We start from the raw sequence: 56,799 nt of genomic DNA on the forward strand, positions 1-56,799 counted from the left end.
CCGCTCCTTCGGCAGTTGGTTTTGTTTGGCGACTTACCATCCTACCGTCAGCGGGGCCATGTCCCTGTCGCGGGACTGGGTCTATTCGGTTCTCAACATTTGCGAAAGAAACTGTACGTCATCGGGTGCGCTGGAGACAGCCCTCCGTCTGAGCGCACGGACCTATGGGAGGAGGCGCTCGAAAGATGAAACGAGTGGCGGTTCTCGAGAACGACGATACGGACAGGTCCCTCCTGGAGGCCCACATCCAGCGCTACTTCCGCGACGAGGGCACCCCGGTCAGGGTCGACTCCTTCGACGGTGCGCAGTCCCTGGTGCACGCCTTCGTCCTCGGGACGTACGACCTGCTCGTCTTCGACTGCATCCTGTCGGAGCATGGCCCCTCCGGGATAGACGTCCTACGCGACCTGCGCCGGCGCGGAGAGGACGCTCCGGCCGTCATCGTCTCCTCGAGCCCGGACTTCGCGGTGGAGGGCTACGGCGTGGGTGTGGTCGCCTACCTGCTCAAGCCCCTCTCCTACGGCCACGTCAAGACGGAGCTCGACCGCCTGGGCGTCTCGGTCGCCCCGCGCGCGAGACGCACCGTCAGCCTGCCGGGCAGCGTGCCCTTCGACCCGGCGGGCTACGTCCTCGTGCACTCGAGCGGCCACTACGTGGTCTTCAAGGGGGCGGATGGCGCCTCCGAGAAGCGCCTCAGGGCGTCGTTCTCCGAGGCCAGGGAGGCTCTCGGCCCCTGGTCCCAGTTCTTCCAGTGCACGAGGGGCGTGCTCGTGAACCTCGACTTCGTGTCCGACCTCGACGGGTCGGACTTCGTCCTCTACGACGGGAGACGGGTGCCCATCAGCCGCAGGCTGCTCCCGACCGCACGCACCGCGATGGCGGAGTGGGAGTTCTCGCGCATGCGCGAGGAGGGGCGGCGGTGAGCGGCGGGCTCGCCTCCGCCGTCGTGGGCGCGCTCTCGGCACTCCCGCAATGGGCACTCGCCCTCTCGGAGCTGCTCGGCTGCCTTCCGGCGCTCGCCCTCATCGTCCGCATCGTCTGGCTCGCGAACCTGGAGGGACCCCGTCGCAGAGGGGTGGCTCCGCTACCGGTCGCGAGCGCAGCGATCCTCGCCCTCGAGGCCCGGCTCTGCTCCGAGGCAGGGCTGCCGACCGCCCCCCTCCTGCTGCTCGACGTCGCGCTGTTCTTCCCCGTCCTCACGTGGATGACGGACCTCGACGCCTGGCGGGCGCTCTACCTGTGCGCCCTCGCCACCCTCCTCACGTCGGACATAAGCTTGCCCGCCGTGCTCGTGGACGCGGCGGTCATCGGAAACGACCTGTCGGAGCTGTTCCTCGCCTGGCCGGGCCTGCTCGTCCAGTGGGCGCTCTGGGGCCTGCTCGCGCCGTTCCTCTGGAGGCGCGCCTGCCCGAAGCTCGCTCGGTTCCTCACGAGCCAGTTCGTCACCCCCGGGAACTGGCACACCCTCTGGATGGTTCCCGTGCTGCTGTCCGCAAGCTTCTCGTTCGCCCGACCCTACCCCTCCGACTCGCCGTCGATCGGGGACTCGATCATCGCCTCCGCCATCCTCTGGATCTCCCTCAACCTTCTCTTCCTCCTCGCCTTCAGGCAGGTCGCCAGCTTGATCCAGATGGCATCGCACTCGTTGCGGACGGAGCGAGAGCAGGGGCAGACCAACCTGCAGAACGAGCAGATGAGCCATCTCGCCGAGCGCATCGGGGAGGCGCGCAGGCAGCGTCACGACCTGAGGCACCACCTCAACGCCCTCGCTGTGCTCGCCGACAAGGGCGACCTGGACGGCATGCGGGCGTACCTCGGCGAGCTCTCCGAGGTCGCCCGCCGTGGCGACGCCCCGATCGAGTACTGCGAGAACGGCGTCCTCAACGCCGCCCTCGTCTACTTCGCCGACCGCGCCCGTGCCGCGGGGGCGGAGGTGGACATCTCCACTCGCATCCCCTCCTCCCTCCCGCAGCGCGAGACGATGGTCGCCTCGGTCCTTGCGAACCTGCTCGAGAACGCCGTCGCGGGCATCCAGGACTTCGCAGCCGTCCGCGAAGAGAGGCCGCTCCTGCGCGTGCGCGCCGAGCTCCGTGGGCGAGACCTCTTCCTCGTCGTCGACAACTCGTGCGCCCCGGAGCTCGTGAGGCAGGAGCGGGGTACCTTCCGCACCACCAAGGGGGCGCACCATGGCCTGGGCATCGCATCCGTGCGCGCGGCGGCGCGGGAGAGCGACGGCGTGGCGAGCTTCGAGGTCGAAGGCGAGACGTTCCGCGCCTCGGTCATGCTCGGAGGCGGACGCCCTCACGCGCGCGGGGAGCGCTGAGGGCATCCGCCGCCAGCGGGCTCCGCACGGAAGGTACCGCGCGGAAGGCACCGCGCTGAACCCGTGCCCTAGCGGCGACCTAGCAGCAGACGGGCTCCGGACGGGCCGCTGAGGCCTGCGCCTCGCGGAGCTGGGCGATGGAGGCGTCGAGCTTCGCGAGGATGCGCTCGCGGCCCTCGGGCAGCTTCGCCTTCGTGTGGACCCACTGGGTGATGGCGCGCTGCCACTCCGGGCCGTCGCCCGCCGCGACCTCCTCGCCGCAGGCGACGTGCTTGGTGTGGTAGCCCTCGAACACGGTGTCGATCGCGAGCCCGCTCACGAGCAGGCGCTCCTCCTCCATGCACTCGAGGTCGCTCGCCCGAACGAACCGGCCCTCCCGCTCCCAGCGGCCTAGCTCGGTCAGCGGGTTGACGCCGAGGTTGAAGTTGGTGATGAAGCTCGGGCGGAGCTCGTTCAGGAGGCGCGCCGTGGCACGGGCGTTCTCCGCGCCGCGACCTGCGCCGGCGACGCCGGTCATGATGTGCGCGCCGAGCTCGAAGCCCGCCGCATGCAGGCGCCTGACCTGCTCGCGCGCCTGGTCGTTGGTGTGGTCCTTGTGCATCTGGCAAAGGACGTCGTCGAGCCCGGTTTCGATGCCCACGTACACCATGGCGTAGCCGCGCCTACGCAGCTCGCGGAGCTCGCCGTCGGTCTTCCTTGCGATCGAGGGCACCGTGGCGTCGCTCGTGACCCGCTCCACGGAGGGCAGGTAGCGCCCGATGAGGTCCAGGATGGCCATGAGGCGGTCCATGTCCATGTGGAGGGCGTCGCCGTCACCCAGCATGAGGTTGGTGGGGGTGCCGCCCACGTCGTGGACGCGCCTGAGCTCCGCCTCGATCCTCTCGAGCGGAACCTCGCGGTAGGTGGTGTCCTTGTAGAGGTCGCAGAAGGCGCAGCGGTTGTACGGGCAGCCCCGGGAGACCACGAGCCCAAACGCCCCGCGCTCGTTGGAGGACTTGCAGATTGTTCCTGGCATGCGGATCACCTCACGACGGTAGTCGCCTGTCCCTCCGGCCGGCGCCGACGGGACCCTTCCTCTGCCGCGGCGCGGCACCGGGCCCGCGCCGCGGCGGCTATGCGTAGTGACTGGCGGTCGCCACGAGCGGTCTCTCGGGATTCGCCGCCTGGTAGCCCTCGCCCCAGTCCCTGAGGGCGTCGAGCACGGGGGCGAGGCTCGCGCCCAGAGGCGTCAGCTCGTACTCCACGCGGGGTGGCACCTCGGGATAGGCGGTGCGGGTGAGCAGACCGTCCGCCTCCATCTCGCGCAGGTTGCTGGTGAGGACCTTCTGGGAGATGCCGCCCAGGGAGCGGCGCAGCTCGCCGAAGCGGCGACGGCCCCCGGCCAGGTCCCTCAGAATCAGCACCTTCCACTTGCTGCCGATCAGCAGCAGGGTGGTCTCCACGGGGCAGGCGGGCAGCCCCATGGAGCGCGAGAGCTTCGTCGCGACCTTCTCCATCCATGCCTCCAGCGCGCCGGCGAACGATACGATACGCAAAAGATACCAGCATCACAATTGTACCCAGGGCACGAGGGGATACTCTTGCGCTCACCTGCACGAAGGCGCCACATCCTCGCGAGGCGCCTATCATGTGCGTATCCGAGCGCCGGATTCCCGGCGAGAGAGGGAGACACTATGAAGAAGGACCTCGGGGTCCACCCCTACCTGTTCCCCATGCCCGTGCTCATGATCGCCACCTACAACGAGGACGGCTCGGTCGACGTCATGAACATGGCGTGGGGCGGCGTCTGCGCCACCGATATGGTCTCGCTCAACATCGGCGAGCGTCACCGGACCTCCGCCAACCTCAAGCGGACCGGCGCCTTCACGCTGAGCGTCGCCGACGTCGACCACCTCGCGGCGGCCGACTTCTTCGGCATCGCGAGCGGCAACACCATGTCCGACAAGTTCGAGCGCTCCGGGCTCACGGCCACCCGGAGCGAGAAGGTCGACGCGCCCGTCGTCAACGAGTTCCCGCTCACCCTCGAGTGCGAGGTGGCCGAGGCGCGCCAGGAGTCCTACGGCTTCCACGTCCTCGGCAAGATCGTGGGCGTCCTGGCCGAGGAGCGCGTGCTGGACGACTCCGGCAAGGTCGACCCCGCCCGGCTCGGTGCCTTCTGCTTCGACACCTTCCAGAACGGCTACTACGCCATCGGCGAGAAGGTCGGCGAGGCCTGGGGCAGCGGCAAGGCCCTCATGCATAATTAGAAGGGCATAGTCGGCGCTCGCCGGGCTCGGGCGCCGCCGGCAGGCCGAAGCCAGAGAAGGACGTCCGGAAGAGAGGGGTTCGCATGGTCACCACGGAAGTGCTCACGATAGGAAGCGGCAAGGCGGAGGGCCTCATCGTGCCCGCCCTGGCGGGCGAGGGCCACGCCAACCTCATCGTTATCCGCTGCGCCAGGGGCTTCCTCATGTGCGGCTACCTCAGCCTCGAGAAGGCCGAGCAGCTCGGCGACGTCGCCGTGCGCGTCGCGGGCGCGAGCTTCGAAGACGTCCTCGCCAACAAGGTCACCGGCATGACCCCCCAGGCGGCCGAGCTCGGCGTCAAGGAGGGCATGACCGGCCTCGAGGCCGCAGAGCTGCTGAACTCGTAGGCGCAACGCGTGGCGGCGGAGTGGCCCGCCGCCACGCTCGCCTCAGGCGGACGGTGGGGGTGCGCCCGCCGTCCGCCTGAGGATAGGCACCACTGGCGATTGCAGGGACTCCACGAGATTCCAGTGCGAATCCCTAAAGAAAAACCCGGAGGAAGACCTCCGGGTTGACCAATCTATGGTCGGCTCGACTGGATTTGAACCAGCGACCTCTCGGTCCCGAACCGAGCGCTCTACCATGCTGAGCCACGAGCCGTTGCGACGCCTTATGTTAGCAGAGTTTCCGGGCTTTGGCCACGGGAATTTGGCTCGGGGAGGAAATGGTCACAGCGGCCCGCGACCACCACCTCGGACGTCCGTCCGCGCCCGCCGAGACGAGCCGGGCCTCGGCCGCGGCGGCCTCCGCCGCCGCACGGGACTCGCAGACGGCGAACACGCAGCTGCCCGAGCCGGTGACCTGGTAGGCGACGACGCCCTCCCGGGCACTGAGCCAGCCCCTCACGCGGTCGACCTCCGGCAGGAGGCGCCGGGCGACGGGGTCGAGGTTGTTCTCGAGCAGGCCCGCGACGGCGCGGGCGTCCGAGGCGCGCAGGGCGGAGCAGATCGGCGCGGGGTCGGCGGCGGGATCGTGCAGCCGGTCGAACTCCCGGTAGGCCGCAGGCGTGCTCACGCCCGGGCCCTCGGGGCGCACGAGCGCGACGGGCACGCCGTCGAGCGGCGGGAACTTCTCCCTGGGGACGTCGCCGGCGCCTGCGAGCAGCGTGGGGCGCGGGTCGAGGAAGAAGGGGACGTCGGCGCCCACGGCGCGCGCGGCCTTTGCCACGCGCGCGTCGAGCGGGTCGAGGCCCCAAAGCTCACACAGGGCGAGCAGGACGCTGGCCGCGTCCGAGCTCGAGCCGCCCATGCCGCTCTGCTCGGGGATGTGCTTCTCCAGGGTGACCCGGACGTCCGCGGGGCGCCCCAGGGCGGCCGCGAGGAGCGACGCCGCCCGGAAGGCGGTGTTGCTCTGCTCGGGGAAGCCCGCGGGCGGCACGCAGGTGACCGAGAGGGAGCCTGCCGGCTCCACGGTCACGACGTCGGCCAGGTCGAGGGCGACCATCACTGAGTCGACGCGGTGGTAGCCCCGCGCGTCCTTCTCGGCATGCACGCCGAGGTGCAGGTTCACCTTGGCGGGCGCCAGGCGCGTGACGGCGCGGACGTCTTGGGTGCGGGCGCGCATGGCCCTAGTCCACGGCCTCGAAGTCGAACATGCGCTCGTTGGTGTTGGCGTCGAAGAGCTCGACGGTGCCCGTGAGCACGTCCACGTACTGGTAGGACTGACGGGCCTTGCGGCCCCTGCGCTCCTCGACCTCGATCACGAAGAGGGAGGGGTGGGCCTGCACGAGCACGCCCGTGCGCTCCACGATGCGCGAGCGGCCCATGTTGGCGCGGACCTTGATGCGCTGGCCGACGTAGTGGCCCAGCTCCTCGTGGATGAGGTCTACCCTGTTCACTGGAGGTATCTCGTTCTCCATACCATCACTCTTCCCGGCGCGGACGCCTTGGAAAATAGCCAGAATAATGTCAGGCTAGTTATCGTCAAACTAGATTAGAATAGCCTGTTACCTCGCGCGCATGCGCCGGTTTGGCGCAATCGCGCAATCTCCATCTCGCGACGAGGCTCTCCGTCGCAGGCCCGGGGGGCCGACGCCGGCCGTCCGCGCCGCGGGCGCGAGCGCTACACTTGCCGGGGCCGGCCGTTCGCGCCATACCCCGCGCGTCCGGCCGGCGCCGCACGCACACCGCGACCTGGGAGCAGGAATGAACAAGCAACGCGCCAGCAAGGTGCTCGCGAACCTCCGCGAGCTCGGCCTCGGCCAGGCCATCGTCACGGACCCGCTGTCGATCTGGTACCTCACCGGCTACTACACCGAGCCCTACGAGCGCTTCCTTGCGCTCTACCTCACCGAGGAGGGCGGCGTCCCCCGCTCCACCCTCTTCTGCAACCGCCTCTTCCCCGACGCGACGGGCGCCGCGGACGAGGTCGTCACCTTCGACGACACCGATGACCCGGTGCCGCTCGTGCTCGCGGCGACCGACCACGCCGAGCCCCTCGGGGTCGACAAGGACCTGGCGGCGCGCTGGCTGCTCCCCCTCATGGAGGCGGGCGCCGGCGCCTCCGTCCGCCTCGCATCCGTCGCCGTCGACCGCGCCCGCTCCATCAAGGACGACGCCGAGCAGGAGCTCATGCGAGAGGCCTCGCGCATCAACGACCGCGCCATGGCCTGGCTCGCCGACCAGGTGCGCGTGGGCGTGACCGAGCGCTCGATCGCCGAGGGGCTCCTCGGCGAGTACCGCTCCCTCGGGGCCGAAGACCACAGCTTCTCGCCCATCGTCTCCTTCGGCGCCAACGCCGCCGACCCGCACCACGAGCCCGACGGCACGCGGCTCGAGAAGGGTGACATGGTCCTGTTCGACGTGGGCTGCAAGTACCGCGCGTACTGCTCGGACATGACGCGCACCTTCTTCACCGCCGCGCCGACCGCCCACCAGGTCGAGGTCTACGACACGGTCAGGCGCGCGAACGAGGCGGCCGAGGCCCTGATAGCCCCTGGCGTCGAGTTCGCCGATCTCGACCTCGCTGCGCGCAGGGTCATCGAGGACGCCGGGTACGGCAGGTACTTCACGCACCGCCTGGGCCACCAGATCGGCCTCTCGGACCACGAGCCCGGCGACGTCAGCTCCACGCACCACGAGCCGGTGCTGCCCGGCATGTGCTTCTCGATCGAACCCGGCATCTACATCCCCGGCGACATCGGCGTGCGCATCGAGGACCTCGCCATCGTCCGCGAGGACGGCCACGAGATCCTGAACGCCTACACGCACGAGCCGACCACGCTCGACGCCTAGGCGCCGGCCAAGGCAGCCTTCGCCGCCGCGGCGGCTCGCGCACGGGGCACAAAAACGGAGCCCGCGTCCCCGAGGGGGCGCGGGCTCCTATCCTTGCGCGTTCGAGCGCCCTACTCGGCGGGGCAGAGCGAGAGGGCGGCGGCGTCCGCGATGAGGATGCAGTTGGCGTGCAGCTGGAGGATCGAGGCGGGGCAGTGCGGGGTGACCGGTCCCAAGATGGCGTCGCGCACGGCCTCGGCCTTCTCCTCGCCGGAGGCGATGAGAAGGATCGTGTGGGCGTACATGATGGTCTGGACGCCCATGGAGAAGGCCTGGCGGGGCACGTCGTCGACGCTGTCGAACAGGCGACTGTTGGCCTCGATGGTGCTCTCGGTGAGGTCCACGAGGTGGGTGCCCTTGGAGAAGGCGTCGTCCGGCTCGTTGAAGCCGATGTGCCCGTTGCGCCCGATGCCGAGGAGCTGCAGGTCGGGGTAGCCGGCGTCGCGCACCATCGCGTCGTAGCTTGCGCAGTAGGCCTCGGGGTCGGCCGCGAGGCCGTCGGGCACGTGGGTGTTGGCCAGGTCGATGTTCACGTGGTCGAAGAGGTTGGTGCGCATGAAGTAGTGGTAGCTGTTGGGGTCCTCAGGCGCCAGGCCGCGGTACTCGTCCAGGTTGTAGGTGCTGACCTGCGAGAAATCGATGTCGCCCTTCTTGTACCAGTCGATCAGCTGCCGATAGGTGCCGATGGGCGTGCTGCCGGTCGCCAGGCCGAGGACCGTGTCGGGCTTGAGGATGGTCTGCGCGGAGATGACGTTGGCGGCCTTGCGGCTCATGTCGTTGTAGTCGGTGGTGCGGACGACTCTCATGGTTCCCCCTCTTGTAAGAAACCTTCCTGCCAAGGCCCCTCGCAAGGAGCGGCCTCCTACCTTCCGACCACAGGGTACCGCGATTTGTTATGACAAATGTCGAAAACGGGTAAGCGCGCGAAAAAGCCCGCGAGCGACACCTGCGTGCCGCCCGCGGGCGCGGGTCCTGCTGAGGGCGCGGCCGAGAGGGGCCGCGAGTCCTGGCCAGCGCCGGCCGAGAAGGGCCGCGGGCCCCTACCGCAGCTTCGAGGCGAGGTCCTCGAGGGCGCGGAAGCGGTGCGAGAGGCGGTTCTTCTCGTCTGGCGAGAGCTCGGCCATGGTCCTGCCGGGGACGTCGTCGAGGAGGAAGAGCGGGTCATAGCCGAAGCCGTTGGCGCCGCGCCGCTCGTGCCCGATCCTGCCCGGGCAGTCTCCGTCGCCCGTCAGCACGCGGCCGTCGGAGCGGACGAGGACCACGGTGGAGTGGAAATGGGCGCCGCGCTCCGGGTCGGGCACTCCCGCCATCTCGCGCAGGAGCTTCTCGTTGTTGGCATCGTCGTCGCCGTGCTCGCCTGCCCAGCGCGCCGAGAAGATGCCCGGGGCCCCGCCGAGCGCGTCCACCACGAGCCCGGAGTCGTCGGCGACGGCGATCTTGAGGCCGGTCTCCTGGAGCGCTGCGCGGGCCTTGATCAGGGCGTTGGCGAGGAAGGTGTCGCCGTCCTCCACCGGGTCGGGGAAATCCCCGAGCTCACCGAGGGCGCAGAAGCGGTAGCCCTCCATGAGCGGGCCGAGGATGGCCTCGATCTCCGAGACCTTGTGCGCGTTGCCCGTGGCCACGACCACGGTCCTCTCGGCGTCGAGCGCCGTCGCGTCCACAGCTGGCATGATGCTCCCCTCCGTCCAGGCGCTGGCCTAGGACCTGAAGTTGGTGACCTCGTCCTGCAGGGCGACGAGCCTCTCGATCGCGGGCAGGCCCATGTCGAGAAGGGCGTCGAGCTGTTCGCGCGTGAAGAGGCTCCTCTCGCCCGTCCCCTGGATCTCCACGATGCCTCCGTCGCCCGTGCCCACGAGGTTGAGGTCCACCTGGGCGTGGCTGTCCTCGCGGTAGTCGAGGTCCAGGAGCAGCCTGCCGTCCACCTCCCCCATGGAGATGGCGGCGACCTGCCCCGTGAGCGGGAGGCGCTGGATGTTGCCGCGCTCCTCCCACGAGCGCAGGGCGTCGTGCAGGGCGACCCACGCACCGGTGACGGAGGCGGTGCGCGTGCCGCCGTCGGCCTGGATCACGTCGCAGTCGACCGTCACGGTCGCCTCGCCCAGGGCGGCGAGGTCGCAGACCGTGCGCAGGCTCCTGCCGACCAGGCGCTCGATCTCCATCGAGCGCCCCTTGCGCCCGCGGTACTCGCGCGGGGTGCGGCGGCTGGTGCTGGCCGGGAGCATGGCGTACTCCGCCGTGACCCAGCCGGCGCGCGAGCCCTTGCGCCAGCGCGGCACGCCCTCCTCCACGGTGGCGGCGCACAGCACCCGCGTGTCCCCGAACTCCACGAGGCACGAGCCGTCCGCGTTCTTCATCACGTTGCGCGTGAGCTTGGCGGGGCGCATCTCGTCCGCCGCCCGCCCGAAGCTGCGCTCGAGCGCCCTCTCGGCGCCGGAGTCACCTGGCATGTTCCTCCACCTGCCCGCCGGCAAGCGCCGGCCCTACAGAACGGGCCCCTCCCGCGAGCGGAGGGGCCCGTCCGGCTTCTCTGGTGGGCGATGAGGGGTTCGAACCCCCGACCTTGTGCGTGTAAGGCACCTGCGCTAGCCACTGCGCCAATCGCCCTTGTCGCGGAGAAAGTGTAACACAGCCCAGGCGCCCCCCGGCCCCATCACGAGGGGCTATACTCAAGCGCATGGATACGACAACGCTTACATCGCTCGCAGCGGCACTCGAGTCCGAGGGCCTGCTCGTCCGCGCGCACGCGCTCCCCGCAGACCCGCTGCCCGTCTGCGGTGCGGACTCCGACTCGCGCTTCGTGCGCCCGGGCCACCTCTTCGTCTGCAAGGGCGCGGCCTTCCGGCCCGCCTACCTCGCCTCCGCGCTCGAGTCCGGCGCCGTCGCCTACCTCACGGGCGAGGAGCGCGCAGACGAGCTCGCGCGGCTCGCGCCCGGGATGCCCGCGCTCGTCGCGAGCGACGTCCGGCGCGCCATGGCCCTCGTCGCCCTCGAGGCCTGGGGGCACCCGGACCGCGACCTCACCTGCGTGGGCATCACGGGCACCAAGGGCAAGTCCACCACGAGCTACATGCTCCGCTCCATCCTGGACGCCGGCTCCCCGGAGCCCCGCTGCGCGATCGTCGGCTCGATCGAGACCTTCGACGGCGTCGAGCGCGCCGAGAGCATCAACACCACGCCCGAGGCCTGCGACCTGTGGCGCCACGTCGCCAACGCGCGCGACTCCCACCTCCCCGACCTCGTGATGGAGGTCTCGAGCCAGGCGCTCAAGTACGACCGCGTCGTGGGCCTCCACCTCGACGTGGCCGCCTTCCTGAACATCGGGCGCGACCACATCTCCCCCCTCGAGCACCCCACCTGGGAGGACTACTTCTCCTCCAAGCTGCGAATCTTCCGGCAGGCGCGCACGGCCGTGGTGAACCTCGCGACCGACCACCTCGACCGGGTCCTCGAGGCGGCAGCCTCCTGCGAGCGGACGCTCCTCTTCTCCGCCACGGGCCCCGAGGTCGCCGGCAGGCGCGCCGACGTCTGGTGCGACGAGGTGGAGTCCGGCCTCGGCAGGAGCTCCTTCGTCGCCCATACGCCCAGCTGGGAGGCCCGCGTGGAGCTGCCCATGCCCGGGCTCTTCAACGTGGAGAACGCCCTGGCGGCCATCTGCGCGGCGGAGCTTCTCGGCGCCGGGCGCGACCAGGTGCTCGCCGGCCTCGCGCGCGTGAGCGTGCCCGGCCGCATGGAGCTCGTCTGGAGCGACGACCGCCGCGTCGTGGGCATCGTGGACTTCGCCCACAACGCTATGGCCTTCTCGAAGTTCGGCCCCAGCGTCCGCGAGGAGTTCCCGGGGTACCGCGTGATATCGGTCTTCGGCGCCACGGGCGACAAGGCCGTGGAGCGCCGGCGCGAGCTCCCCGTCGAGGCCGCCCGCTGGTCGGACCTCCTTGTCTTCACCAAGGACGACCCCGGCCACGAGCGCGTGGAGGACATCTGCCGCGAGATGGCCGAGGCCACTCCGGCGGGCACTCCCCACGAGACCGTCTGCGACCGCGCCGAGGCCATCCAGCACGCCGTGGACCTCGCCTTCGCGGGCACGGGGCCGTGCGTGGTCTGCGTGCTCGCACGGGGCACGGAGGGCTACCAGCACGAGATGGGCGGCCTCACGCCGGCACCGCTCGACATGGACCTCCTTAGGGCCGCGATGGCGCGACACTGACGCACGAAAGGAGAATCGATGGCGTTTGACCCCCAGCGGGAGGACTACCAGCGCCTGGGGCTCCGCTTCGCCCGCACGCTCGACGGGGGCGACGCGACCGCCGCGGCGCACGCCTTCTCCTCCTTCGGGCTCAGGTTCCAGCAGGACCGCGACTCGCTGCCGCAGACGGACGAGGACAGGGCCTTCCACCTCGTGACCCTCGCCGCGGCCGACATCGACTACCGCCTCCCCTTCGCGGACGAGCGGGAGGCCGAGAAGCTCGTCGCGCACGGCCACCAGCTGCTGAAGGAGGCGCTCGCCCTCGACGCCGACTGCTTCGACGCCGCGCGCATGCAGGCGGCCTCCGAGAAGCCCTCGTTCGACGGCTACCTCGCCTACCTCGTCGAGGGCGAGCCGGAGGTCCGCGCGCGCTGCCTCGCCGAGCGCGACCGCGCGCTCGAGGGACCCGACTCCCCCGAGCGGGCCCGCCTCGCCGCCGACCTTGCGTGCGCCCCCTACCTGCGCTGGCTCGCCGCCGAGGCCGAGGAGGCGCTCATCTGCGGTAGGAACCGCGAGGCGTTGCGCGTCTGCCGTGAGGCCCTCGAGCTCGACCCGCACGACCAGGCCGACGTCCGCTTCACCGAGGCGCTCGCTCTCGCGAAGCTCGAAGACGAGGCCGGCCTCGACGCCGCCTGCGCCCGCCGTCAGCCCCACGGCCGCCGCACCCCCGCCGACGACGCCTGGACGCGCCTCGCGCGCCTCGCGCTCGCCTACAAGGCCCACGAGATGGACCGGGCCCGGGACGAGCTCCGCGGCCTCGTCGAGACCTACCCCAACGCCGCCGAGTCCCTAATCCGCCAGGCGGAGCTGCCCGACGGCGTCTTCGCCCGCCTTTGCGTCCTGCCCTACAGCGAGGACGAGCTGATCCTGGCCCTCTCCGAGGGCACGGTGCTCCTCCAGGAGGGCCGCGACCCCCGGGGCGCAGGCGCGCTCTCCGCCTGGGTCGCCCGAGAGACGAGCAGGCTCGCCCCGCGGGCCTCGAGCGCCGTGATGCGCGAGCGCATGGCCGAGAGCGCCGCCGGCGCCGACGGCTGGCAGGGCCCCGACGCCAACCTTCCGCGAGGCGGTCGCCCATGATGGACGTGCGCGCAGAGAGGTGCCTGAGGCTCGCCCTCAAGCGCCGCGAGAAGCTCGCCGATCTCTCCGACGAGGCCTTCCACGAGCTGGAGCTCGCCGTCAGGGAGAACCCCGACGCCTTCGTGGACGATGACGAGGAGCGCGCCTTCGCCCTGCTCGAGCAGGCGCTCTCGCGCTACGCGGACGCGCGGGCCGACGACGACCTCCTCGACGACGACGAGTACGCCGAGGCGCGGGCGAAGGCCCTCGGACGGCTGCGCGAGGCCTGCGAGCGGGCGTGCGCCGTCTCCCCGGCGTGCGTCGACGCGCGCGTCTGCGGCCTGCTCGCCCAGGACCTGGACGGCGACGCCCTGCTCGACGCCCTCCTCGCGCTCGAGGGGGAGCTCGACGACGAGCGGGGACCGATCGCCACGCCGGCTACGGGCGACGCCTGGACCGACGTCTTCAACCGGCCGCGCCTGCGCCTCAGGGCCCACGTCGCGCGCACCTGCGTCGACGGCGCGCGCTACCGCATGGCCGCCGACGAGTGCCGGGGGCTGCTGACGGCCTCCCCGCTCGACGCCGTCGGCGCGCGCTACACCTACGCGCTCTGCATGGCGCGCCTGGAGGACGAGGAGGGCCTCGACTGGCTCGACGCGCGCTTCTCCCGCCACGGCAACGCCTGGCTGCACCTCGCCCGCACGATCCTGCTCTACAAGGTCGGGCGCGCGCCCGCCGCCCGCCGCGCGCTCAGGGGCTACGACCGGCTCTGCCCGGGCGGGGCCTACGCGCTCCTGCAGCCCACCCTCATGGACGTCTATGTCCCCGACCGGCCGGCCTTCGTGCCGGGCTCGTTCGACGAGGCCGTGCTCGCGGTGCACGAGGCCGACCCGGTCATCGCCGACGTCCCGGACTTCGCCGCCTGGGCGGCGGCGCAGCCGGGCTTCCTCGCCTCGGCGAAGGACTACGCCAGGCGCAACGGGCTGGACTGGCTCGACCCCGAGGGCGCTCGCTAGCCGGCGGCGCCGGCCGCCCCGCCGCGCCCGCCCTACGCACGCCCGGTGCGTCTGGTATACTCGGAACCTGCGATGCCGTCCCCATCGTCTAACGGTTAGGACATCGCCCTTTCAAGGCGACGACACGAGTTCGAATCTCGTTGGGGGCACCATCCAGACGCCACGAGGGCCCCCGGCACGCCGGGGGCCCTCTTTTCTCTGGCTCGCGGCTCTGGCCGCGCCCACGCGTGCGCTGGTAGGGGCGGTGGGGTTCGAACCCACACGCCTTGCGGCGGCGGATTTTAAGTCCGCTGCGTCTGCCGATTCCGCCACGCCCCCTTGGTTGCGCTATCTATGGTAGCCCATCGCGGCCTCCCGTGCCCCGCCAATTCCGGCGCGCGCCGAACAACCGAGAAGGACCGCGCGGCCCGGCTTCGCCCGATCAGAGCAGGGTGAGCTCCGGGCGCCAGCCCAAGGGCGAGGGGGCGCCGTCGAGGGTCGAGGCGGCCACGATCGAGAGCCCGAAGAGCAGGTCGCTCTCGCTCACGGTCAGCTCGTCGAAGCCCGCGGCGCGCATGAGCTCGGCGACGGCGACGGTGCCGCCGAGGATGACGGGGGCGCGCTTGGCCTGGATCCCGGGGAGGGCCGCCCTCCCCTCGACGGTGAGGCCGCAAAGCCTGCGCTCGAGGGCGTCCACGTCCGCGCGGGAGAGGGTCTGGAGGTGCACCTGGCGCGGGTCGTAGGGCTCGAGGCCCTTCTCGACGGCGACGAGGGTCGTGGCCGTCCCGCCGGTGACGACGAGGCGCTCTGGCCTCGCGGCAGGCGCGCCCGAGGCCGCGGCCGCGGCGCTCGCGGCCCGGATGGCACCCGAGAGGCGCTCGGCCGCGAGCTCGTGGGCGCGGGCCAGGTCGCCCTCCGAGGGCGGGTCCGCGTGCGCGAGGAACTTCTCGGTCAGCCTGCGGCAGCCGACGTCCACGGAGCGGACCCACTCGATCGCGAGGCCGCCCTCGCCGTCGGCAAGGCTCCCCACGGCGACCTCCGTCGAGCCGCCGCCGTTGTCGGCCACCATGATCCGGCGCCCGCCGAAGTCCTGGGCAACGCCGAGGAAGGTCAGCGACCCCTCGACCTCGCCGGGGATCACCTGGGCGGCGAGGCCGCGGCGATCGAGCTCGGCGAGGAGGTCGGCGGCGTTCTCCGCGTCGCGCGCGGCGCTCGTGAGCGTGCAGCACACGGCTGGCGCCCTGGCCTCGCGCGCGGAGGCGAGGTAGAGGTCCACGCAGCCGAGCAGTCGACGCTGGGCGTCCTCCCTCAGGCGGCCCGTGCGGTCCACGTCCTGCCCGAGGTTGACGATGTTCGAGCTCTTGGCCAGCCTCGCGACGCGCCCGGACGCGACGTCTGCGACCGCGAGCCGCGCGGTGACGGTGCCGATGTCGATGACCGCTACCCTCGTCATGCGTCCCTCCCCACCGATGCGCCCCGCGACGGGGCCGACGGGCCCCTACGACAGGGGCCTATAGCAGAATAGCGCGTCGAGCACCACGATGTACCACGGCCGCTCCGTCGGCTCCTCGGGCTTGGGGTTCGTGGGGTCCGAGCCCTGGTTAGCGTCGTTTGGCGCCGACGGGGACGTGGCGGTGCTCTCCCCCTCGAAGGCATAGCCCTGCCTGCGGGCCTCGTCCTCCACGCCCTCGCGGGTCTGAAGGCGTTCAATGTCCTTGCCCAGGGCGTCGTTGTCGGCCGTGACGGAGGCGTAGCTCTCTGCGAGCTCGCCGGAGCGGCGCCAGGCCACGTAGTAGTCGCCGAGCGGGCCCCACACGGCGGCGACGAGGGCGAGGGCGACGGCGAGGACGACCAGGCCGCGGACGTGTCTTCGGGCGAAGTCCGCGCAGGTAGCAGGCGCGGAACGCACGATCTCGGCGAGCGGGCGCCTGGGGCGGGCCGCCTCGGCGCGACGGCGCTCCCGGACCTCCTCGCCATCGCCCGGACCGTCCGCGCCGGACTGCCCGCCGTCGCCGCGGGCGTCCGCCCCGCGGGCGATGGACCTGGCCGCAGCCCTCTCCCGACGGCGGCGTGGCCTGCCCTCAGCAGGCGCCCCTGCGCTGCGCTCGGCCCCGTCTTGGGTGCCGGGGCCCTCGGGCTTGCCAACCTCGGTCGCCGGCCCGGCGTCCGCGGTCCTCTCGGCGCCGGCGGCTTCCGCGGCCCTCTCGACCTTCTCGGCCTTCTCGGCGATCGGCGACCCCTCCGCGCCGGTGTCGGGGACGCCCTGGCGCCCGTCCGCGGGCGCGCCCTGGCGCCTCGGCGCGGGCTTCGCCTTCCTCGGCAGGTGCGGCAGCGAGAAGGCCCTGCTCCCCGCCCTCGGCGCGGAGCCGGTGGGGTCGGCGACCCTGCCGTCCTCCCCGATGCGCGGCAGCCGGGTCGTCACGTCCGCCGAGTCGTCGCGCCGGCCGGTGGGCGTGGCCCCTCGGCCCACGCGCTTGTGCGGCTTGGGCTGGGCCCCCTTGGTGGGGGCTGTCTCTCTGGGTGAGTTCATGTGCGCTTCGTTTCTGCCTGGCCTGCCGGCGCATCCGCCGTCGTCGATAGGCAACCCATTATGACAGACGGCCGCAGGCGCGCGCGAAGCCCCACAGGAGCTACGCGCGGCGCTCCTCGGCCTTGACCGCGTCCCAGAGCTCGTTCAGGCGGGCGCACGGGAGCGCCTCGAGGTCCTCGCCGGCCTCGCGCGCGAGTTCCTCCATCCTGGCCCAGCGGCGGCGAAACTTGCGGTTGGAGCGCTCGAGCGCCTCCTCGGCGTCGAAGTGCTGCATGCGAGCGACGTTGACCAGCGCGAACAGAAGGTCGCCGAACTCCTCGGACGCCTCCTCGCTGCCCGGCTCCTCGGCCTCGAACTCCGCGCGCTCCTCGGCCACCTTGTCCCAGACGCCCGAGACGTCCGGCCAGTCGAAGCCCGCCTTCGCGGCCCGCTTCGAGATCTTCTGGGCCTGCATGAGCGCCGGCAGCGACCGCGGTATGGAGTCGAGAAGCCCGCGCGGCCCGCCGCCCTCCCCCGCGGCAGCGCGCTCGGCCCTCTTGACCTCGTCCCAGATGCCCTCGACCTCGCCCGCGGTGCCCGCCGCGGGCGCAGCGTCCGCGGGTGCGGGCCCGAAGACGTGGGGGTGGCGGCGGATGAGCTTCTCGTCGAGGCCGCGGCAGACGTCGTCGACGTCGAAGGAGCCCTCGTCGTCGGCGATCTGCGCCTGCAGCAGGATCTGCTCGAGAAGGTCGCCGAGCTCCTCGCACAGATGCGCGTCGTCGCCCTCGGCGATGGCGTCCATGGCCTCGTAGGCCTCGCCGATGAGGTCGCGCGCGATGGACTCGTGGGTCTGCGCCCTGTCCCAGGGGCAGCCGTCGGGCTGGCGCAGCCGCCAGACCATGCGGACGACGCGCTCGAACTGCTCGTGGCGGCCGGGCGCGCCGGTGCGGGCGAGGGTCTGCCGGTCGATCCCCTCCGCCCGGAGCCCCATCGCCGTCGCCTCGGCGCCCGCGTCCTTCTCTACCTCGTCGTCTACCGCCATGCCAGCCTCCAAGGGTCCGCCTTCCGCTGCTCCGCCTAGCGGTCCTGTTGCTCCTCCGGGTAGGAGAAGCCCCAGTCGCGCCTCAGCCTCGTCATGAGCGCCATGACGTCGGCGGAGGTCTCGATCTGGGCCGCCGCCTCCTCGTCTCCCGCCACCGCGGCCTCGAGGTCGTCCGTCACGTAGCCGAGGGCGCGCTCGCGCTCGCCGGCGTGGACCTCCTCCACGCGGCCGTCCGCGGTCCAGACGACCTTCGCCGCGTCCGCGCGCGGGTACTCCATGACCTCGAGGTAGGCGGCGTCGGCGCTGACCATGGCCCGCTTCGGCTGTTTGGAGTGCAGGGTGAGCGAGAGGACCACCATCTGGCCCTCCGGGTTGCGCATGAGGATGCCGTCCGTCTCGTCCACGCCGGTCGGCGCCGGGTTCATGAGGCTCGCGAGCTCGGTGGGGCAGCTCTCGAGGAAGAGGCGCGCGAGCGTGATGGAGTAGACGCCGATGTCGAGCAGGGCGCCGCCCGCGAGGTTGGGGTTGAAGAAGCGGTTGCGCATGTCGTAGTCCTTGTAGGACCCGAAGTTCTCCTGCACGAGGTTGACGCGGCCGAAGTCGCCGGCCTGCGCACGGCGGCGGAGCTCCTTGTAGAGGGGCATGTGCAGGACCGTGCAGGCGTCCATCAGCTGCACGCCGCTCTTGGCGGCGAGCTCCCGGGCGCAGGCGAGCTCGTCGGAGTTGAGCGTGATGGACTTCTCGCACAGGACGTGCTTGCCGGCGGCGAGCGCCTGGCGCAGGTAGGTGATGTGCGTGTTGTGCGGAGTCGTGAGGTAGATCGCATCCACGTCGGGCGAGGCTATCAGCTCGTCGATCGTGTCGTAGACGCGGCGCACGCCGTAGCGCTCGCCGAAGGCCTGCGCCTTCTCGTGCGTGCGGTTGGCGACGCCGTCGAGGGCGCGCCCCTCGCGCGCGAGCGTCTGCGCCATCTCGTTGGCGATGACGCCGCAGCCGATCACGCCCCAGCGCAGGTGCGGCGCCCGCGCGCCGGCCTCGGACCCAGGTGCTCCTGCCATGCTCCTGCCTCCTTCGTCGCGATGCCGGCTCACCGGCACGTACGCGCGGGCGGCCGGACCCGTCCTTCTCCCCGTCGCCGCCCGTGCGCCCTACTCGTCCTCGTCGTCCCCGCCGACCTCCTCGAGCACGGCGAGGGCGCAGATGACCGGCCCCTCCTTGCCCGCGCTGAAGGGGTAGGCGAGCTTCTTGGTCTTGGGGTACACGATAGCGCGCCTCTGCTTGAGCTTGCGCGCGACGTCGCGCGGGACCTCGATCCCCTGGTACACGAGCCTGCCGCCGGTGAGCGAGACCGAGGTCACGCCCAGCCGGCCGCCGCGGATGCGGATGCGTGCGCGGTCGAGCAGGTTGCGGCCGGCCTCGGGCAGCGCGCCCCAGGAGTCCTCGAGGTCGCGCTGGAGGGCGTCGACGTCGGAGAGCTCCGTCGCCGCCGCGATCCTGCGGTAGGCGAGCACGCGCTTGTCGACCTCGGGCAGATACTCCTCGGCGAGGTAGAAGTCCGCGGGGAGGTTGATCGTGACCTCGGGCTGCTCCACGTCGCCCACCTCTCCGCGGGCCTCGGCGACGGCCTGGCCGAGCATCTGCGTGAAGAGGTCGAAGCCGACGCTCGAGAGGTTGCCGTGCTGCTCGGCGCCCACGAGCGAGCCCGCACCGCGGATCTCGAGGTCGCGCATGGCAATGCGCATGCCGCTGCCAAGCTCCTGGTACTCGTTGATGGCCGTCAGGCGCTCGGTGGCCTCCGGGGTGAGCGTGATCTCGCCGGGGAACATGAAGTAGGCGTACGCCTGCGTGCGCCCGCGGCCCACGCGACCCTTGAGCTGGTAGAGCTGCGCCAGGCCGAGGCGCTGCGAGTCCTCGATGATCAAGGTGTTGGTGTGCGGGTTGTCGATGCCGCTCTCGATGATGGTGGTCGCCACGAGGACGTCGACCTCGTGCTCCTCGAAGGCCATCATGACCTCCTCCACCTGGGAGGGGCTCATCTGGCCGTGCGCCACGCCCACGCGCGCCTCGGGGGCGGCCTCGCGCACGCGCTCGACCGCGTCCTCGATGGTGTTGACGCGGTTGCTCACGTAGTAGACCTGGCCCTTGCGGGCGAGCTCGTTGCGGATGGCGGCCGAGACCACGTCCTGGTTGTACTCCCCCACCACGACCTTCACGGGGAGCCTGCCGGGGGGCGGCGTCATGATCAGGCTCATGTCCCGCACGCCGCTCATGGCCATCTGCATGGTGCGCGGGATGGGGGTGGCCGACATGGTCAGCACGTCGACCTGCTCGCGCATGTTCTTGAGCTGCTCCTTGTGCTGGACGCCGAAGCGCTGCTCCTCGTCGATGATCACGAGGCCCAGGTCGTGGGGGTTCACGTCGGCGGAGAGCAGGCGGTGGGTGCCGATGAGGACGGCCACCTCGCCCTTCGCGAAGCCCTCGAGCGCGGCGCGCTGCTGGCCGGGCGTGGCGAAGCGCGAGAGCACCGCGACCTTGAGGTCGAACGGGGCGAAGCGGTCGAAGAAGGTCTCGTAGTGCTGCTCGGCCAGAATCGTGGTCGGGCAGAGCACCATGACCTGCCGCCCGTCCTGGCAGCACTTGAAGGCGGCACGCAGGGCGACCTCGGTCTTGCCGAAGCCGACGTCGCCGCAGAGCAGCCGGTCCATGGGCTTGGGGCGCTCCATGTCCTCCTTGATGTCGGCGAGGGCGCCCGCCTGGTCCGGCGTGAGGTCGTAGGGGAAGCTCGCCTCCATGTCCAGCTGCGCCGGCGTGTCCGGCGAGAAGGCGAAGCCCTGCACGGTGCTGCGCCTGGTGTAGAGGTCCACGAGGTCGAAGGCCAGCTTCTTGGCGCTCTTGCGCGCCCGCGAGGTCGCACGGCTCCAGTCGGCCGTGTTGAGGCGGGTGAGCCTGGGACTCGAGCCGTCGGGGCCCACGTAGCGCGTGATACGGTCTACCTGCTCGAGGGGGACGAAGAGCTTGTCGCCGTCGGCGTACTCCAGCAGGAAGTAGTCGCGCTCGCGCCCGCCCACCTCCTGGCGCACGATGTCCGAGAAGAGCGCGATGCCGTGCGTCGCGTGGACGACGTAGTCCCCCGGCTTGAAGGGGAAGGTCACGCTCGTGGGGTCGACCTTGCGGACGCGGTGGTGGCGCTTGGCCATGCGCGCGGTGAGGTCCGAGACGGACAGCACCCCCAGGTGCGCCGTGGGGACGACGACGCCTGCGGGCACCGGCGCGTCGAAGAAGGTGACCTCGCCCTTGGGGAGGGGCGCGGGCGTGCGCGCCGCCTCGCTGCCGAGCGGGTCGCGGTTCTCGGGGTCGCCCGCGAGCGACTCGGAGTAGGGGATGCCCTCGTCGGTCAGGGTGAGCTCGAGGGCCTCGCGCGCGCCGCGGTCGGGCACGGCGAAGGCCACGGCCGCCCCGTCCGCCAAGAGCCCGCGCAGGCGCGCGAGGAGCTTGGTGTCCGAGCCGGCGATGTCGGGCTGCTTGACGCGCATCTCCGCCGTGACGGTGCCGCCGGCGCGCAGGATGCTCTGGAGCGAGAGGCGCTGCTGCCTGCCGAAGTCGAGCTGCTGGGGCGGGGTGTAGAGGCCCTTGGGGTCCACGCGCGCCTTGTTGCAGGCCGAGACGATGTCGTCGTAGGCGTGCACGCAGTCGTCGAAGAGGGCGCGCGGCTCGGCGACCACCACGAGGGCGTCGGGCGCCACGAACTCGAGGGGCGAGGAGGTCTTGCCGTAGAGGGCGGGCAGGTAGCGGTCGACGGTCGGCGAGGAGGAGCGCTGCCGGATGAGCTCGAGGTCGGCCGCGACGGAGGTGCTCTCCTGCGCGGCGTTGAAGAGGGCGCGCTCCGCGAGCGCCACGGTCTTGTCCGTGAGGGCGAGCTCGCGGCAGGGGCCCACGGTGACGCTCGAGAGCTCGCCGATGGTCTGGCCGGTCGAGGCCACCATGCGCCTCACGCGGTCGATCTCGTCGCCGAAGAACTCGATCCTGACCGGCGAGGGTGCCTGCGCCGGGAAGACGTCGACCGCGTCGCCGTGCACGTGGAAGCCCCCGGGCTCGTCGGCCGAGCCCGCGTCGACGTAGCCCATGCCCACGAGCAGGCGCGGGACGTCCTCGAAGTCGACCTGGTCGCCTACGGAGAAGGTGCTCGAGGCGAAGTAGCCCGAGCCCTTGGGGGGCACGCGCCTGAGGAGCGAGCGCGCGCTCGCCACCACCACGCACCTCTCGCCGGCGGCGAGGCGCTCGACGGCACGGCAGCGCGCGCCGATGACGGCGTCGTCGACGGGCTTGTCGGACCACGGCCAGTCCTTGCGCTCGGGGTATCGCTGGACGGCCTCGATGCCGAGCCAGGCGGCGAGGTGGCGAGCCACGCGGTCGGCCGTCTCCTCCCCCGGCACCACGAGCAGGCAGGGCCTGGGGTCGTGCGCCCAGAGGGCGGCCACCACGAGGGGGCGGGCGCTCTGGGCGACGGCCAGGGAGGCGTCGTTGCCCTCGTGGAGCTCGTGCAGGAGGGGCAGGAGCTCGGGGGCCGTGAGAAGCTGCTGCGATACGCGGTCGATGAACAAGTCTTTCTCCCTAGCGACGGTTGTGCAGGCGGTCGGAGTCGCGGGCGAGCTCGGCGAGGAAGGTGCGGCTCGCCTCGACGGCGCCCTCGTCGGCCTGCCAGCTCCAGTTGCGCTCGGCGACGCCCGGCACGTTCATGCGCGCCGAGTCATCCAGGGCGAGCACGTCCTGCAGCGGCACCATGACCACGTCCGCGGGGCTCGCGAGGCACTTGCGCATCAGGTCGAAGTAGATGCGCTCGGGGTTCTCGCTCCCATAGCGCGACTTGACCCAGCCCAGCAGGGTCTGCGTGTCGTGGGTCGAGGTGTAGACCACCTTGTCCGGCGCGGGCTGGTAGCCCTGCTCGGGGTCGCCGTCGGAGAACAGCACGACGTCCATGCCGGGGAAGCCCGTGCTCGAGACCAAGAGGCGCACGGCCGGCGTCACGGTGCCGAGGTCCTCGCCGATGAACGGCAGCGGTCCCAGCTCCCTGCGGGCGACGTCGAAGAGGTCCTTGCCGGGTCCGAAGCGCCAGGCGCCCTCGGTGGCCTTGGCCCCCTCCGGGATGCAGTAGTAGCTCGAGAAGCCCAGGAAGTGGTCGAGGCGGACGTAGTCGTAGAGGTCCATCATGCGCCTGAAGCGCCTGACCCACCACTGGTAGCCGCCCCGCTCTAGGTCGGCCCAACGGTAGGTGGGGTTGCCCCAGAGCTGGCCGTCGGCGGCGAACTGGTCGGGCGGCGTGCCGGCGCGACCGGCCGCGTAGCCCTCGGGCGTGAGGTCGAAGGCGGAGCGCTCGGCCCACACGTCGGCGGAGTCGCCCGAGACGTACATGGGAATGTCGCCGATGATCTGGACGCCTCGGTCGTTGGCGTAGTTCTTGAGCCGGTGCCACTGGCAGTCGAAGACGTACTGGGTGCGGCGGTGCACCTCGAAGCTCGCGGCGAGCCTGGGGTCGCGGGAGAGCCTGGGCGAGTAGGACGCGAACTCCTTGGGCCACCGCTGCCAGGGCACGTCCTCCCCCACCTCCTCCTTGATGGCGCAGAAGGTGGCGTAGGGCCTCAGCCAGTCCTCGTTCTCCTCGCAGAAGCGCGCGTAGCCGCGGTCGGAGTCGAGGTCGGCCACGAGCTCGTCGAGCCTGGTCTGGAACCCCTCGATCAGGAGGGGGTTGCCGGCGAAGGCAGAGAGGCCGGCGTAGGGCGAGCCGAACTGGTCGGTCGGGTTGACCGGCAGGACCTGCCAGTAGGTCTGGCCGCAGTCCGCGAGGAAGTCCACGAACCGCTCGGCGGGCGCGCCGAGCGTACCGGGCGCGCCCGCGTTGGGGACGCTCGTCACATGGCAGAGCACGCCCATGCCGCGCTCCATCGGCCTCTGCAGGCGAACGCGGTCGTGGTAGTAAAGCACCGAGGTGCCGAGCGGCCACAGGAAGACCTGGCAGGTGCGGCCGTCCCCCGCGACCTTGGGGGCCTTGCCCTGGACGATGTCGTCCACCTGGGCGCCGTACATGGGCACCTCGACCGTCGCCGAGTCCTTGAGGCTCGCGTTGGCGAGGACGCAGACGGTCGTGTCGCCGTCGGTGCGGGTGAAGCCGAAGACGCTCTCCGTGAGCGCGAACGGCCTGAAGTCGCCCGTCTCGAAGACCTTGAGGGTCTTGCGGACCGCAATGGCGTTGCGGTAGATGGCGAGGCAGTCCTTGTCCTCCCTCCCCCAGGGGAAGGGGGCACGGTTGTACGGGTCGGTGTAGCCCTCGAGACCCGCCTCGTCGCCGTAGTAGACGCAGGGCACGCCCGGCAGCGTCATCTGCAGGAGGGCGGCCACCCACAGCCGGCTCACGGCGAGGCCGCGCTGCCCCGCGCTCATGCGGAAGTCGCGGCGCTGATCGTCGTTGAGGCTGTCGGCGTCGGGCGCGCCGAGCATGGTGAGGAGCCGCTCGCGGTCGTGGCTCCCGAGCAGGTTGAGCTCCTGGTAGAAGGCCTCCTCGGGGTAGTTCTCGCGCAGGGTCTCCAGGCTGTCGGCGAGCTGCTGGGCGCTGGCGCGCCCGCGCAGGTAGTCGAGGAGGGCGCCGCGCAGGGGGTAGTTCATGGTGCCGTCGAGCTCGGAGCCCTGCAGGTAGGCACGGAGCTTGCCGTAGCTCACCTTGTTGGTGGCGTCCTCCCAGACCTCGCCGATCACGACCGCGTCGTCCTTCTCGGCCAGCGCCGCGCGCTTGATGTCGGCGATGAAGTCGTCAGGCAGCTCGTCGGCGACGTCCAGGCGCCAGCCGCTCGCGCCGAGGCGCAGCCACTTGCGAACGACGCCGTTCTCGCCGCAGATGAACTCGCGGTAGCCCGGGTCCTCCTCGTTGACGTCGGGGAGGTCGTCGACGCCCCACCAGCTCACGTACTGGTCGCGCTCGTCGTCGGTGAAGTTGTACCAGCTCGCGTAGGGCGAGTCGGCGCTCTCGTAGGCGCCCTTCTCGGGGTAGTTGCCGTACTTGTTGAAGTAGCGCGAGTCGCAGCCGGTGTGGTTGAAGACGCCGTCGAGGATGATCGAGATGCCGTGGGCGCGCGCGTCCCGACACAGGCGGCGGAAGCTCTCCTCGTCGCCGAGCATGGGGTCGATCCGCATGTAGTCGGCGGTGTCGTAGCGGTGGTTGCTCGCCGCCTCGAAGATCGGGTTGAGGTAGATGACCGTGACGCCGAGGCCCTCGAGGTAGCCGAGCTTCTCGCGGACGCCCTCGAGGGTGCCGCCGTAGAAGTCCCACACCCTGATGCGGCCGAACTCGTCCTTGCGGTAGCTCGGCGGGGTGTTCCAGTCCGCCACGAGGTCGCGGCCGGGGCCGTTGCGCTTGGGACCGAGGGCGTCGCGCACGCGGCGCTCCCAGTCGGCGCCGCGATGGAAGCGGTCGGGGAAGATCTGGTAGACGATCCCGCGACGGTACCACTCGGGGACCACGTAGCGTGGGGTGTAGACCGTAATCTGGAACGAGGGGGGCTCCCCCATGGCGAAGGCGCCCTCGCCCACCTTGCACTCCTCGCGCGCGCCGTAGCGCCACACGGCGCCGTCGTCTGCGGTGAGGAGGAAGCTGTACCAGATGATCTCCGTCTTAGAGGGGGTGAAGCTCACCTCGAAGTGGACGTGGTCACCCTGCTCGGACCCCTCCATGTCGAGGAGGGTCTCCCCCTCGCCGTCGACCCAGAGCCTCAGCCGGGCCTTGGGGTCGCGCTCGTCCCAGACGTCGATGCCGAGCGTGATGGCCCCTCCGAGCTTGGCCGCCCCGAAGGGCCGGCGATAGGAGCTACACGAGGTACTGTGCTTTGCTCTCACTTGTTCCCCCTGACGTGGATGCCCCACGCGCGCGGCGACTCCCGCCTGACGCCTGGCCCCCCGGCTTCCGCGAGCGGGCAGGCCCCTCGCGCTGTCCTCGCGGCGGGGGAGCGCCCCGCGGCATCCAGAGCGGCACTCGGCCGCGATATTCTGATACATGACCATAACACGCGCGCGCCATAACACGTATCGCAATCGTTCACAAGCTCATTTTCGGCATAAGGCCAGCTATAGGCCAGAAAGCGGCCCTCTTGCGACGGGGCGCGGGAGAGTGGGCGCTAAGGGGACGGGTGCGGGCGGAGCGGGGCCCGCACGAAAAGGGGCCTCCCATCCCCGGCTCGCAAGAGCCCGCAGGATGGGAGGCCGCCTGTCGCGATGCCGCCGCGCCCGCCCCGTCGCCGAAGGGCGCGGGGCGCGCCCCGGTGCTAGCGGTCGCGCCGCTTGTTGTAGCGAATGACCTCCGGGTGCAGGTCGTGGTAGATGTCCATGTAGTCGTTGGCGGCGCGCCTCCAGGAGAAGTCCTCCTCCATGGCCTGGAGCTGGAGCTTGCGCCAGGAGTCCTCGTCGGTCCAGAAGAGCTCGCAGGCACCGAGCAGGCAGTCGGCCATCTCGTCGGCGTTCATGTTGGCGAAGCTGAAGCCGGTGCCCTCGCCGGTGTACTGGTTGTAGGGCTTGACGGAGTCCTGCAGGCCGCCGGTCTCGCGCACCACGGGCAGGGTGCCGTAGCGCATGGCGATCATCTGCGAGAGCCCGCACGGCTCGAACTCGGACGGCATCAGGAAGAGGTCGGCGCCCGCGTACATCCGGTGCGAGAGCGAGTTGTCGAAGGTGATGCGCGCCGCCATCTGGTCGCCGTACTTCCAGTCGAAGTACTTGAACGAGTCCTCGTAGTCCTTGTCGCCCGTGCCGAGCACGGCCACCTGGACGCCGCGGGACATGAGGGAGTTCATGGCGTAGCGGACGAGGTCGAGGCCCTTCTGCTTGGTCAGCCTGCCGACCATGGCGACGAGCGGCCGCGTCGGGTCCTGCTTGAGGCCGAGCTCCTCCTGCAGCGCGCGCTTGTCCTCCGCCTTGCCGTCGAGGTCCTGGGCGGAGTAGTTCTGCTGGAGCATGGGGTCGGTCTTGGGGTTCCACTCGGTCGTGTCTATGCCGTTCAGGATGCCCCTGAGCTGGCCCGCGCGGCGGCGGAAGATCGGGTCCATGCCCTCGCCGTAGAACGGCATCTGCAGCTCGTTGGCGTAGCTCGGGCTCACCGTGGTGATCAGGTCGGAGTAGAGCAGGGCGCCCTTCATGTAGCTGATCGCCTGCGGCGCACAGTAGAGCTGGTCGCGGGCGGCGGGCACGTCGGCGAGGCCGAGGACGTCGTTCAGGACCTTGTCGGAGAACTGACCCTGGAACTTGACGTTGTGAACGGTGAATACCGTCTTGACGTTCTGGCAGACCGGAAGCTGGTTGTAGAACTCGCGCAGGAACACGGGCGCCATGGCCGTCTGCCAGTCGTTGCAGTGCAGGACGTCGCAGGCGAGCTCAGGGACCTTCGCGATCGCCTCGCAGATGGCCTTCGAGAAGAACGCGAAGCGCTCACCGTCGTCGAAGTAGCCGTAGAGGCCGTCGCGCTTGAAGTAGGCCTCGTTGTCCACGAAGTAGAAGTCCAGCCCGCGATAGCTGAGCTTCTCGATCCCGCAGTAGACGCTGCGCCAGCTCAGCGGCACGTAGAAGTCAGCGACGTGCTTCATCTGCTCCAGGTACTCGCTGGGGATGCTGCCGTACTTGGGCATGATGACGGCGACCTTCGCGCCGGCGTGCTTGAGCGCGCGCGGGAGCGACCCCGCGACGTCGCCGAGGCCGCCGGTCTTCGCGAAGGGCACCGCCTCGGAGGCGGCGAACAGGATCTTGAGCTTTCTTCTTACGGAGTCTGCCATGATGGGGTCCCTACTCGCTGACCTTGCCCAGGACGAGGATGTCGTCGTTCGTCCCGCGCAGCTCGGTGCCGGGGGCGATGACGTTGCCGCGGTCGATGATGGCGTTGGTGACGAGCGCGCCCGCGCGGATTACGACGCCCTGCATCACGATCGAGTTGCGCACGGTCGCGCCGGTCTCGACGATGACGTCACGGCTGAGCACGGAGTCGGTGACGGAGCCGTAGATGCGGTCGCCGGCGGCCACGAGCGAGTTGGTGACGTGCGAGCCCGGCTCGTACTTGGCGGGGGCGTTGTCGTGCGCCTTCGTCTTGATGAAGCGCTCCTTCGGGGAGAGCTCCGCCAGGACCTTGGGGTTGAGCTGGTCCATGCTGGCGCGATAGTAGTGATCGGTGTCGAAGATCGCGGCGTAGTAGCCGTCGAAGTTGACGCACTGGACATTCAGGTGCCTGACCTCACCGGTCTCGACGAGCGCGCAGATGAGGTCCTTGTCCTCCATGGCGCTGAAGGTGTCGACGAGCTTGAGGAGCAGCTCGCGGTTGATGATCGCGAGGTCGAGGAAGCCGGTGTCGCCGAAGTCGACGCCGAACTTCTTGCCCACGACCTTGCCGTCCTCGATGGTGAGCCCGAGCACGCTCGGGTTGGCCTCGGCCATCTTGCGCGTGACGAGCGTGAGGTCGGCGCCGGAGCTTACGTGCTTCTCGAGCAGGGACTTGACGTCGGCGTTGAAGATGATGTTGCAGGTGGACAGGACCACGTAGTCCTCGCTGTTGCGCTCGAACAGCTGCCTGTTGAGCACGAGGTCGCGGACGAGGAAGCGGCCGCCCTGGCGGGAGGTCCCGAAGGGGGAGCCCGGCATCACGAACAGGCCGCCCTCCTTGCGGTCGAGGTCCCAGTCCTTGCCGGAGCCGACGTGGTCGATGAGGGAGCGGTAGTTGGGCGGCATGATCAGGCCGACGGTGCGGATGCCGGCGTTGACCATGTTGGAGAGCGGGAAGTCGACCAGGCGGAAGCGGCCGAGGAAGGGAAGGGAGGCAACGGGGCGGTTCTCGACGAGAACGCTCGGGGTGGCGATTCCATAGTTTGCGGTGATGAGACCCAGCGCCTTCTGCATCTCTACTCAGCCTCCTTCTCAATGACGTCGTCATCGCCGATGGCGATCGTCTCCTCCTTGGGGTCACCGAGGGTCGCGCCCTCCTTGACCACGGCGTTCGTTCCCAGCACGACGTTCACGACGGTGGCGCCGTCCTCAACGCGGGCGCCCGGGAAGAGCACGGAGTCGATGACGGTCGCGCGCTCGCCCACGTAGGCGTCGATGGAGACGACGGAGTGCTTGACGTGGCCCAGGATGGTGCAGCCGTTGGCGATCAGCGCGTCGTCGACGTCGGCGTAGTGGCCCACGTACGCGGGAGGCCTCGTCGAGGCGTTACTCATGATCGGCGCCTCGGTCGAGTACAGGTCGAACGCGGGCTGCTCGCCCAGGAGCTCCATGTTCGCCTCATGGAAGGAGGCGACGGTGCCTACGTCGCGCCAGTAGTCCTTGAACTGGTAGGTGTAGAGGCGCTTGCCGGCCGCCAGCAGCGTCGGGATGATGTTCTTGCCGAAGTCGTGCTCGGAGGAGGCATCCTGCGCGTCGGCCTCGAGCGTGCGGACGAGGAGGTCGGTGTTGAAGATGTAGATGCCCATGGAGGCGAGGTTGCTCTTGGGCTGGGCGGGCTTCTCCTCGAACTCGACGATGCGGCCCTCGTCGTCGCAGTTCATGATGCCGAAGCGGGAAGCCTCGGACCAGTCGACGGGCATGACGGCGACCGTCAGGTCGGCGTTGTTCTTCTTGTGCACCGCGAGCATCTCGCCGTAGTTCATGCGGTAGAGCTGGTCGCCGGACAGGATCAGCGTGTACTCGGGGTCCTGCTCCTCGAGGTAGCCGATGTTCTGCGTGATGGCGTCGGCCGTGCCCGCGTACCAGGCGCCGCCCTTCTGCGTGGCGTAGGGGGGAAGGATGGCCACGCCAGCACCGCGCTCGTCGAGGTCCCACGCCTCGCCCGTGCCGAGGTAGGAGTGAAGCAGGTACGGACGGTACTGGGTGAGCACGCCGACCGTGGTGATTCCGGAGTTCGCGCAGTTGGAGAGTACGAAGTCGATGATCCGGTACTTGCCGCCGAACGAGACCGCAGGCTTCGCGACCTTGTTGGTCAGGGCCTTGAGCCTGCTGCCCTGCCCTCCGGCAAGAAGCATCGCGACGCATTCCTTCTTGCTCATGCCTTCCCCTTTCTAGACGGACCGGCCGCAGGCCCGTGCCCCGGCCGGTCACCCCTACTTGCCAATATGCCAGATGTCCTCAGCGTACGAGCGGATGGTTCGGTCGCTCGAGAAGTAGCCCGCCTTGGCCGTGTTGTGCAGCGCCATGCGGTTCCAGAGGCGACGGTTGTCGTAGCCCGACATGAGCTCCTCCCAGGCCTGGACGTAGCCGTGGAAGTCCTTGAGGACGAGGTACTGGTCGTTGTTGACCATGAGCTCGTCGTGGACGCTCTCGAAGTTGCCCGAGAGGTGCGCGAGCGAGCCGTCCACCAGCATGTCGACCACGCGGCCGAGGCGGGCGCGGTCGGCGTTGTACTCGTTCCAGGCGAAGTAGCGCCCGCCCTCCTTGATGGCCTCGACCTCGTTGGCGCGCAGGCCGAAGATCTTGATGTTCTCCTCGCCAACGAGGTCGCAGATCTCGACGTTGGAGCCGTCGTAGGTGCCGAGCGTGATGGCGCCGTTCATCATGAACTTCATGTTGGAGGTGCCGGAGGCCTCGGTGCCCGCCGTGGAGATCTGCTCGGAGACCTCGGTCGCCGGGTAGATGATCTGCGCGTTGGAGACCGCGAAGTTGGGGATGAAGACGACCTTGATGCGGTCGCTGACGCGCGGGTCGTTATTGATCACGTCCGCGACGGAGTTGATGAGGCGGATGACCTCCTTGGCGAAGGTGTAGCTCTGCGCGGCCTTGCCGGAGAAGACGAAGGTGGTCGGCTGGGGCTCGAAGCCCTCGTTGATCATGCGGTTGTAGATGTCGAGCACCTTGAAGACGTTGAGCAGCTGGCGCTTGTAGGCGTGGAAGCGCTTGACCTGGGTGTCGAAGACGGTCGAGGTGTCGATGACCTCGCCCGTGACCTCCTTGACGTAGCGGGCCAGGCGCTCCTTCTCGGTCTGCTTGGCCTTGGCGAAGTCCTCCAGGAAGCCGTCGTCGCCCTCGAAGGCCGCGAGCTTCTCGAGCTCCATGGCGTCGTCGTACCACTTGTCGCCGATGGCCTGCGTGATGAGGCCCGAGAGGGCGCGGTTGGCGTTGCCGAGGAAGCGGCGGTGGGACACGCCGTTGGTCTTGTTGTTGAACTTCTCGGGCGTCAGCTTGTAGAAGTCGTGCAGGACGCTGTCCTCGATGATCTTGGTGTGCAGCGCGGAGACGCCGTTGACCGAGTGCGAGAAGATCACGGAGAGGTTGGCCATGCGGACCTGGCCGTCCCAGAGGATGGCCGTGTTCTTGAGGGCGTCGGACCAGTTGGAGCCGGTGCGCGGGAAGCCGTCGCGGTAGCGGCGGTCGATCTCCTCGATGATCATGTACAGGCGCGGCAGGAGGTTGCGGAAGGTGGAGATGGGCCACTTCTCGAGCGCCTCGGGCATCACCGTGTGGTTGGTGTAGGAGCAGGTCGCCCGCGCGATCCTGAAGGCCTCGTCGAAGTCCACGCGCTTCTCGTCCACGAGGATGCGCATGAGCTCGGGGCCGCACATGGCGGGGTGCGTGTCGTTGGTGTGGATGCTGACGTGCTCGGCGAGCTCGGACCACCTGTCGGCGCCGTACTCGCGCTCGTAGGTGCGCAGGATGCTCTGGAGGCCGGCGGAGACGAACAGGTACTCCTGCTTCAGTCGCAGCAGCCTGCCGTGCTCGCCCGCGTCGTTGGGGTACAGGATCGTGGAGATGGCCTGCACGTTGGCCCTGAAGGCGAACGCCTTGGTGTAGTCGCCCGCGTTGAAGGCGTCGAGGTCGAAGTTGTCCTTGGAGGGCTCGGCCTTCCAGAGGCGCAGCTCGTTGACCTTCTTGGCGCCGTAGCCGACGATGGGGACGTCGTAGGGGACGGCCTTCACGAACTCGCCGCCCTCCTGCGTGAACCAGAAGTAGCCGTTGTCCTCGTGACGGACGACCTGGCCGCCGAACTGCACGATAACGGCCGACTCGTTCTTGCGGCTCTCCCAGGGGTATCCGTGGGAGAGCCAGTCGTCCGTGCGCTCGACCTGGCGGCCGCCCACGATCTCCTGGCGGAAGAGGCCGTACTGGTAGCGCATGCCGTTACCGTTGCCGGCGATGCCCTCGTGGGCCATGGAGTCCAGGAAGCAGGCGGCGAGGCGCCCGAGGCCACCGTTGCCGAGGCCGGGGTCGGCCTCCTGCCTGCACAGCGTCTCGAGGTCGTCGCCCATGTCCTTCAGGGCCTCATCGACCAGGTCGCGCACGCCGTAGTTGAGCAGGTAGTTGTCCAGGAGGGGACCGAGGAGGAACTCGAGGGAGAAGTAGTAGACGCGCTTCTCGCCCTTGACGTGGGTCTTGAGCCCGGTCTGGCGCGCCTTGTCGGCGATCAGCTTGGCGAGGCAGAAGAAGCGCTCGTGCTCGTTGAGGTCCTCGAACTCCTTGCCGAGCTGGGTCTTGCACCTGTCGCGGTACTGCTCGACGAAGTCCTGTTTGTCCTTGAAGATCCCGGTCTTGTTCTGCATATGTTTCCTTTTTTGTCGAGGGACAGGACAAGCGAATGGTAGAACACTTTCGGCCGGCGCGGCGTCGCCGCAAGAGTCGACACCGATGACTTTACGCGGCGCCACCGTGCGCTACTTGGTCCTCCTCCTCGCGGGCTGCGTGCCCTTGGCCGCCGACTTGCGCGCCCGGGGCTTCGCTGCCGGCTTGGCCTTCGTCGCCCGGGGCTTCTCGGCCTTGGGCGCGGCCGGCTTGCTCGCCGCGTCCGCCTTGGGCTTCGCGGCCGGCTTGGGCTTCGCGGCCGGCTTGGCCTTCGCCGCCGCCGGCTTGCGCACGGCCTTCTTGGTCTTGGGCGGCAGGTCAGCCACGCGCTTGAACACCACGCCTCCCAGCGGGGGCACGCGCACGTCGATCGACTGCTCGCGCAGGTTCCACGGGTGCTTGTCGTCCGAGGCGAACCTCGTCTCGCCGTTGGTGACGCCGGAGCCGCCGAACTCGGTCGCGTCGGAGTTGAAGACCTCCTGGTAGACGCCCGGCCTGTTGACGCCGATGCGGTACTCCTCGTAGCCGTTGACGTCGAAGTTGAGCAGGACGTAGAGGTCGTCGGCGGGGTCGTCCCCGTGCCTCACGAACGATACGATCGACTGCTCGGAGTTGTTGGCGTCGATCCACTCGAAGCCGTCGCTCGTGTACGCGCGCTCGAAGAGCGCGGGGTTCTCGCTGTAGAACCTGTTGAGGGCAGCGACGTAGTGGCGGTGCTTGCGGTGGGTCTCGTACTCGTCGCACAGGAAGTACTGGATGCCCTCGTAGTAGCGCCACTCGATGTACTGGCCGATCTCGTTACCCATGAAGTTGAGCTTGGCGCCGGGGTGCGTCATCTGGTAGAGGGCCAGCGAGCGCAGGCCGGCGAACTGGCGCCACTGGTCGCCCGGCTGGCGCACGATCAGCGAGCACTTGCCGTGCACGACCTCGTCGTGGCTGAGCGGCAGCACGAAGTTCTCGTTGAACGCATACATGATCGAGAAGGTCAGGAGCCCGTGGTTGCCCGGGCGGTACGGAAAGTCGGTCTGCATGTAGTGCAGGGTATCGTTCATCCAGCCCATGTCCCACTTGTAGTTGAAGCCCAGGCCGCCGTTCTCGGGCGGGTAGGTGACGAGGGGCCACGCCGTGGACTCCTCGGCGATCATCATGACGTCGGGGTCGTAGGACTCGACGACCTTGTTGCACTGCTGGATGAACCTGATGGAGACGAAGTCCTCCTCCGTGCCCTTCTCGTTGAACTTCTTCTGGGCGGGGTCGTCCACGCCGAAGTTGAGGTAGAGCATCGAGGTGACGCCGTCCATGCGGATGCCGTCGGCGTGGTAGCAGTCGACCCAGTAGAGCAGGTTGGAGATGAGGAAGGTGCGCACCTCGCCGCGCTCGTAGTTGAACTTGTACGTGCCCCAGTTGGGGTGCTCCTCCTTCTCGTAGAGCTTGGTGCCGTTGAAGTGGACGAGGCCCTGCTCGTCGCGGCAGAATCCTCCGGGGACCCAATCCAGGATCACGCCGATGCCGGCCTGGTGGCAGGCGTCGACGAAGTGCATGAACTGCCTCGGCTCGCCGAAGCGCGAGGTCGGCGCGAAGTAGCCGGTCACCTGGTAGCCCCAGGAGCCGTCGAAGGGGTGCTCCATGACGGGGAGCAGCTCGATGTGGGAGTAGCCCATCTGCTTGACGTAGTCCACCAGCTCGACGGAGAGGTCGTCGTAGGTGAGGTAGGAGCCGGAGGTCTCGTCGGTGTTGGCCTCGCCGATCCCCGAGAGGCCGTCGTCGTGGCGCTTCCAGGAGCCGAGGTGCACCTCGAAGATGTTGAGCGGGCGCTTCATGTGGGAGGTCGCCTTGCGCTGCTCGAGCCACCCGGCGTCGCCCCACTCGTAGCCCTCCACCTCGGCCGTGCGCGACGCAGTGCCCGGGATCTTCTCGGACATGAACGCGTAGGGGTCGGCCTTGTAGAGGAGGTCGCCCGCACGGGTCTCTATCAGGTACTTGTAGAGCTGGCCGGGCTTGACGCCGGGGACGAAGCCGTACCACACGCCGCCCACCGGCGTGCGCGTCAGCCTGTCCGCCTCGGGGTCCCAGTCGTTGAACTCGCCCGTGACTGAGACGCCCTTGACGTCCGGCGCCCAGACGGCGAAGAGGTAGCCCTCCTGCCCGTCCCTGTGGCAGGGATGCGCACCGAGCTTCTCGTAGCTGCGGTACCAGCTTCCCTCGGCAAGGAAGTACAGGTCGTCGCTCGTGATGAGCAAGTTCTCAATGGGTGCGCTCATGTCGCCCTCCCGTCGGGACCCAGTCCCTTGAGTTCCTTGGCCAACCCCATCCCAGAGCGCCGCGGGAGCCCGCGGCAGGGACCGACGCACCCGCGCGGAGAGGCGGGTGCTCGATAATCCTCTTCATCTTATTTCAAACAGTTGTTGAGGAGGAGCCAAGACCGGAAACGATTCCATACGGCCCGCGGGCAGGCGCCTCCACCGCCACCCCACCGCCATGCGCTATCATGACTTGATTTGGTTTGAAGCCCGTCGAGAGCGGGCCGGAGGGATGGTCTCGATGCCGAGGGAGTCGAAGGCGCGCAAGCGCGAGCGGGCGGTCGAGGTGTGCCGCCGCATGGGCGAGCTCTACCCGCATGCCGAGCCTCAGCTCGACTTCTCCAACCCCTTCACCACGGTCGTCTCGGTCATGCTGTCCGCCCAGACGACGGACGCCTCCGTGAACCGCGTCACGCCCGAGCTCTTCCGGCGCTGGCCGGACGCCCGGAGCATGGCCCAGGCCTCGCCTGCGGAGGTGGCGGAGGTCATCCGCACGCTCGGGTTCTGGAAGTCGAAGTCTGCGCACTGCGTGGGCATCGCGCAGATGATCGTGAGCGACTTCGCGGGCGAGGTGCCGCACACCATGGAGGAGCTCACGCGCCTGCCCGGCGTCGGCCGTAAGACCGCCAACATCGTGCTCAACAAGAGCTTCGGGATCGTCGACGGCATCGCCGTGGACACCCACGTCTACCGCATCGCCACGCGGCTGCGCCTTACCAGCGCACCCACGCCGCTCGAGGCCGAGAAGGACCTGCTCTCCCTGCTCCCCCGCGAGCTGTGGGAGGACGTCAACTCCCAGTGGATTCTCTTCGGGCGGCAGGTCTGCACCTCCCGGGCGCCCAAGTGCGAGGGGTGCCCGCTCGCCGACCTCTGCCCGAGTGTGGGCAAGAACGTGCACGTGAACGGCAAGGGCAACGGCCGGGCGCGGTCTGGCGCCAAGAGGGACGCGGGGTCGCAGGCGAAGTCGGGCTCCGGGGCGCGAGCGGGGTCGCGGGCGCGATAGGCCCCGAGGCGGGACGCGGACAGGCCGGCACGGCCGGCACCGGTGCGGAGAAGGGCGGCGCGCACGGGATCGCCTGTGCGCGCCGCCCCCTTGCGGCTATGGCGGACCCTACGCCCGGCCGGCGCGGCCGGCAAGGGCCGTACCGCCGGCGGGCGCGCCGTCCTTCTCCCCTACGCCTTGGCGAGCGCCTGGTCGAGGTCGGCGATGATGTCTTCCACGTCCTCGATGCCGACGGAGAGGCGCACGAGGTCCTCGGAGAGGTGGGCGGCCTCGAGCTGGGCGGCCGTGAGCTGGGAGTGCGTGGTGGACGCCGGGTGGATGATGAGGGACTTGGCGTCGCCGACGTTGGCGAGGTGCGTGAAGAGCCTGACGTTGTCGACGACCTTGAGGCCGGCTTCGCGGCCGCCCTTGACGCCGAAGACCACCACGCCGCCGAAGCCGTGCTGCAGGATGCGGCTCGCCACCTCGTGGCTCGGGTCGTCCTCGAGGCCGGAGTAGCGCACCCAGCTGACCTTGGGGTTGCTCTTGAGGTAGTTGGCCACGGCGAGCGCGTTGTCGGAGTGGCGCTGGACGCGCAGGGACAGGTCCTCGATGCCGAGGCCGATGAGCTGGGCGGCATACGGGGAGAGCGTCGGCCCGAAGTCGCGGAGCTTGTTGGCGAGCACGCGCGTCGCGAAGGGCGCGGCGGGGGCGGCGTCAGCGAAGACGAGGCCGTGGTAGGAGGGGTCGGGCTTGGCAAGGGTGTGCCACTTCTCCGGGTCCTGCTTCCAGTCGAACCTGCCGGTGTCCACGACGGCGCCGCCCAGGGTGGCGCCGTGGCCGCCGATCCACTTGGTCAGCGACTCGATGACGACGGCGGCGCCATCCTCGGCCGGGCGGTACAGGTAGGGCGTCGCGAAGGTGTTGTCCACGAAGACGGGCACGGGCGAGGGCAGGGAGTTGGCGGCCTCGACGATGGCGGGGACGTCGGCGACGTCCACGAGGGGGTTGCCGATGGTCTCGACGTACCAGAGCTTGGTCTTGGGCGTGGTCGCGGCGACGAAGGCGTCGATGTCGTTGTTCTCGACGAAGGTGGTCTTGACGCCGAGGTCGCCGAGGGTGTGCAGGAAGATGTTCCAGGTGCCGCCGTACAGCGAGTCGGAGGCGACGATCTCGTCGCCCGCGCCCACGAGGTTGGTGAGGGCGAGGATCTCGGCCGCGTGGCCCGAGGCGACGGCCACGGCACCGGTGGCGCCCTCGACGGCGGCGATGCGGGCGGCGACCGCGTCGGTCGTCGTGTTCGTCAGGCGGCCGTACACGTTGCCGGGGCGGGAGAGGGCGAACTTGGCGGCGCCGTCCTCGGCGTCCTTGAACTCGAAGGCGGCGGAGGCGTAGATGGGGAGGGCAGCCGAGCCGGTGGTGGGGTCGGGCGACCAGCCCGCATGCACCTGGAGGGTGTTGAAGTGCTTGGAGGGGTCCTGCGCGAAGGTGGGGTCGAGTTCGAAGGCCATGTCCTGCTCCTTGTTCTGCTTGGTGGCGATGCCTCTGTGATATCGCCCGAGTTGATATCTGCGCGGTTAGGGTCTCGCCCGAACCCGTGAGAAGACCTTCTCCTCACGCGCCCGGGCTACGGCATCTGCCTGCCCGTTTCTGGTTGATATGTCTTCTGCGTCTTCATGGGTCGTTACTATAGGCGCTCGCAGCGTCCGAGGGAAGCCTTGTGGTTGCACCAAGTATCGCCACTTGGCTATCTGTTTTACCGTTAACTGCGGGGTCGCTCGGCCGCGATGTTAAGGAAGCCGAAAGGTTGAGGACAGGCCAGCGACAGGCTCGTGCGCGATGCTCTCATCGAAGCGTGTGCGACAGGGACCGGGGGCGCGATGCGCCCCCTCGAGAGAGGAGCGTCTGGTATGTCTGGATGGAGCAGGGAGGACCTCAAGGCACATGGCAAGGAGGCCCTCAGGCACAACTACTGGAAGTCGGTGTTCGTGGCCTTCGTGCTGGGCGTCGTCGTGTTCGCGGGAGGCGGCGCGGGGCGGGCGGCCGGCCCGGGCGGCTGGCGCTACACCTCGCCGGAGGCTGCCGCGGAGGCGGCCGCGACGAGCGCGGTCGACTGGGAGGGCGGGAGCCAGGCCGACCCCTACGCCACCGAGGGCTACGCGTACGACCCCTCCGAGGCAGACGCCACGGACGAGGTGCTCGCCCCCCACGTCCCGTACCTGACCACCGTCGCGGTCGTCGGCATCCTGGCGGGCGTGGCGCTCGTCGTCGGGGCCGTGGGCATCCTCCTCGGCGTCTTCCTCTTCCTGCCGCTCGAGGTCGGCGCCCGTCACTTCTTCGTCTCGAACCTGAGCGGCCCGGGCCGCGTCCAGGAGCTCCTCTGGGCGTTCGACAGCAACTACCTCAACATCGTGAAGGTCATGTTCCTGCGCGACCTCAAGCTCTTCGCCTGGACGCTCCTGTTCGTCGTCCCCGGCATCGTTAAGTACTACGAGTACCGCATGATCCCCTACCTGCTCGCGGAGGACCCCACCCTGGACTGCGACGCCGCGACCGCCGAGAGCCGCAGGATGATGGACGGCAACAAGTGGGGCGCCTTCGTCCTCGACCTCTCCTTCCTCGGCTGGAAGCTCCTCTCCTGCCTGACGCTCGGCCTGGTGGGCACGTTCTACTCCAGGCCCTACCAGGAGGGCGTCAACGCCGCTCTCTTCGAGGCCCTGCGCTACGGCGACAACCCCACCCCCACCCTGCCCGGCGGGCCCCAAGACCCACTCGCCGAGTAGGCTAGGGCCCCGGGGGATACCATCATCCCTAGGCAACCCGACAAGAATCCAACGAGGCGGGGCGGCCCAGCCGCCCCGCACCACAGGGGGACCACATGGGTTACGTGCTCATCGCAGACGACGACGCCTCCATCCGCGACGTCGTCCGCCTCTACCTCGAGGACGCCGGGTACGAGGTCCGCGAGGCCGCGGACGGCAGACAGGCGGTCGGCCGCGTCGCCGACGGCGGCGTCGACCTCATTCTTCTCGACATCATGATGCCCGTGCTCGACGGCTACGGCGCCCTGCGCGAGATCCGGCGCACCAGCAACGTCCCCGTCATCCTCCTGAGCGCTAAGGGGCAGGACCCCGACAAGATCCTGGGCCTCAACCTCGGTGCAGACGACTACCTCGCCAAGCCCTTCAACCCCCTCGAGGTGGTGGCCCGCGTAGGGGCGGCCATCAGGCGCTACACGAGGCTCGGCTCCTCCGTCGCGGGCGGCGCGGCGGCCGGCGCGCCCCAGCTCAGGGTGGGCGAGCTCACCCTTTCGCCCGACGAGGCGACGCTCACCCTCGACGGGACGCCCGTCCCGCTCACCCCCGTCGAGCTTAGGATCATGGAGCTCCTGATGGCGCACCCCGGCAGGGTCTACACCAAGCGTCAGATCTTCGACTACGCCTGGCAGCAGGAGTTCGCGGGCGCGGACAACAGCGTGATGGTCTCGATCTCCAAGCTGCGCGCCAAGCTCGGAGGCGAGCCTCAGCGCCACATCCAGACCGTCCGTGGCATCGGGTACAGGATCGTGCCATGAGCGGCGCCGGGACCGAAGGGGGGATCGGCCCCCAGCCCATGAGCGACCTCAAGGGCTACCTCGTGAAGGCCTTCCTCGTCACCTGCGCCCTCACCGCGCTGGCGGAGGTCGCCGTCTTCCAGGTCGAGGACCGCCTCCTCGCCCCGGTTGCGTCGGCGCTCGTCTCCTCGGTCGGAAGCGAAGTCGCGCAGGAATCCGCCCTCGGGCTCATCTCGCGCCTGCCGCGCCTCCTGGCCGAGCTCGTCCTCGGGTCCCAAGGGCCTTCCGATGCCCTCCGGCCGGAGGCGGACGGCCTCGTCGCCCTCCTGCTGCTCATGCAGGCGCTGGTACTCCTTCCCATCGTGGTCGCAGCCGTCGTCTTCGCGTTCCTCGTGGACGGAAGGGTCAGGGCCGTCCAGGAGGCCTTCGCGCGCGAGCGCCGGCGCGAGGAGCAGGAGCGCAACCTCGTCGTGGCGGATCTGGCCCACGACCTCCGCACGCCCGTCACCTCTATCGCCGCCCTCTCTCAGGCCCTCGCGGACGACGTGGTCAGCGAGCCGGAGAGGCGACGGGAGTACCTCCGGACCATCTCGCACAAGGCCCTGGCCGTCGGGGACATGGTGAATCTGCTCGTGGAGTACGCGCAGCTCGACAGCGAGGGCTTCCGCCTCGAGCGACGTCGCTGCGACCTCGCGGAGCTCCTCCTGGAGGTCGCGGCGGAGGCCTACGCGGACGCCGAGCGCGAGGGGGTGCTCGTCGTGGCGGACGTTCCGGAGCGCCCCTGCCCCATCCTCGCCGACCCGACGCAGCTCGCGCGCGTCTTCTCCAACCTCGTGGCCAACGCCGTCAGGCACAACCCGTGCGGGACGACCGTCGCCGTCTCGCTCGAGCGCAGGGGCACCGTCGCCCTGGCGAGCGTCGCCGACACCGGGACGCCCCTCCCCGAGCCCACCTCGGAGCTTCTGAGGCCCTTCTCGCGCGGCGACTCCTCACGCTCCACCAAGGGCTTCGGCCTGGGGCTGTCCGTCGCCAAGCGCATCAGCGACAAGCACGGCTTCGGGTTCGCCCTGCGGCAGCCCGCGGGCGCCTACACCAAGGCCTTCGTCGTCTCCTGCCCCATCCTCGAGGAGGGGTAGCTCGCCGAGAAAGGGGCGCCCGTCCCGGATGACCGAGAAGGGCGCCCCTCGTCAGGCTCGCGCTCCTGCGCTACACGGTTCCTGCGCCGCGCGCGCTCGTCGCAGACGCTAGTAGTTGATCGCCTGCTCCTCGAAGTAGGACTGCGGGTGGTTGCAGACCGGGCAGACCTTCGGGGCGGTCTCGCCGACGTGCAGGTGACCGCAGTTGCGGCACTTCCAGACCTTCACGCCCGGGCGGGAGAAGACCTCGCCCTTCTCGACGCGCTCGACGAGCTTGAGGTAGCGCTCCTCGTGGTGCTTCTCGACCTCGCCGACCATGCGGAACTTGGCGGCGATCTCCTTGAAGCCCTCCTCGTCGGCGGTCTTGGCGAAGCCGGGGTACATCTCGGTCCACTCGTAGTTCTCGCCGGACGCGGCGTCCTTGAGGTTGGTCAGCGTGTCGGGGACGTCGCCGTCGTGCAGGTACTTGAACCAGAGCTTGGCGTGCTCGCGCTCGTTGCCGGAGGTCTCGCTGAAGATGGCGGAGAGCTGCTCGTAACCCTCCTTCTTGGCCTTGCTCGCGTAGTAGGCGTACTTGTTGGTGGCCTGGGACTCACCCGCGAAGGCCGCCTCGAGGTTCTTCTTGGTCTGCGAGCTCTCGAAATCCACTGCCATGAACGCTCCTCTCACGCCCTCCTCGGAGGGCACCCCTGAATCTGAGCCCCGCCCTGCCGCACCGAACGAACCGCAGGCCAGGGACATGGACAGTATATACCCATCACGGCCTCCAATTACCACCCGACTCGTGACAGAACCCCTCGCCGGCGAGCTCACGAAGCAGGGCGCGCACGTCGGCCGTGGCCACCCCCTCGCGGCCGGCGGCCTCCTCCATGCGGGCGAGCTCGTCGGAGACCTGCTCGGCACGGACGCCCTCGGGGTGGGCCAGGAGGATCCTCACCACCTCCGCGCGCTTCTGGCGGTGCGATCCCTCGAAGCGCGACTGCCGCACGTGCGCGCGCGAGCGCCTGGAGGGGTTGGGGAGCGTCCGCTTGAGGTGGGCGCCGTAATCGAGCAGGGCGTAGTACCACGTCCGCGGGTCGTCCTCCAGGTCCGAGCTGTCGGGCGGGCAGGTGGCGCGGACGAGGGGCACGAGGTCTTTGTCCGCCACGCCCGCCTCGCCGGGGAAGAGCTCGTGGAGGAAGACGGCGCGCACGTTGGTCTCGAGGTAGACGCCAGGCAGGTCGAAGGCGAAGGCACGGACGCCCGCGGCGGTCGCCGGCCCCACGCCCGGCAGGGCGAGAAGGTCCTCCTCCTCGCGCGGGAACGCGCCCGCCTCGACGACGGCGCGGGCGGCGCGGGCGAGCGAGAGGGCGCGGCGGTTGTACCCCATCCCCTGCCACTCGGCCAAAACGTCGGCCGTGGGGGCCTGGGCGAGGGCCTCGGGCGTCGGGAAGCGCGCAAGCCAGCGCTGCCAGCGCCCGTCCACGCGGCTGACCTGGGTCTGCTGCAGCATGACCTCGGAGACCCAGACGGCGTAGGGGTCGCGCGTGCCGCGCCAGGGCAGGTCGCGGTAGAGCTCGCGGCCGCGCGCGAGAACGGTCGCGCGGAAGCGCGCCAGTCGCTCGGCGTCGCCCCCTCCGGCGTCAGGCCCGCGGGTCACCTAGCGCCCCCTGGCGGTGCCGTCGACGGGCTCCCCGCCCCTCCCGAACGCGACGTCTACCCCGACGCCCGTCTTGGGGCAGCCCGCGAGCGCCAGCTCGCCGAGGTGCGGCGCGAGGGCGCTCACCTCGGGCGAGGGCTGGCGCGCGGAGTCGGTGCCGAGGATGGCATCTGCGAGCGAGACGCTCCCGAAGTAGGCCTCGAGCAGCTTGCGCGCGTAGCACCAGATGCGGTTGAAGCGGCAGGTCTCGAGGTTCGGGCAGGGGTAGTCGCGCTCGCACGTGTCGCAGACCGCTATGTTGACCGGCCCCTGCAGGGCCTCGATCACCTGGAGCAAGGTGGCCTCGTGCGGGTCGACGGCGAGTTTCATGCCACCGTGCGAGCCGCGGAGGCTCTCGATGATGCCGGCGCGCACGAGCTCGTGCTGAATCGAGCGGGCGAAGGAGTAGGGCACGCCGTTCTCCTCCGCCGCGCTTCTCACTGAGACGACCGAGCCTGGATGGCGCACCAGGTCGGCGATCATGCGCAGCGCATAGTCAGTCTTCCTGGATATGTCCACGATAAATGCCTCCGAGTGAGATGCAATTCTGTAAATACTTAAGATACTACAAACTTAGTCGCATTTATCGGTGAGACGCTCCATCGCCCGTGACGCACGCCTCCTCAGGCTACCTTCGGTCCCAGTCCACGATGCGCCAGCCGCGCCTCCTCGCGATCGCCTTGAGGGTGCGGCCCGGAGAGACCGCGAAGGGGTGGGCCGCGCGCTCGAGCAGGTACTCGTCGGTGTGATGGTCGCCGTAGGCGTACTCCAGGCGCCAGCCGCCCTCGCCGAAGTGCGCGTTCGCCCAGCGCTCGACCGCGCGGGGCTTCTCGATGCCCGCGAGGACGGCACCCTTGACCCGGCCCGTGTAGCGGCCCTCGGCGTCGCACTCCATCTCGGTCGCGAGGCAGTCGTCGACGGCCAGGTAGCGGGCGGCAGGCAGGGCGATGCCGGCGAAGGTCGCCGAGACGAGCAGGGTCACGCAGCCCTCCTCCTCGCGCAGGCGAACCTCGCAGACGGCCTTGGGGCGGATGCGCTTGACGAGGGCGCGCTCGAAGAACTCCTGCATGATCTCGTGGACCTCGTCCTCGGTGTGCTCGTTGAGCGCCTCGATGATGATCTCGCGGGCCTCCTCCTGCCGGTTGGGCAGGTGGAGCAGGTAGCGGGCGCCCCACCTGAAGAGGCGGGCGGCCCTGGGCAGGGAGATGTAGCCGCGACGGAAGAGGTAGAGCGAGAAAAGCCCGCCGGACTGGTTGTCGATGCAGGTCCCGTCGAAGTCGAAGACGGCGATGCGCACGGGGGCGGTACTGGAGACGAGAGCGTCTTTGTCCATGCGCGTTCCTCTCCGAGAGCTGGTGTCCGGACGTCCGCAGCGCAGGGGCGCCCCCACCATTCTAGGCACGCCGGCAGCGGGCGCAATCGCGCGCAGGGTAAACAAAACGAAAAGGGCCCTCCGAAGAGGGCCCTTGAGCATCCAATGGCGGGATATGCGGGGCTCGAACCCGCGACCTCCGACGTGACAGGCCGGCGCTCTAACCAGCTGAGCTAATACCCCTCGCCTCAGTGCGGTAGCTATTCTACACAGAGACCGCTGCCCGTGTCTACCCTCAATTTGAAAAAATTTCCCGAGGGCGGAGTAATCTGCAAAGCCGCAGCTAGGAGAGGGCGACCGACACGGTGCCGGAGTCGGTCTCCATCTCGAGGGAGCTCCCGGCGAGCGAGGCCGACCTTATCGTGCCGCTTCCCTTGCACTCGTTGCCGTCCTGGTCGACGATGACCGACCAGCCGGAGCCGATGGTGTAGGCGGCCACGTCCCAGGTCCCGTCCGAGAGGTTCTCCGGGACGACGAAGGCGCCGTCGTAGAGCACGAAGGCCACGGGGGTGCCGGCGAGCTTGCCCAGGTCAGTCTTGGAGTCCGCTCCTCCCCCCGAGACCACGAGGCTGAAGGAGCCGTCATCCGCCTGGGCGAGCGCGTAGGTGTTGCCGCGGTATGAGATGGGCTCCGCCACCGAGGACTGGGTCTGCTCCACGACCTCCTCCTGCTGGGGCTCGGCCGGCTTGGCGGTGAGCTTGGCGAAGAGGAAGAACCCGAGGGCGATCACCGCGGCGGCCCCGACGACGAGGATGGCGACGACCTTGGGGTCGAGCTTGACCCGCTGCCGCGAGCCGAGCACCTCGGTGCCGTCCTTGTCGAAGACCGCCCCCTCGTCGGAGCCGATCCTCTCGAAGGGTCCCGTCTTGCTCACGTCGATGGGCTGGGGCATCCCCTCGCCCGACGCGACCGTCCGCTGGCTGCGGTAGCGGGTGGCCACCTCCTCCAGGTCGTCCGCCGCTCCCGAGGACGCACCGTCGGGAGCGGCCGCAGGGGCCTTCCCGCCGGCCGAGAAGTGGGCTCCCGCCCGCCTGCCACCGTCGTCGCCTAAGGCCATAGCTACCTCCTGTGTCTCCGTCCTGGGGGCGCGGGGCGCCGCCAGCAGGCGCCCCGGAGCCGGGGCTAGACCGCACGGCGCGCCTCGATCGCGCGTCCCAGGGTTATCTCGTCTGCATATTCTAGGTCGCCGCCCACCGGCAGGCCGCTGGCGAGGCGCGAGACGCGCACTCCGAGCGGCTTGATGATGCGGGAGAGGTAGGTCGCGGTCGTCTCGCCCTCGACGTCGGGGTTGGTCGCGAGGATGACCTCGGAGACCTCCCCCGAGGCGAGCCTGGAGAGCAGCTCCTTCACGTGGAGCTGCTCGGGGCCGACCTTGTCCATGGGCGAGATGACGCCCCCGAGCACGTGGTAGAGGCCGTGGTAGGTGCCCGTGCGCTCGATGGCGGACACATCGCGCGGCTCGGAGACCACGCAGATGGTGGCCCGGTCGCGCGTGGCGTCGTCGCACACGTCGCAGGTCTCGCGCGTCGCGTAGTTGAAGCAGATCGGGCAGAAGTGCACCTGCCGCTTCACGTCGAGGATCGCCTCGGCGAGCCGGCGCGCCTCCTCGGCGTCCGCCTCGAGCAGGTGGTAGGCGATGCGCTGCGCCGACTTGGGCCCGATGCCGGGCAGCCGCCCAAGCTCGTCGAGGAGGCGCCGCAGCGCGCGCCCGTCGTTTTGCGTCTGGTCCATGGGCCGCTACATCAGCCCCGGGATGTTGAGCCCCCCGGTGATGGAGCTCATCTGCGCGTTGGCCGCGTCGTTGACCTGGCCGATGGCGTCGTTGACCGCCGCGACGACCATGTCCTGGAGCAGCTCGACGTCGTCGGGATCGACCGCGGCGGGGTCGATGGTCAGCGAGGTCAGCTTCAGGTCCCCGCTGACCGTCGCCCTCACCGCGCCGCCGCCCGCCGTGCCGGTGGCCTCCATCTGCTTGAGGCTGTCCTGGGCGCTCGCCAGCTCCGCCTGCATCTTGCGGGCCTGCGCCATGATCTGGTTCATGTCCATCGTGCGTACCTTTCACTCGCGCGCCGCCAGCGCGCCGTCGTGCCTCGTCCGCCCGGGCGTGAGCGAGGGTCGTGCTACCCCTCCCCGCCCGCGTCGGCCCCCTCGGAGGCCGCATCGGAATCGTACCCCTTGGCAGCTGGCTGCGCGGGCTCGGTGCGCGCCTTCACGCCGGCGCCGAAGACCTCGAACGCGTTCTCGAGTATGCCCCTGAGCTCGTCGGGAACGTCGTCCAACGCCGCCGCGGGCACGACGTCACCGGCTCCGGGGGCGCCGTCGGGGGCCGCGGGCGCGGAGAAGGACGGCGCGGCCGCAGGCGCCTCCGGGGCGGGCGCCGAGGCGGGCGCCGGGGCCGGGGCGGACACGGGGGCCGCCTTCGGCGCGGGAGCGACGGGAGCGGGAGGCGTGGCAGGCGCCGCCGGCGCGGGCGCGGCGACGTCGTCCTGGAAGGCCTCGTCGTAGCTCACGGCGGAGAGGTCGTCGTAGGGCACCTGCTCGTAGGGGGGCTCCTCGAAGGGCGCAGGCGTCGCGGCGGGCACGGGGGGCCGCACGGCCGCCGGCGCGGGGTCCCAGGGCAGGCCTTCCGCGGGAGGCTCCGGCGCGGCCTGGGCCGGTCGGGCCTGGACGGGCGGCACGGGCGCCGGGCCCGCAGGGGCGGGCGCCTGGACGGGCGCCTTTGGCGCGCGGCTCGCGGGCGCCTGAGAGGGCGCCGGGGCCTGCGCGGCGCGGGCGCGGTCGGCGTGGGCGATCCTCGTCGCGGCGAGGCTCGGCTCCGCGAAGGCGAGGTGGCGCGGGCCGCCGAAGACCTGCGCCACGTAGGGCGCGATCGCCGAGCTCACGTCCGTGCGCTCGAGCATCTTCATCGCGAAGGTCGAGCCCTTGGGGAGCGAGACGAGCAGCTTGACGCCGTCGTCCGCCAGGATCGTCGAGCTCATGAGCAAGGACCCGCGCGAGGGGATCTTGCGCAGGAGGGTGTCTACCGTCTGCTTCCAGAGGCGCTGCAGCTCGCCGGCGTCAGTGACCGCGCCGGCGGCGGAAGGCGCGGCCGCAACAGGTGCAGGGGCAGGTGTGGGAGTCGCCGCGGCAGGCGCCTGCGGCCGCGGCGCCGGGCGAGAAGGACGCGCCGCCGCGGGGGCCTGCGCGCGCGGCGCGGCCGGGCGCGCAGGCTCGACCGGGCGCACCCGCGGGCTGGCGGCGGACGCGGGAGCCGACGCAACAGCGGGTGCCGCCGCAACCGCGGGGGTCGCCGCAACCGCGGGGCGCGCGGACGGCACCGGCACGGCAGGAGCAGCCGCGGGCGACGGTGCCGCGGGAGCCGGGGCCACGGGCGCCTGCACCGGCGCTACGGAGGCCGGCGCCGTCACCTCGGGAGCCGGAGCCTGCGCCGCGGCCGTCGCGACCGGCGCGCCCGCCGCGAGACGCGCGACGGTGGCCTCGAGCTCGGCGACGCGCTCCGCGAGCGAGTCCAGCGTGAGGTCGGCCTCGGGGCGCGCGACCCTGGTGAAGGCGACCTCGAGCGCGAGGCGCTGGTTGGTCGCGGTGCGCATCTCGTTCGAGACGTCCCCCAGGACCGAGAGGACGCGGGCGACGCGGTCCGTGGAGCCGAAGGCGCGCGCCTCGTCGGCCAGCTCGGCGACCTCGTCCGCGGCGCCGGGCAGGACCCGCTCGCTCGCGCCGACGGCGGAGGCCACGTAGACGTCGCGCAGGCGGGCCGAGAGCTCGCGCACGAACTGCAGGAGGTCGCGCCCCTGCTCGACCAGGGCGCCGACCTCCTCGAAGAGGGCCGCGACGTCGCGGCCCGCCATGGAGCGCACGACCTTCTCCAGGGAGGAGGCGCTGACGGAGCCGAGCATGTCCTGGGCCGCCTCGCTCGAGACGGTGCCGTCGCCGAAGACGGAGAGCTGCTCCAGGGTGGAGAGCGCGTCCCTCATGCCGCCGCGGGCATGGCGCACGACGGCGTCGATCGCGTCGTCGTCGTAGGTGAAGCCCTCCTGCTCGCAGACGTGCACGAGGTGCGCGCGCATCTCGTCGGTTCCGAGCGGGTGGAAGTCGAAGCGCTGGACGCGCGAGAGGATGGTGGCGGGGATCTTCTGCGGGTCCGTCGTGCAGAGCACGAAGACCACGTGCGAGGGAGGCTCCTCGAGGGTCTTGAGCAGCGCGTTGAACGCCGCCGTCGTGAGCATGTGGACCTCGTCGATGATGTAGACCTTGAAGCGGCCCCGCACCGGGGCGAAGCCCACGCGCGAGATGATCTCCTCGCGCACGTTGTCCACGCCGGTGCGCGAGGCGGCATCCAGCTCGTAGACGTCGGGGTGGTCGCCCTCGGCGATGAGGCGGCACCGCTCGCAGGTGCCGTCGGGCAACTGGCCGGGGCCCTTCTCGCACTCGAGGGCCTTGGCGAGGAGGCGGGCCATGGTCGTCTTGCCCGTCCCGCGCGGCCCGCAGAAGAGGTAGGCGTGGCTGGTGCGGCCCTCGAGCACGGCGTGCTCCAGGGTCGAGACCACGTGCGCCTGGCCGACGACCTCGTCGAACGTCTGCGGGCGGTACTTCCTGTAGAGAGATTCCATGCTGGCTCCACGCTCCTCGGTCCGGAGAGTCAAGTATACGCGCCGCGCCCGCGGGGCCCCGCGGGCGGCCGTTGTGGATATTGCGTCCAGGAGGCCCCGGGGGGCGCGGGCGGGCGCGCGGCCGCCCATCCCGGGCCGCACGTCCTTCTCCACCCAGTCCCACCTGCACGTATTACAGGCTGGTTTCCAGCTTGCTGCCGGACGTATGCGAGTGTGCGAACGGGGTGCATCACCCACGATTCAGGGTCGTGACGGCAGAAATACAAGTTGTTTCGGTTTTCGTGCCGTCCTCCGGCGCACGTAAACTGAGTGCGATTCATCTGCAAACGCACTCATCCGGAAGCGCGCCCGGGCGCAAGGCGCGGACGCGCGACGCATGGACAGGGGGATCGACACATGGCAGAGGACAAGAACCGCGGCCTGCGCGCTCCTGCCGCTCCCGCAGGACCCGCGGGAGCCGAGGCAGGGCGAGCCGCAAGCGGACGGGGGCCGGCGGCGCCCGTCGAGGGGGCCTGGCCCGCGCAGGGGCTCTACCGCCCCGAGTTCGAGCACGACGCGTGCGGCATCGGCGCCCTCGCGAACCTGCGCGGCGTCCGCACGCACCAGATGATCGACGACGCGCTGTCCGTCCTGGTGAACCTGGACCACCGCGGCGGCAAGGGGCTCGAGCACAACACCGGCGACGGCGCGGGCATCCTGATCCAGCTGCCCCACCGCCTCTTCCGCAAGGAGGCCCAGCGCTGGGGGCACCTGCTCCCCGACCAGGGCGACTACGGCGTCGCCCAGCTCTTCTTCCCGCAGGACGCAGAGGGCGTGCGCAAGGCACGCTCCGTCTTCGAGGACGGCTGCGCCGAGTGCGGCCTGAGGCTGCTCTTCTGGCGCGAGGTGCCGGTGGACCCGCACGACCTGGGCGAGACCGCCCGCGCCTGCATGCCCACCATCCTGCAGGCCTTCCTCGGCCGCCCCGAGGGCGTCGAGGCGGACGACGAGTTCGAGCGCAGGCTCTACGTCTGCCGCCGCACCATCGAGAAGAAGGCGGCCGCCACGAGCGCGCTCGCCGGCAAGATCTTCTACGTCTGCTCCATGAGCTGCCGCACCATCGTCTACAAGGGCATGCTCGTCGCCCCGCAGCTGCGCACCTTCTACCGCGACCTCACCGACGCCTCGGCCGAGTCCGCCATGGCGCTCGTCCACTCGCGCTACTCGACCAACACCACCCCGAGCTGGGAGCGCGCCCACCCCAACCGCTACATCATCCACAACGGCGAGATCAACACCCTGCGCGGCAACGTCAACTGGACCCGCGCGCGCGAGCCGAGGCTCTACTCGCCCGTGATGGGCGCCGACCTCGAGAAGGTCATGCCGATCATCCGCTCCGAGGGCTCCGACTCCGCGATCCTCGACAACGTCCTCGAGTTCCTGACCATGAACGGCCGGCCGCTGGCCCGCGCCGTCTCGATGCTCCTGCCCGAGCCATGGGACAAGAACACGCAGCTCTCGGCCAAGAGGCGGGCCTTCGACGCCTACCAGTCCATGCTCATGGAGTCCTGGGACGGCCCGGCGGCCATCGCCTTCACCGACGGCCGCGTGACCGGCGCCGCGCTCGACCGCAACGGCCTGCGCCCGGCGCGCTACTACGTCACCCGCGACGACAGGCTGCTGCTCGCCTCCGAGGTGGGCGCCCTGCAGGTCGAGCCGGACAACATCCTCAAGACCGGCTCGCTCGGACCCGGCCAGATGCTGCTCGTCGACCCCTCCCAGGGACGCATCATCTGGGACGACGAGATCAAGAACTCCTTCGCGAGCGAGAAGCCCTACGGCGACTGGGTGCGCTCCGAGACCCTCGGCCTCGACGACCTGCCCACGCCCGAGTCCGCGAGCGAGCACGCCGACGCCGGCGTCGCCCTGCCCATCCGCCTCGCGCGCCACGGCTACCACTTCGACGACGTCGAGGAGGCCGTGACCCCGATGGCCCAGACCGGCAAGGCGCCGCTCGCGTCGATGGGCGCCGACATGCCGCTCGCGGTGCTCTCGAGCAAGCCGCGCTCGTTCTTCGACTACTTCAACCAGCTGTTCGCCCAGGTCACCAACCCGCCCATCGACGCGCTGCGCGAGAGCTTCGTGACCTCCACCCTGCTCTACCTCGGCAACCACGGCAACATCCTCGAGGACTCGCGCAAGGCGTGCCGCCTCGTGCGCCTCGAGACGCCGATCGTCGACGAGGAGCAGTTCGAGCGCATCTGCCAGATCGACCAGCCCGGCTTCTGCGCCGCGCGCTTCTCCGCCACCTACCCGCGCGACGGGGGCCCCGACGCCCTCGCCGACGCGCTTCGGCGCCTCGACGACGAGGTCGAGGCCGCCGTGCGCGGGGGAGCCAACATCGTCGTGCTCTCCGACCGCGCCGGTGACGGCGAGGTCTCCATCCCGTCGCTGCTCGCCGTGGGCTCCGTCCACAACCACCTCACCCGCACCGGTCTGCGCACCAGCGCCGACCTCGTGGTGGAGTGCGGCGACGCGGTGACCCCGCACGACTACGCCTGCCTCGTCGGCTACTCCGCGAGCGCGATCTTCCCCTACATGGCGCACGACTGCATCCGCGAGCTCGCCCGCAAGGGCAAGATCTCCGTCAGCGCCGAGGAGGGCATCGCCAACTACGACGAGGCCGTCACCAAGGGCATCGTCTCCACGATGTCCAAGATGGGCATCTCGACCATGCAGGGCTACCACTCCGCCCAGATCTTCGAGATCGTCGGCTTCGATGACGCGTTCGTCTCCGAGAACTTCGCCGGCACCCAGAGCCGCGTCGGCGGCCTTACGACCTCAGACGTCGAGCGCGAGTGCAACGAGCGCTACGACGAGGCCGAAGCCCAGCTCAGGAGCCCCGCGCCCGACCAGCTCGCCAGCTCCGGCATCACCAAGTGGCGCCCGCTCGGCGGCGAGGAGCACATGATCACCCCCAAGGTGATCTACCTCCTGCAGCGCGCCTGCCGCGAGGGCAGCTACGACACCTTCAAGGAGTACAGCGCCGAGCTCCACCACGCCGGCCGCTGCATCGTCCTGCGCGACCTCCTCGACTTCGACCAGGCTGGGCGCACGCCCATCCCGCTCGACGAGGTCGAGCCCGCCAGCGAGATCGTCCGTCGCTTCACCACGGGCGCGATGAGCTACGGCTCCATCTCCGAGGAGGCGCACGAGTGCCTCGCCATCGCGATGAACCGCCTCGGCGGCAAGTCCAACACCGGCGAGGGCGGCGAGAACCCCGCGCGCGAGGCGACGCTGCCCAACGGCGACTCCAAGAACTCCGCCATCAAGCAGGTGGCGTCGGCGCGCTTCGGCGTGACGAGCCGCTACCTCGTGAGCGCCCAGGAGATCCAGATCAAGATGGCCCAGGGCGCCAAACCCGGCGAGGGCGGACACCTCCCCGGCCGCAAGGTGTGGCCGTGGGTAGCCGAGGTCAGGCGCTCGACGCCCGGCGTCGGGCTCATCTCGCCCCCGCCCCACCACGACATCTACTCGATCGAGGACCTCGCCGAGCTGATCTTCGACCTCAAGAACGCCAACCCGCACGCGCGCATCTCGGTCAAGCTCGTCTCCGAGGCCGGCGTGGGCACCATCGCCACCGGCGTGGCCAAAGGCGGCGCGGACAAGATCACGATCTCGGGCGCCAACGGCGGCACGGGCGCGGCCCCGCGCGACTCCATCTACCACGCGGGCCTGCCGCTCGAGCTCGGCCTGGCCGAGACCCAGCAGACCCTGCTCCTGAACGGCCTGCGCTCGCGCGTGGCCATCGAGGCCGACTCCAAGCTCATGGACGGTCGCGACGTCGCCATGGCCTGCCTGCTCGGCGCCGAGGAGTTCGGCTTCGCCACCCCGGCCCTCATCTCCATGGGCTGCCTGATGCAGCGCGACTGCCAGCAGGACACCTGCCCGGTCGGCATCGCCACCCAGAACTGCCACCTGCGCCGCCACTTCTCCGGCAAGCCCGAGCACGTGGTCAACTTCATGACCTTCGTGGCCGAGGAGCTGCGCGAGATCATGGCCCGTCTCGGCTTCCGCACCGTTGAGGACATGGTCGGCCACGTGGAGTGCCTGCGCCAGGTCGAGTGCCCGGGCAGGTGGAAGGCCAACAAGCTCGACCTCTCCCCCGTGCTCGAGAAGGTCACCAACCAGTACGGCAAGAGCTTCCCCGGCGCCTCCCTGCCGCACTTCTCGCCCGAGATGGCCTTCGACAGCGGCCTCGACAAGGTCCTGGACGCCACGCTCTTCGTGCCCTACACCGCGCACGCCCGCAAGACCCTCACGCCCATCCGCTTCCACGCCGACATCTGCAACGTGAACCGCTGCGTCGGCACGCTGCTGGGCTCCCAGGTGACCGCCGAGCACCCCGAGGGGCTGCCGGACGACTTCATCACCATCGACTGCGAGGGCTCCGGCGGGCAGAGCTTCGGCGCCTTCCTGCCGGCCGGCATCACGCTGAACATCTCCGGCGACGCCAACGACTACTTCGGCAAGGGCCTCTCGGGCGGCATCCTCGCGGTGGCGCCCTCCGAGGCGGCCAAGTACAAGTTCGACGAGAACGTCGCCGTGGGCAACGTGGCCTTCTACGGCGCCACGTCCGGCAAGGGCTTCGTGAACGGCCTCGCCGGCCAGCGCTTCGGCGTGCGCAACTCCGGCGCCACCATCGTCTGCGAGGGCGTGGGCAACCACGGCTGCGAGTACATGACCGGCGGCGTGGCCCTCATCCTGGGCGAGGTCGGCGTCAACTTCGCGGCGGGCATGAGCGGCGGCGTGGCCTACGTCTACGACGAGGGCCACTCCCTCGCCAAGCGCTGCAACCACGACATGGTCGAGCTCGACCGCCCCGAGCCCGGCGAGCTCGCGCTCATCCACGACCTCATCGAGGAGCACGTCGAGCGCACCAAGAGCCCGCGCGGCATCCGCATGCTCTACGAGTTCGACCACATCAAGGAGGACTTCGTGAGGGTCATCCCGCACGAGTTCAAGCACGCGCGCGAACTCGCGCGGGAGGCGGAGGCGCGCGGCCTCAGCCACGAGGACGCCGTCGAGGCGGCCTTCGAGACCATGAGAAGGGAGATGTAGGACATGGGCAAGCCAGGCGCCTATCTAACCCAGGGCCGCGTCGAGCACGGCGCGCGCCCCGAGAGCGAGACGATCCACGACTTCGACGAGTTCTCCGTGCCCCTGACGGAGGAGGCCCAGCGCCTCCAGGCGAGCCGCTGCATGTACTGCGGCGTCGCCTTCTGCCAGACCGGCTACGCCTTCGGGAGCGCCCGCAGCTCGGGCTGCCCCCTTCACAACCTCATCCCCGAGTGGAACGACCTGCTCTGGAGGGGCCTGTGGACCGACGCCGCCGAGCGGCTCTCGCTCACCAACCCCTTCCCCGAGTTCACGGGCCGCGTCTGCCCGGCCCCGTGCGAGGCGGCCTGCAACCTGGGCCTCCACGAGGAGCCGATGACCATCAAGGACGACGAGCGCGCGATCTCCGACCACCTCTGGGCCGACGGCGGCCCCGCACCGCTGCCCGCCCCCTCCGCCGGCGCGCCGCGCGTCGCCGTGGTGGGCTCCGGCCCCGCCGGCCTCGCGAGCGCGTGGGAGCTCGCCCGCAGGGGCGCGGCCATCACGCTGCTCGAGCGCCACGACCGGGCCGGTGGGCTCCTCATGTACGGCATCCCCAACATGAAGCTGCCCAAGGAGGTCGTCGAGCGCAGGCTCGCCCTCATGGAGAGGAGCGGGATCGAGGTGCGCTGCGGCTTCGACGCGGCCGACCCCGACCGCGCGGCCGAGCTCGCCGGGTTTGACGCCGTCGTCGTGGCGACCGGCGCCGCGAGCGCGCGCCGCCTCGCCGTGCCCGGCGCCGACAGCCCCGACGTCCACCTCGCGGTGGACTACCTCGGCGCCCAGACCAAGGCCCTTCTCGACGGCACCAAGACGCCGCTCTCAGCGGCCGGCAAGGACGTCGTGGTCATCGGCGGCGGCGACACCGGCACCGACTGCGTGGCGACGGCTCTGCGCCAGGGCGCGCGCAGCGTGCAGCAGCTCGAGTTTCTCCCCGCCCCTCCCGACCGGCGCGCGCCGGGCAACGCCTGGCCCGAGTGGCCCAACGTCAAGAAGATCGACTACGGGCAGCTCGAGGCGGAGAAGAGCTTCGGCTCCGACCCCCGCAGCTGGGCGACGAACACGCTGGAGGTCCTCTGCGACGATGCGGGCCATGCACGCGCCTTGCGCGTGGTCTCCCTCGACTGGTCGCACGGCAGGCCCGAGCCCATCGAGGGCTCCGAGCGCGAGGTCCCCGCGCAGTTCGTCCTCATCGCCATGGGCTTCACCGGCCCCGAGGCGGACGCCTTCGACGCCCTCGGCGTGAGCCACACCGACGCGCGCGGCGTGCGTCCCGTCGTCGAGGCGGGCACCCACAAGGCCCAGCGCACCGAGGGGGCGGCCGGGGCGCCCGTCTACGTGGCGGGCGACGCCAGGAGTGGGTCCTCCCTCGTCGTCACCGCCCTCGCCGACGGGCTAGCCTGCGCGGCCGAGGTGGCCGCAGACCTCGGGATCTAGGTCCGGGGCACGCCTGCGCGCGAGCCTGCCGACATGGCGGGGCGCGTGGGGACCCATACTATTAACTGGGGCGGAGCCGGGCGGCTCCGCCCTTTTTATGGCGCCGCCTTCTTTGGGGACCGCGTGTGAGCTCTCGTAGCCTCCAAGCTGGCATGCGGCCCTCCCCCATCGGCGTGCCGTCCCCCATCGGCGCGACGCCCCAAGCGTGAACCTCCTCCAAACAGGGGTTCTTCGCCGAAGCTCCGACTCGGACCATTCCGTGCGCAAATCGCTTTTTCCGAACATTTTTTCGATTTTTTGTTCGCTAAACGCGATTTGCTCACCCCGCAAATCGCTTTTTCCGAACAATTCTCGCCACTTTTGTCCGAAAAAAGCGATTTGCTTGCTTATATTATAATTTTGATGTACGGGGGCGCACGGCAGCGCGGTGGGACGCATGTCGGACCGGCATTCCCCAGCGGGTGGCTACGTCGCCGAGCGGGCGCGCGGCGCCCCTACCTCCCGTCCGGCACGATCCTGAAGCAGATGGTCTCCTGCTGCACCAGCGGGTCGACGCGAGCGAAGAAGACGGTACCCGAGACGGGCGCCACGAGCTGCTCACGCACATGGGTGTCGAGGGTGTCCAGGACCTCGGCGAGGACCTGCCCCTCCTCCACGTGCTCGCTCGCCCGCACCCGACCGGCCAGGAAACCGGCGGCCTTGGTCGTGCGGACGTCGACCAGGTCGCCCTCGTCGATGCGCCTGGACGGCGCGGCCGGGCCGACGGGGACGTCCAGGACCCTGTTGGCAGCGAGGAAGCGCAGGATGGCGTCCTCGACCACGTCGGCGCTCGCCTGGTCGACCTGGTCGGTCGCCCGGCTGTAGACGGAGAAGGCGTTGGTGTCCCAGACCTGCCAGTTGTAGTTGAGCATCGTGGTGTCGAACGGCCCGGGGCGCTTCTCGACCACGTAGGGCAGGCCGAAGTCGGCCGCCATCTCGAGCGACTCGTCCGTGACCGGGCCCACGCGCGTGATGCGCACGTTGGGCTCGAAGTCGCCGGGCATGTAGAAGCTGCAGAGCTGGATGCCGATCGAGTAGCGCTTGACCGCGTCGAAGAGGCCGGCGGCCACGCGCTCCGTGGTGCCGCCGCGCGCATCGCCCGGGAACTTGCGGTTGATGTCGGACTTGTCCTGCGGCCAGAAGCGCGAGCCGACGTTCATGGAGAACGGGTTCACGCAGGGTACGACAAGAACGCGCTTCCGCGGCGCGACCCGGCCCTCTCCCTCGAGCTTGGAGAGCCGCCTCACCAGCTGGGCGCAGATGTATTGCTGCTGGACCTCGTTGCCGCGGGTGGACCCGACGATCGCGCAGGCGCGCCGGCCGCCGTGGTCGCCGAACTCGAAGCCCCTGATGACCATCGGCTCGCGGTAGAGCGTGTCGAGCTTGAACAGCGTGAGCGTCCTCACCTGCTCACCCCCCTGAGGATGCGCGCGAGCAGCGACCCCGGCGCCACCACCGGGTACTCGCGCAGGGTGAAGAGGAGACCGGACGTGGGCGCGTGCACCTCGGTCTCGACCTTGCCCGTCGTCGGGTCGACGACGATGCCGATGAGGGCGCCGGCCTCCACCACGCTCGCGTGCTGTGCGCGCGGCAGGAAGACGCCGGCGACCTCCGAGTAGACGACGCTCACGTCCTCGTCGCGCGCGACATGGGGCGGCAGGGCGCTCACGTAGCCACCCTCCCAGCCGTGGTAGTAGGCGAGGAGCCTGAGGATGCCCTCGGTGAGGCGGCTGCCGTAGTCCTCGGTCACCCGGAGGCCGACGCCGGACTCGACCACCAGGCAGGGCGTCCCCGCCTCGTTGAGCGCGTAGGCGAGCGACGACTTGCCCTCGGTCGTGGTCTCGCGAAGCCAGACGAAGTTCACGTTGAGCAGGGGCGCTATGGGCAGGAGCGTCTTGGCGAACTCGACGTTGAGCCTGACCTGGGGCATCTCTCGCATGAAGATGCCCGAGGAGTGGACGTCCACGCAGACGTCGGAGCCCTTTATGTCCTCCACGACGGCGGCGGCGAGGGCCTCGGCGAGGTTGCCCTCCTCCGATCCGGGGAAGGTCCGGTCGAGGTCGATGTCGAAGTCCGGCATGCGCCGCTGCACCGAGTTGATGCCCAGGGGGTTGATGGCGGGGTAGATGTCCACGATGCCGTGGAGGTTCTCGAGCCTCGCCTCGAGCTGGCGCGCGAGCTCATAGGCCACGTACTGCCCCTCGAGCTCGTCGCCGTGGATGCCCGTCACCACCGAGACCCTGGGCCCGCGGCGGTGGTAGCCGCGAAT

43 protein-coding genes and 5 tRNA genes (1 of these 48 only partly in view) are annotated in these 56,799 nt (G+C 70.0%); 15 read left to right on the plus strand and 33 right to left on the minus strand.

Annotation, left to right across the window (positions count from 1 at the left end):
* Positions 1-185 precede the first annotated feature (185 nt).
* Both VXJ25_RS05630 and VXJ25_RS05635 read left to right on the plus strand, forming a co-directional pair.
* Entirely contained in the window at positions 186-923 is a 738-nt protein-coding gene (locus VXJ25_RS05630) for a LytR/AlgR family response regulator transcription factor (protein ID WP_330958242.1), read from the plus strand.
* On the plus strand, positions 920-2,323 hold the full coding sequence (locus VXJ25_RS05635) for a GHKL domain-containing protein (RefSeq protein ID WP_330958243.1): 1,404 nt from the start codon (positions 920-922) through the stop codon (positions 2,321-2,323). Before VXJ25_RS05630 ends, VXJ25_RS05635 begins: the two co-directional genes overlap by 4 nt.
* Positions 2,324-2,402: 79 nt before the next feature.
* Here the strand turns inward: VXJ25_RS05635 and VXJ25_RS05640 are convergent, their stop codons facing one another.
* Entirely contained in the window at positions 2,403-3,338 is a 936-nt protein-coding gene (locus tag VXJ25_RS05640) for a radical SAM protein (protein ID WP_330958244.1), read from the minus strand.
* Positions 3,339-3,435: 97 nt separating this feature from the next.
* Positions 3,436-3,819, minus strand: coding sequence for a winged helix-turn-helix transcriptional regulator (locus tag VXJ25_RS05645; protein ID WP_330958245.1), 384 nt, complete (start codon positions 3,817-3,819; stop codon positions 3,436-3,438).
* A gap of 177 nt (positions 3,820-3,996) precedes the next feature.
* Here VXJ25_RS05645 and VXJ25_RS05650 point away from each other — a divergent pair, with 177 nt between their 5' ends.
* Both VXJ25_RS05650 and VXJ25_RS05655 read left to right on the plus strand, forming a co-directional pair.
* Positions 3,997-4,569, plus strand: coding sequence for a flavin reductase family protein (locus tag VXJ25_RS05650; protein WP_330958246.1), 573 nt, complete (start codon positions 3,997-3,999; stop codon positions 4,567-4,569).
* A gap of 83 nt (positions 4,570-4,652) precedes the next feature.
* Positions 4,653-4,955, plus strand: a complete 303-nt coding sequence (locus tag VXJ25_RS05655) for a YunC family protein (RefSeq protein ID WP_330958247.1) — start codon at positions 4,653-4,655, stop codon at positions 4,953-4,955.
* A 176-nt stretch (positions 4,956-5,131) separates the two neighbouring features.
* Here the strand turns inward: VXJ25_RS05655 and VXJ25_RS05660 are convergent.
* From VXJ25_RS05660 to VXJ25_RS05670, 3 genes are all read right to left on the minus strand, one after another.
* A tRNA-Pro gene (locus VXJ25_RS05660) sits at positions 5,132-5,208 on the minus strand.
* Positions 5,209-5,223: 15 nt separating this feature from the next.
* Positions 5,224-6,171 (minus strand): 4-(cytidine 5'-diphospho)-2-C-methyl-D-erythritol kinase, encoded by a 948-nt coding sequence (gene ispE / locus VXJ25_RS05665; RefSeq protein ID WP_330958248.1) that lies wholly within the window; start codon positions 6,169-6,171, stop codon positions 5,224-5,226.
* 4 nt (positions 6,172-6,175) lie between these two features.
* On the minus strand, positions 6,176-6,466 hold the full coding sequence (locus tag VXJ25_RS05670) for a Veg family protein (protein ID WP_330958249.1): 291 nt from the start codon (positions 6,464-6,466) through the stop codon (positions 6,176-6,178).
* 286 nt (positions 6,467-6,752) lie between these two features.
* Between VXJ25_RS05670 and VXJ25_RS05675 the strand changes: the two genes are divergently transcribed.
* Entirely contained in the window at positions 6,753-7,841 is a 1,089-nt protein-coding gene (locus tag VXJ25_RS05675) for a M24 family metallopeptidase (RefSeq protein WP_330958250.1), read from the plus strand.
* A 110-nt stretch (positions 7,842-7,951) separates the two neighbouring features.
* Here VXJ25_RS05675 and nagB read toward each other — a convergent pair whose 3' ends face one another.
* From nagB to VXJ25_RS05695, 4 genes are all read right to left on the minus strand, one after another.
* Positions 7,952-8,686 carry a glucosamine-6-phosphate deaminase gene (gene nagB, locus VXJ25_RS05680; RefSeq protein WP_330958251.1) on the minus strand — a complete coding sequence of 245 codons (735 nt, stop codon included), beginning with the start codon at positions 8,684-8,686 and terminating at the stop codon, positions 7,952-7,954.
* Between the two features lie 234 nt (positions 8,687-8,920).
* Positions 8,921-9,550, minus strand: a complete 630-nt coding sequence (gene rdgB, locus VXJ25_RS05685) for an RdgB/HAM1 family non-canonical purine NTP pyrophosphatase (protein ID WP_330958252.1) — start codon at positions 9,548-9,550, stop codon at positions 8,921-8,923.
* Between the two features lie 27 nt (positions 9,551-9,577).
* The gene (gene rph / locus VXJ25_RS05690; protein WP_330958253.1) at positions 9,578-10,327 is read right to left on the minus strand and encodes a ribonuclease PH; all 750 of its coding nucleotides are present in this window, start codon (positions 10,325-10,327) and stop codon (positions 9,578-9,580) included.
* Between the two features lie 81 nt (positions 10,328-10,408).
* Positions 10,409-10,484, minus strand: a tRNA-Val gene (locus VXJ25_RS05695).
* Between the two features lie 70 nt (positions 10,485-10,554).
* Here VXJ25_RS05695 and VXJ25_RS05700 point away from each other — a divergent pair.
* The 4 genes from VXJ25_RS05700 (at position 10,555) to VXJ25_RS05715 (ending at position 14,347) form a co-directional block, all read left to right on the plus strand.
* Positions 10,555-12,084 (plus strand): Mur ligase family protein, encoded by a 1,530-nt coding sequence (locus VXJ25_RS05700; protein ID WP_330958254.1) that lies wholly within the window; start codon positions 10,555-10,557, stop codon positions 12,082-12,084.
* A gap of 18 nt (positions 12,085-12,102) precedes the next feature.
* On the plus strand, positions 12,103-13,200 hold the full coding sequence (locus VXJ25_RS05705; protein ID WP_330958255.1) for a tetratricopeptide repeat protein: 1,098 nt from the start codon (positions 12,103-12,105) through the stop codon (positions 13,198-13,200).
* The gene (locus VXJ25_RS05710) at positions 13,197-14,195 is read left to right on the plus strand and encodes a hypothetical protein (protein ID WP_330958256.1); all 999 of its coding nucleotides are present in this window, start codon (positions 13,197-13,199) and stop codon (positions 14,193-14,195) included. The genes VXJ25_RS05705 and VXJ25_RS05710 overlap by 4 nt, the downstream gene beginning before the upstream one ends.
* A 77-nt stretch (positions 14,196-14,272) precedes the next feature.
* Positions 14,273-14,347 (plus strand) — tRNA-Glu (locus VXJ25_RS05715).
* Positions 14,348-14,428: 81 nt separating this feature from the next.
* Here VXJ25_RS05715 and VXJ25_RS05720 read toward each other — a convergent pair.
* The 12 genes from VXJ25_RS05720 to glgB form a co-directional block, all read right to left on the minus strand.
* Positions 14,429-14,513, minus strand: a tRNA-Leu gene (locus VXJ25_RS05720).
* Between the two features lie 103 nt (positions 14,514-14,616).
* Positions 14,617-15,627 carry a Ppx/GppA phosphatase family protein gene (locus VXJ25_RS05725; RefSeq protein WP_330958257.1) on the minus strand — a complete coding sequence of 337 codons (1,011 nt, stop codon included), beginning with the start codon at positions 15,625-15,627 and terminating at the stop codon, positions 14,617-14,619.
* A 45-nt stretch (positions 15,628-15,672) separates the two neighbouring features.
* Positions 15,673-16,704: a hypothetical protein gene (locus VXJ25_RS05730; protein ID WP_330958258.1), complete on the minus strand. Its 1,032-nt coding sequence runs from the start codon at positions 16,702-16,704 to the stop codon at positions 15,673-15,675.
* Positions 16,705-16,804: 100 nt separating this feature from the next.
* Complete coding sequence (mazG, locus tag VXJ25_RS05735; RefSeq protein WP_330958259.1) at positions 16,805-17,725, minus strand: nucleoside triphosphate pyrophosphohydrolase; 921 nt, start codon at positions 17,723-17,725, stop codon at positions 16,805-16,807.
* Between the two features lie 35 nt (positions 17,726-17,760).
* Entirely contained in the window at positions 17,761-18,783 is a 1,023-nt protein-coding gene (locus VXJ25_RS05740; protein WP_330958260.1) for a Gfo/Idh/MocA family protein, read from the minus strand.
* Positions 18,784-18,873: 90 nt separating this feature from the next.
* Positions 18,874-22,326, minus strand: coding sequence for a transcription-repair coupling factor (gene mfd, locus VXJ25_RS05745; RefSeq protein WP_330958261.1), 3,453 nt, complete (start codon positions 22,324-22,326; stop codon positions 18,874-18,876).
* 10 nt (positions 22,327-22,336) lie between these two features.
* Entirely contained in the window at positions 22,337-25,606 is a 3,270-nt protein-coding gene (locus tag VXJ25_RS05750; RefSeq protein ID WP_330958262.1) for a 4-alpha-glucanotransferase, read from the minus strand.
* Positions 25,607-26,031: 425 nt separating this feature from the next.
* Entirely contained in the window at positions 26,032-27,528 is a 1,497-nt protein-coding gene (gene glgA / locus VXJ25_RS05755) for a glycogen synthase GlgA (protein ID WP_330958263.1), read from the minus strand.
* 10 nt (positions 27,529-27,538) lie between these two features.
* Positions 27,539-28,639: a glucose-1-phosphate adenylyltransferase subunit GlgD gene (gene glgD / locus VXJ25_RS05760; protein ID WP_330958264.1), complete on the minus strand. Its 1,101-nt coding sequence runs from the start codon at positions 28,637-28,639 to the stop codon at positions 27,539-27,541.
* A gap of 2 nt (positions 28,640-28,641) precedes the next feature.
* Positions 28,642-29,784, minus strand: coding sequence for a glucose-1-phosphate adenylyltransferase (locus tag VXJ25_RS05765; RefSeq protein WP_330958265.1), 1,143 nt, complete (start codon positions 29,782-29,784; stop codon positions 28,642-28,644).
* Between the two features lie 54 nt (positions 29,785-29,838).
* On the minus strand, positions 29,839-32,268 hold the full coding sequence (locus tag VXJ25_RS05770) for a glycogen/starch/alpha-glucan phosphorylase (RefSeq protein ID WP_330958266.1): 2,430 nt from the start codon (positions 32,266-32,268) through the stop codon (positions 29,839-29,841).
* 111 nt (positions 32,269-32,379) lie between these two features.
* Entirely contained in the window at positions 32,380-34,548 is a 2,169-nt protein-coding gene (gene glgB, locus VXJ25_RS05775) for a 1,4-alpha-glucan branching protein GlgB (protein WP_330958267.1), read from the minus strand.
* Between the two features lie 280 nt (positions 34,549-34,828).
* Here glgB and nth point away from each other — a divergent pair, with 280 nt between their 5' ends.
* On the plus strand, positions 34,829-35,590 hold the full coding sequence (gene nth, locus VXJ25_RS05780; protein WP_330958268.1) for an endonuclease III: 762 nt from the start codon (positions 34,829-34,831) through the stop codon (positions 35,588-35,590).
* Positions 35,591-35,760: 170 nt separating this feature from the next.
* Here the strand turns inward: nth and VXJ25_RS05785 are convergent, their stop codons facing one another.
* Positions 35,761-37,080, minus strand: coding sequence for an O-acetylhomoserine aminocarboxypropyltransferase/cysteine synthase family protein (locus VXJ25_RS05785; protein WP_330958269.1), 1,320 nt, complete (start codon positions 37,078-37,080; stop codon positions 35,761-35,763).
* Between the two features lie 399 nt (positions 37,081-37,479).
* On the opposite strand from VXJ25_RS05785, the gene VXJ25_RS05790 reads away from it, so the two are divergent.
* From VXJ25_RS05790 to VXJ25_RS05800, 3 genes are all read left to right on the plus strand, one after another.
* Positions 37,480-38,352, plus strand: coding sequence for a DUF975 family protein (locus tag VXJ25_RS05790; protein ID WP_330958270.1), 873 nt, complete (start codon positions 37,480-37,482; stop codon positions 38,350-38,352).
* Between the two features lie 95 nt (positions 38,353-38,447).
* Positions 38,448-39,143 carry a response regulator transcription factor gene (locus tag VXJ25_RS05795; RefSeq protein WP_330958271.1) on the plus strand — a complete coding sequence of 232 codons (696 nt, stop codon included), beginning with the start codon at positions 38,448-38,450 and terminating at the stop codon, positions 39,141-39,143.
* Entirely contained in the window at positions 39,140-40,258 is a 1,119-nt protein-coding gene (locus VXJ25_RS05800) for a sensor histidine kinase (RefSeq protein ID WP_330958272.1), read from the plus strand. Before VXJ25_RS05795 ends, VXJ25_RS05800 begins: the two co-directional genes overlap by 4 nt.
* A 108-nt stretch (positions 40,259-40,366) precedes the next feature.
* On the opposite strand, the gene rbr is transcribed toward VXJ25_RS05800, so the two are convergent.
* The 9 genes from rbr to dnaX form a co-directional block, all read right to left on the minus strand.
* Positions 40,367-40,912, minus strand: coding sequence for a rubrerythrin (gene rbr / locus VXJ25_RS05805; protein WP_330958273.1), 546 nt, complete (start codon positions 40,910-40,912; stop codon positions 40,367-40,369).
* Positions 40,913-41,015: 103 nt separating this feature from the next.
* Positions 41,016-41,897, minus strand: coding sequence for an HhH-GPD family protein (locus tag VXJ25_RS05810; RefSeq protein ID WP_407941918.1), 882 nt, complete (start codon positions 41,895-41,897; stop codon positions 41,016-41,018).
* The gene (locus VXJ25_RS05815; RefSeq protein ID WP_330958274.1) at positions 41,898-42,455 is read right to left on the minus strand and encodes an RrF2 family transcriptional regulator; all 558 of its coding nucleotides are present in this window, start codon (positions 42,453-42,455) and stop codon (positions 41,898-41,900) included.
* 109 nt (positions 42,456-42,564) lie between these two features.
* Positions 42,565-43,269 carry an HAD family hydrolase gene (locus tag VXJ25_RS05820; RefSeq protein WP_330958275.1) on the minus strand — a complete coding sequence of 235 codons (705 nt, stop codon included), beginning with the start codon at positions 43,267-43,269 and terminating at the stop codon, positions 42,565-42,567.
* 145 nt (positions 43,270-43,414) lie between these two features.
* A tRNA-Asp gene (locus VXJ25_RS05825) sits at positions 43,415-43,491 on the minus strand.
* 100 nt (positions 43,492-43,591) lie between these two features.
* Complete coding sequence (locus VXJ25_RS05830; RefSeq protein ID WP_330958276.1) at positions 43,592-44,365, minus strand: hypothetical protein; 774 nt, start codon at positions 44,363-44,365, stop codon at positions 43,592-43,594.
* A 65-nt stretch (positions 44,366-44,430) separates the two neighbouring features.
* The gene (gene recR / locus VXJ25_RS05835) at positions 44,431-45,039 is read right to left on the minus strand and encodes a recombination mediator RecR (RefSeq protein WP_330958277.1); all 609 of its coding nucleotides are present in this window, start codon (positions 45,037-45,039) and stop codon (positions 44,431-44,433) included.
* Between the two features lie 6 nt (positions 45,040-45,045).
* Positions 45,046-45,354, minus strand: a complete 309-nt coding sequence (locus VXJ25_RS05840; protein WP_330958278.1) for a YbaB/EbfC family nucleoid-associated protein — start codon at positions 45,352-45,354, stop codon at positions 45,046-45,048.
* A gap of 74 nt (positions 45,355-45,428) precedes the next feature.
* On the minus strand, positions 45,429-47,918 hold the full coding sequence (gene dnaX, locus VXJ25_RS05845; protein ID WP_330958279.1) for a DNA polymerase III subunit gamma/tau: 2,490 nt from the start codon (positions 47,916-47,918) through the stop codon (positions 45,429-45,431).
* A gap of 396 nt (positions 47,919-48,314) precedes the next feature.
* On the opposite strand from dnaX, the gene gltB reads away from it, so the two are divergent.
* Together gltB and VXJ25_RS05855 are read left to right on the plus strand one after the other, a co-directional pair.
* On the plus strand, positions 48,315-53,018 hold the full coding sequence (gene gltB / locus VXJ25_RS05850; protein ID WP_330958280.1) for a glutamate synthase large subunit: 4,704 nt from the start codon (positions 48,315-48,317) through the stop codon (positions 53,016-53,018).
* Between the two features lie 3 nt (positions 53,019-53,021).
* Positions 53,022-54,491 carry a glutamate synthase subunit beta gene (locus VXJ25_RS05855; RefSeq protein ID WP_330958281.1) on the plus strand — a complete coding sequence of 490 codons (1,470 nt, stop codon included), beginning with the start codon at positions 53,022-53,024 and terminating at the stop codon, positions 54,489-54,491.
* 494 nt (positions 54,492-54,985) lie between these two features.
* Here the strand turns inward: VXJ25_RS05855 and VXJ25_RS05860 are convergent, their stop codons facing one another.
* Positions 54,986-55,936, minus strand: a complete 951-nt coding sequence (locus VXJ25_RS05860; protein WP_330958282.1) for a M14 family metallopeptidase — start codon at positions 55,934-55,936, stop codon at positions 54,986-54,988.
* A protein-coding gene (locus tag VXJ25_RS05865; protein ID WP_330958283.1) for a M14 family metallopeptidase crosses the window boundary here: on the minus strand, positions 55,933-56,799 show its 3' portion. 72 nt of this gene lie beyond the right edge of the window; 867 of the gene's 939 nt are visible here — the last part of the coding sequence; its start codon lies off the right edge, out of view; its stop codon occupies positions 55,933-55,935. Before VXJ25_RS05865 ends, VXJ25_RS05860 begins: the two co-directional genes overlap by 4 nt.

Source organism: Olsenella absiana (genome assembly GCF_036408855.1).
GTDB lineage: Bacteria > Actinomycetota > Coriobacteriia > Coriobacteriales > Atopobiaceae > Olsenella_K > Olsenella_K absiana.

What these genes read in the sequence shown, in the direction of transcription:
- VXJ25_RS05670 (WP_330958249.1), bottom strand. Translation starts at nt 6,466, where the DNA reads ATGGAGAACGAGATACCTCCAGTGAACAGGGTAGACCTCATCCACGAG.
- nagB (WP_330958251.1), bottom strand. Translation starts at nt 8,686, where the DNA reads ATGAGAGTCGTCCGCACCACCGACTACAACGACATGAGCCGCAAGGCC.
- VXJ25_RS05655 (WP_330958247.1), top strand. Translation starts at nt 4,653, where the DNA reads ATGGTCACCACGGAAGTGCTCACGATAGGAAGCGGCAAGGCGGAGGGC.
- mazG (WP_330958259.1), bottom strand. Translation starts at nt 17,725, where the DNA reads ATGGCGGTAGACGACGAGGTAGAGAAGGACGCGGGCGCCGAGGCGACG.
- VXJ25_RS05800 (WP_330958272.1), top strand. Translation starts at nt 39,140, where the DNA reads ATGAGCGGCGCCGGGACCGAAGGGGGGATCGGCCCCCAGCCCATGAGC.
- rbr (WP_330958273.1), bottom strand. Translation starts at nt 40,912, where the DNA reads ATGGCAGTGGATTTCGAGAGCTCGCAGACCAAGAAGAACCTCGAGGCG.
- VXJ25_RS05795 (WP_330958271.1), top strand. Translation starts at nt 38,448, where the DNA reads ATGGGTTACGTGCTCATCGCAGACGACGACGCCTCCATCCGCGACGTC.
- VXJ25_RS05630 (WP_330958242.1), top strand. Translation starts at nt 186, where the DNA reads ATGAAACGAGTGGCGGTTCTCGAGAACGACGATACGGACAGGTCCCTC.
- VXJ25_RS05820 (WP_330958275.1), bottom strand. Translation starts at nt 43,269, where the DNA reads ATGGACAAAGACGCTCTCGTCTCCAGTACCGCCCCCGTGCGCATCGCC.
- VXJ25_RS05770 (WP_330958266.1), bottom strand. Translation starts at nt 32,268, where the DNA reads ATGCAGAACAAGACCGGGATCTTCAAGGACAAACAGGACTTCGTCGAG.
- ispE (WP_330958248.1), bottom strand. Translation starts at nt 6,171, where the DNA reads ATGCGCGCCCGCACCCAAGACGTCCGCGCCGTCACGCGCCTGGCGCCC.
- VXJ25_RS05830 (WP_330958276.1), bottom strand. Translation starts at nt 44,365, where the DNA reads ATGGCCTTAGGCGACGACGGTGGCAGGCGGGCGGGAGCCCACTTCTCG.
- VXJ25_RS05650 (WP_330958246.1), top strand. Translation starts at nt 3,997, where the DNA reads ATGAAGAAGGACCTCGGGGTCCACCCCTACCTGTTCCCCATGCCCGTG.
- recR (WP_330958277.1), bottom strand. Translation starts at nt 45,039, where the DNA reads ATGGACCAGACGCAAAACGACGGGCGCGCGCTGCGGCGCCTCCTCGAC.
- rdgB (WP_330958252.1), bottom strand. Translation starts at nt 9,550, where the DNA reads ATGCCAGCTGTGGACGCGACGGCGCTCGACGCCGAGAGGACCGTGGTC.
- VXJ25_RS05740 (WP_330958260.1), bottom strand. Translation starts at nt 18,783, where the DNA reads ATGGCAGGAGCACCTGGGTCCGAGGCCGGCGCGCGGGCGCCGCACCTG.
- glgA (WP_330958263.1), bottom strand. Translation starts at nt 27,528, where the DNA reads ATGGCAGACTCCGTAAGAAGAAAGCTCAAGATCCTGTTCGCCGCCTCC.
- VXJ25_RS05790 (WP_330958270.1), top strand. Translation starts at nt 37,480, where the DNA reads ATGTCTGGATGGAGCAGGGAGGACCTCAAGGCACATGGCAAGGAGGCC.
- VXJ25_RS05645 (WP_330958245.1), bottom strand. Translation starts at nt 3,819, where the DNA reads ATGGAGAAGGTCGCGACGAAGCTCTCGCGCTCCATGGGGCTGCCCGCC.
- gltB (WP_330958280.1), top strand. Translation starts at nt 48,315, where the DNA reads ATGGCAGAGGACAAGAACCGCGGCCTGCGCGCTCCTGCCGCTCCCGCA.
- glgD (WP_330958264.1), bottom strand. Translation starts at nt 28,639, where the DNA reads ATGCAGAAGGCGCTGGGTCTCATCACCGCAAACTATGGAATCGCCACC.
- dnaX (WP_330958279.1), bottom strand. Translation starts at nt 47,918, where the DNA reads ATGGAATCTCTCTACAGGAAGTACCGCCCGCAGACGTTCGACGAGGTC.
- VXJ25_RS05840 (WP_330958278.1), bottom strand. Translation starts at nt 45,354, where the DNA reads ATGGACATGAACCAGATCATGGCGCAGGCCCGCAAGATGCAGGCGGAG.
- VXJ25_RS05725 (WP_330958257.1), bottom strand. Translation starts at nt 15,627, where the DNA reads ATGACGAGGGTAGCGGTCATCGACATCGGCACCGTCACCGCGCGGCTC.
- VXJ25_RS05855 (WP_330958281.1), top strand. Translation starts at nt 53,022, where the DNA reads ATGGGCAAGCCAGGCGCCTATCTAACCCAGGGCCGCGTCGAGCACGGC.
- VXJ25_RS05785 (WP_330958269.1), bottom strand. Translation starts at nt 37,080, where the DNA reads ATGGCCTTCGAACTCGACCCCACCTTCGCGCAGGACCCCTCCAAGCAC.
- VXJ25_RS05640 (WP_330958244.1), bottom strand. Translation starts at nt 3,338, where the DNA reads ATGCCAGGAACAATCTGCAAGTCCTCCAACGAGCGCGGGGCGTTTGGG.
- VXJ25_RS05705 (WP_330958255.1), top strand. Translation starts at nt 12,103, where the DNA reads ATGGCGTTTGACCCCCAGCGGGAGGACTACCAGCGCCTGGGGCTCCGC.
- VXJ25_RS05765 (WP_330958265.1), bottom strand. Translation starts at nt 29,784, where the DNA reads ATGAGCAAGAAGGAATGCGTCGCGATGCTTCTTGCCGGAGGGCAGGGC.
- VXJ25_RS05700 (WP_330958254.1), top strand. Translation starts at nt 10,555, where the DNA reads ATGGATACGACAACGCTTACATCGCTCGCAGCGGCACTCGAGTCCGAG.
- rph (WP_330958253.1), bottom strand. Translation starts at nt 10,327, where the DNA reads ATGCCAGGTGACTCCGGCGCCGAGAGGGCGCTCGAGCGCAGCTTCGGG.
- VXJ25_RS05730 (WP_330958258.1), bottom strand. Translation starts at nt 16,704, where the DNA reads ATGAACTCACCCAGAGAGACAGCCCCCACCAAGGGGGCCCAGCCCAAG.
- nth (WP_330958268.1), top strand. Translation starts at nt 34,829, where the DNA reads ATGCCGAGGGAGTCGAAGGCGCGCAAGCGCGAGCGGGCGGTCGAGGTG.
- VXJ25_RS05710 (WP_330958256.1), top strand. Translation starts at nt 13,197, where the DNA reads ATGATGGACGTGCGCGCAGAGAGGTGCCTGAGGCTCGCCCTCAAGCGC.
- VXJ25_RS05675 (WP_330958250.1), top strand. Translation starts at nt 6,753, where the DNA reads ATGAACAAGCAACGCGCCAGCAAGGTGCTCGCGAACCTCCGCGAGCTC.
- glgB (WP_330958267.1), bottom strand. Translation starts at nt 34,548, where the DNA reads ATGAGCGCACCCATTGAGAACTTGCTCATCACGAGCGACGACCTGTAC.